The following is a 57,671-nucleotide window of genomic DNA, read 5'->3' as shown; positions in this document are numbered from 1 at the left end:
CCCTGTTCTTCATAAAAATCTTGAATCAATCCTCGTTCAATTGCTTCAACTGTGGGAGAACCATTTTCAGTGATAATATGGTTTTCCACCATTGAGCGATATAATTCGCTTTTACTAAATTGTTCTTCACCATTTTCACGATAAAAATGAAAACTTTGTTCTACAAGTGGCGGATAAATGATATTCAAGACCTTCACCTCTTATTTCTTGTCGATTACTTTGCGGCCCTTATAATATCCTTTGAGTGATACATGGTGACTACGGTGATAATCACCAGTTGCATCATCAAAAGAAATTTCAGGTTTTACAATTTTATCATGTGTACGACGTAGTCTTTTTTTTGCTTTAGATGTTTTTCTAGCTGGTACTGCCAAGGTAATTCCTCCTAATATTCATATTGTTACTTTGATTTTTTATGCTATACTTTTATTTAATTGATTACCAGCTGGCTTTTTTCACACCTGGAATCACGCCTTTATGGGCTAATTCACGAAACTTAACACGTGACATCCCAAATTTACGCATGTATCCACGAGGGCGTCCGTCGATTTGATCACGTAATTTTAGACGATTTGGATTTGAATCTTTTGGAAGTTTTGCTAAACCTGCATAATCTTTATTAGCTTTTAGCTCCATACGTATTTCAGCATATTTTTCGATCATTTCTTGTTGCTTCTTCGCTTTTGCGATTTTAGATTTCTTAGCCATTCTTTTTTGCTTCCTTCCATTCCGATTTACACTCAGTAATTCGTAACTGTTACGATTTGACAAAAAGAACTTTACCAATAAATTTCACTTCTGTCAATAAAAAATAACATGAAATTTTATTCAGATGAATGTAGAAACATATCAACATACTAAAAACACTCTAAAGATAACGTTTCATCCAAAATTTTTTCTAAAATGGAAGTAGCCTTCAAAATCAAACTCCTAAAATAAGTAAAAAAAATCTCTTGATTACGTTCTTAAAGCAGTTACGCTTAAGACGGATCAAAGAGATTTTTTTCGTTTCTAAGGCTTGATATAGGCATAGCCCTTTTCCTGTAATTCAATTAAATCGATCACACCCGCTGGTACGACTTCTACCCCCTGAGGTAAATCCGACTTTTCTAAATGAAAAGCTTTCAAAGCATTTTGACAAGCATGAAAAGAAACCATTGGATAACTCGAGATAAACTCATGCGCTGCTTTTAATTGATAACTTTGAATCCCACTTCCATTAACGACTAAAATAATTTCAGTATCAGGTTTCAATTTTAGTAAATTTTTGATATTTTTAGCAGCTTCTGACCATTTTTCTAATTCATCTACATGAAAAACTACTTTCATTAAAATCACCCTCTCCATAACACTTGTTACTCTATTGTAGCAATACTTTCAATTTTTTTAAGTCATGACGCTTTTTCAAAAGACACACATCAAACCAGATAAATAAAAAAAGCAGACTATCCAAAGTGGATAGTCTGCTAAACGTTGAATGAACAATGTTTTGATTATTCTGCAGCGTTTGCGTCTTTGAGACCGTATTGAGAGCTGGATTGCTCTCTAGTGATATCTAATAAACAGAAAACAGTGTAAATACGGGATTCTTGAGGAATTTAAAAATCTAATGCAACCCAGTAAAATTTGATTGAGAAGGTCAAAAGTATGGTCAAAAAATACTCGCCAGTGTATTAATTAAATACAGTATTCTTTTTTACAATACTAATAAATTTACTATTCCTCGGTTACTAAAAAGTAATAATATACAAATTTAACATTTTAATATATATATAAATATAACCCCCTAATGTTTCTTCACTTATCAATAAAACACTTTTCTAATTAGAATTAATTGAATTAGTGAGAATTTTATTATATTAATTCTTCATACATAGAAACTTTTCTTTTATATGCCTCTGGCCCACCTTCTAGTATATTAATAACCTCTTTTTTTATATGTCTATCTCCAGAAAAACCCGCCTTATCTAGCCATCCGTGATCGGAATCAGATTTAAGTACAAAAACTTGTTCAGCCCCAGAGTTCATAACAATCGTCGAGTTATGAGTAGCAACAATAATTTGCCGTGTACCCTTTATTTCTCTAAGTTTCTTAACTAAATTATCATATATATAAACATTATCAAGATTATCTTCAGGCTGATCGATAACAAGTGGTGTTGTATCTCCTATAAAATTATTATATGCCAATATAAAATTTAATAACGCAACTACCTTTTGTCCCATTGATAGATCGGAAACCTTTTTCCAAACAGACTTTTTCGAATTAGCTAAACTATTATTATTGATATTGAATTTCAACTCAAAAATATCAACCTCAGAATAATACTCATTGATTTCTTGGAGTGATAGATATACATTTATCTTTATCAATCTACGGAGTTCGTTAAGTAATTTGTTAGTATTCGCAATTTCTGATAAGTTCAACTTACCAGAACTCAATACTTCAAAATCCGTAGGAAGAAATTGTTTGAGTTCTTTAAATCCGATTGTATCGTAGGATCTATCAATAATACTCAGAACCAAATTCCAAACACCAATATCATTTCCTCTTAGATTCAGAAAGTTTACTAATTCTCCTCTGGTTATACCAAATTTATTATAGAACTTATGTGCATTGTCAGGAGACAGATTAAAAATTTTCTCCCAAGGAAAATGATAATCAGTCTGTTCCAACTGTAAGTAGCTAACGTTTAACATATCAGTATTATTAGAATTCAATTTTACTAAAACTTGATTGATGATATCTCTTCTTTTTTCAAGAAGGATGTCCATTCTATTGATTGCATATTTTATTGTGTTTAACGATACTGTCTTCTTTCTGAATCTTGCTCGTGGTTTATTCGAAATAGTTTCTTGTTTCTCGAAAATTTCTTGAATAAAGCTGTTTAATTTATCTCTCGATTCAGCAGCATTTACTAAGTCGGATATAGCAAAAACATTGATAAACATTGCATCCAGCATTGCTGTTTTTTTCTTCGTCACTTCGCGTAGTTCATTACCATCATACCTCCAAAGCTGGATACTATCCCGTATTGCTCGTTTTCTCTTATACCTTAGTTTTGCGTTATGATTGTAGTCATGTAGACCTCTTCGTCTTTCAATCTCTTCCTCTATTTGATTATACTCCGGATCTCCACCCAGATTTGAAATGTAATATTTTTTCCCGTTGAAAACATATTCAACAAGGATACTCCCTTGAGAGAAAATATTTTTTAAGATTGAATCATTTGAAACTTGTTGCGAAGTTAAATAATCTAAACAATTAAGCACCGTGCTTTTTCCAGAACCTCGACCCCCAATAAAAGCATTCATTCTTTCTGAGAATTTAAAAACTAAAGGTGTATTGTCATTACACTTAAGAAATCCACATCCTTCTACAAATAATGCAGAGATATAAGATACAGGTTTTTTAGGAAGTGACAAAGAAAAAGATTGATTATAATCGTTTAAAGCAGTAACTAACATTTTAAACCCAACTTTTTTTCCTTTGATCCACATCGGCTTTGTTCCTAAATCGTTAATAGTATGAGAGTCTTCATCCAGAATAAAAAGGCTTGGTGATTTTTCTGATCGAATTTCATTGATTTTATCAAAGTAATATTGCGTATTCTTTTCAGTAATATTATGAAGTCCAAGTAATACTTTTGAAGTTAAAGAAAAAAGCTCTTTTTTATAAGCACCGCTTAAAGAATCTTTAAAAATGTTAGAGCTATTGACATGCGCAATATAACCTACCCCATTACTTTCACTAATCATCTTTAGAACGTGGAGAGCCGGTTCATAGGTTCCTCCTTCTTCATCAACAATGGTTTTTTGTAATTTTATGTAGAAATCCTCTAGTTCTTTCATATCGTCTGGAAAAAAAGCTGCTACGTGATTTTTATCAGAACAAGATATTTCAATACCTGGTACTACATGTGTATAAACTGGAGTTTCTATAGATTTCTCTTTATAGAGTTTATCAATAGTAGCTTGTAATTGCTTAACTCCTTGAATTGTATTGTGGTCCATAACAACCGCCATTTCCACTTCCTCTTTCAGAAGAACAAATGCCATTAAAAAGAAGAGCCCTTGTTGAATAACACTGAATATAGCGTTATCTGTTTCTAATAAAGAATCAAAGCCATGGTTGGATAAATAATTGGTTGGAAATCCTTTCTCAACCAACAACTCCTCAATCTGCTCTAATTTTATCTTGCTGACATCAAATTTTTCGAAAAGACCATAGTCATAAGATGCAGGTGTATGAATATGAAAAATACATTTTTTGAATCTAGCACCCGAATTTTTCTCTCGTCGTTTTTCGTAATTAATAGTGTTGATCATCTCTTGAACGTACATACTTCAACATCACTCACTTTGTTTACATTTTGTGTTTACAGTGCTTCATTTTTTATAGTACATCGAAATACTCATTCTAAATCAGAAAAAATAAAGTATTTTCATATTCTAGGCAATTCCCAAGAAGGGTTTCGCCTTAAGCGAATCACCCTTCTTGGGGATTTTGCCTATTGAATAGCGGCGCGCCGCTGTGCATGCCCCGTTCTAACAGGGGGCTAACTATAAGCGATAAAAACTTAAAAATATCCGATTACAGACTGGCATGTCAACGTTTCTCACTGTCTCTTCAGATGGAGTTTGTCACAAACAATCTTTCAAATAATCATTAATAATTTTGACTTAGATATGCAGCAGTTTTTTCTGTCTCGATCTTAATTCTCCAAATTGTGACATACTGTATCCTAAATCCGTTCTTATTATCTTGATTCTCGTACCTACTTCAATCGCATCTGGTTTCATATTTTCAATCTCTTAAAACTTTTTACTATAAAAAATCATAGCAAAATACGGAATAAACCACAAATGAAAAAATGTACTTTTTATTATATTGAAGCGTGGCTATACACGCGGTATTATTTATATATACTCAAATTCGTACTATATTGTTCTTTGAACTAAAAGGATCAGGATGTCGATTCACTAATTTTATGAAGGAAGCTGATCAAAAAAAAGAATGAGTTTCGGTATGGTCAAAACGCAAAAAAAACAGACTATCCAAAGTGGATAGTCTGCTAAACGTTGAATGAACAATGTTTTGATTATTCTGCAGCGTTTGCGTCTTTGAGACCGTATTTTTTGTTGAAACGGTCCACACGTCCATCTGCTTGAGTGAATTTTTGACGACCAGTGTAGAAAGGATGAGAGTCTGAAGTAACTTCGACACGGATTACTGGGTAAGTATTTCCGTCTTCCCATTCAACTGTTTCTTGTGAAGATTTAGTAGAACCTGACAAGAATTTGAAACCTGTAGTTGAGTCCATAAATACTACTGGGTGATATTCTGGATGAATTCCTTGTTTCATAGTTTTTTTCGCTCCTTTGCCCTGAATCATTTGCTGGTTCAGAGTTATTTTTGCAATTCGCAACATGAATATACTATCATGAATAATCTAACAATGCAATTATCTTTTTTGATTTCGACGGGGAGTTTTTCCACCGAAAGAAACGTCCTTGAATGCTTTGAAGACTTCTTCGTTATTCTTAGATTTTTTCAAAAAGTTAATAAATTGTGCGGTGTACTCTAGTGAATCACCGACCATATTATTGCGAATTTTCCAAATTTCTTCGAGACGATTGGCCGGCATCAATAATTCTTCTTTACGAGTCCCTGATTTTTTGATGTCAATAGCAGGGAAAATACGACGTTCAGCTAAGTCACGAGAAAGCTGCAATTCTAGATTTCCGGTTCCTTTGAACTCTTCGTAAATAACATCATCCATCCGACTGCCTGTATCGACTAAGGCCGTCGCTAAAATCGTTAAACTTCCGCCTTCTTCGATATTTCTAGCGGCACCAAAGAATTTTTTCGGTTTATATAAAGCGGCTGGATCGATCCCCCCACTTAACGTACGTCCACTTGGTGGAACTACTAAGTTATAGGCCCGAGCTAAACGCGTGATACTATCCATTAAGATCACTACATCACGTTTGTCCTCTACTAAACGCATCGCACGTTCTAAAACTAATTCAGAAACGCGGGTATGATTTTGCGGTTGTTGATCAAAGGTAGAATATACGACTTCGCCTTTGACGCTACGCTCTAGATCAGTTACTTCTTCCGGACGCTCATCGATCAATAATACGATTAATTCAACATCTGGATGATTGTCTGTGATACCATTGGCGATTTCTTTTAGAATCGTTGTTTTACCTGCTTTGGGTGGCGCCACGATCAAGCCACGTTGGCCAAAACCGACTGGTGAAAAAATATCGATCATTCGAGTCGATAAGCGGCCAGATGTCGTTTCCAAAACTAATTGCTCTTCCGGATATAACGCCGTCAACGCTGGAAAATGTGGTCGTTCTTTTGCTTCTTCTGGGTCTTTTCCGTTCACACTTTCAACATGCATCAAGCCATAATAGCGTTCAGATTCTTTTGGCGGTCGCGCTTTCCCCGCAACCAAATCCCCGTTTCGCAAACCGAAACGACGGATCTGTGAAGAAGAAATATAGATGTCTTCTGCACTTGAGCCATAATTGATTGGGCGTAAGAAACCATAGCCATCTTGTCCTACGATATCTAAGACGCCTTCCATATAGAAGAATCCTTGTTTTTCTGCTTGAGCACGAATCACAGACAGTGATAATTCTTTTTTATTCATTTGACTGTAATAGGGAATTTTGAAATCTTTAGCATAAGCATAGATTTCTTTTAGCGTCTTGTTTTCAAGTTCCGCCATTGTTAAATAATCGCTCATTTACTCTGCCTCTTCCTCATCGATCATTTCGATAGTCGCACCAAGAGCTGTCAATTTTTCAATAATATGATCATATCCACGTAAAATATATTCTACGTTATAGATCGTTGTTTTTCCTTCGGCCATCAATCCAGCGATCACAAGGCACGCACCTGCACGTAAATCAGAAGCGACTACTTCTGCACCATGTAATTTGTTTGGACCATTCAATACGATCATATTTCCTTCTACGCGTGCATCAGCACCCATGCGGACCAATTCGGGAATGTGATTGACACGTTTAGAATAGATTGTATCGATGATTTCTGCCGAACCTTTGGCTTTTAGTAATAACGGAGTCAAAGGTTGTTGCAAGTCCGTCGCAAAACCAGGATATGGTGATGTCTTCACATCAACCATTTCTAAGTTTTTCGATGGTAAGACTTCAATACTGTCTTCAGAAATATTCATCTCTACACCGATTTCTTCTAACTTAGCAATGAAACTTTCGATATGCTCATAGATGACATTATTGACTGTTACGCCTTCACCAATTGCGGCTGCTAAAGCTAAATAAGTCCCTGCTTCAATTCGGTCAGGAATGATCGAATGCACACAGCCATGCAATTCTTCAACACCTTCGATTCTAATTTCATCTGTACCTGCTCCGCGAATTTTCGCACCCATGTTGTTCAACAATGTAGCAACGTCAATGATTTCGGGTTCTTTTGCAGCATTTTCAATGATTGTTTTTCCTTTAGCTTTTACGGCCGCTAACATAACATTGATAGTCGCACCAATAGAAACCACATCCATAAAAATGCGGTCGCCTTTCATGCCGCCTTCTTCTGTTCGTAAATAAATTACTCCTAATTCATTGGATACATTGATCCCTAGACTCTCAAATCCTTTGATGTGCAAATCGATTGGACGAGGACCTAAGAAACAGCCTCCTGGTAATCCTACGACGGCTTCACCAAATTTACCAACTAAAGATCCCATAAAATAATAAGAAGCACGTAAAGAATTGATTTTGCCGCTCGGCATCGGGATTGATTTAACATTCGTCGGATCAATGACCATTCGATTGTTTTCAAAAGTAACTTCTGCACCCATGATCTCTAAAATCTCAATCAATGAATGAACATCTTGGATATCGGGAACCCCCTCTAAAGTCACAGGAGAATCTGCCATAATTGCTGCTGGAATTAATGCGACCGCACTGTTTTTAGCGCCGCTGATTGTAATATTACCTGATAATGGCTTTCCGCCATGGATTTCAATTTTTTTCATTTATATTCACCTAATTAATTATTTTTAAGTTGATAGATCATGAATTATTTTAGCATATTATTACCAGCATAAAAAGGAAGCATTCCCAAAACTCAGAAGATTGTTAAATGAAAAGCCTTACAAAAACCTTTTAAAGATGAATATTAGAAAAACGTTTTAAATAACTCTGTAAATGTTTAAACAATTAATTTTTTCTTTTTCTATGTAAAAAAAGATGCATGCCAATAGTTGGCATACATCTTCTTGATTCAAACAAATTAAGCTTTGTTTGCTGAACCGAACCAGTCGATATGTTCTTCAGCATCTTTAACGATTGCAGCAGCACCTGGTGCTAACAATTTACGAGGGTCAAAGCCTTTTCCTTCTTTATCTTTGCCAGCTTCGATATATTCACGAGTTGCTTTAGCAAATGATAATTGGAATTCAGTATTAACGTTAACTTTTGAGATACCCATTGAGATAGCTTTTTCGATTTGTTCTTGAGGAATACCAGAACCGCCGTGTAATACTAGAGGTACTTCAGAACCTACAGCATCAGCGATTTCTTGTAAGTGGTCGAATGCTAAACCTTTCCAGTTTTCAGGGTATACACCGTGAATGTTACCGATTCCGCATGCTAGGTAATCTAGACCTGTAGCAACCATTTGTTTACATTCTTCAACGTCAGCTAATTCACCAGCGCCGATGATTCCGTCTTCTTCACCACCGATTGAACCAACTTCACATTCAACAGAGATACCTTTAGCGTGAGCTTTTTCAACTACGTCTTTAGCTAATTTCAAGTTTTCTTCAAATGGTAAATGAGAACCATCGAACATGATTGAAGTATAGCCAACTTCGATACATTCTAAAGCAGCTTCATAGTCACCATGGTCTAAGTGGATTGCAACTGGTACAGTGATACCCATTGAATCAACTAAGTTAGTGATTAAGTCTTTTGCAACTTTGTAACCACCCATGTATTTTGCAGCGCCCATTGAAGTTTGGATTAGAACTGGTGCTTTTTTAGCTTCTGCAGCTTTTAAAATTGATTGCGTCCATTCTAAGTTGTTTGTGTTGAATCCACCTACTGCATATCCGCCTTGACGTGCAGCTTTTAGAAATTCTGCTCCTGATACTACTGGCATAAAAAATTCCTCCTAAGGTTTTTTACTATTTGGTTAAGCCTTGCTTAACTAACGTGTTAATTCTAACAAATATTCGCTCGCTTTGCTACTCCCAACTATCCGATAAAACCTTTACATTGCAACTTTTTTTCTTTTCTTACAAAAAAAAACTGAAAGGATTCAAATCCTTTCAGTCTTTTTTACTATTTTGCTTCTTTACTTTCTAATGATGCACCGACAAAAGCTTTGATTAATGGTTGAGGACGATTTGGACGAGAAATTAATTCTGGGTGGAATTGACATCCGACAAAGAATTTATTTTCAGGAATTTCTACGATCTCAACTAAACGATTGTCTGGAGAGACACCAGAGAAGACCAAGCCTTTTTCTTCAAACATTTCACGGTATTGATTGTTAAATTCAAAACGGTGACGGTGACGTTCTTGGATTACTTCTTCATTATTGTATGCCATTGCAGTTTTGGTACCTTTTTTCAATTTACATGGGTATAGACCTAAACGTAATGTTCCACCAAGGTTTTCTACATTTTCTTGGTCTGCCATTAAATCAATGATATTGTGTTTTACACCTGGAACTGTTTCTGCTGAATGAGCATCTTCAAGTCCAGCGACATTACGACCAAATTCTACGCAGGCCATTTGCATACCTAAACAAATTCCTAAGAATGGGACGTCATTTTCACGAGCAAAACGAATCGCTTCAATTTTTCCTTCGATCCCACGATCACCAAATCCGCCAGGTACTAAAATACCATCAGCACTTGCCAATTTTTCAGCGACATTTTCACGTGTCACATCTTCTGATTTGACCCAATCGATTTCGATATCTGAATCAAAAGCAAAACCGGAATGTTTCAACGCTTCAACAACAGAAATATAAGCATCTGGTAATTCAACATATTTACCAACTAAAGCGATCTTAACTTTTTTCTTAAGGTTCAAGACTTTTGATTCAAGCGCACGCCATTCTGTCATGTCTGCTTCTGGTGCATCGATTTTTAAATGTTCACAAACGATTCGATCCATTCCTTGTGCTTGTAATGCCAATGGAATAGAGTACAATGTTTCAACATCGCGTGATTCAATGACGGCTTCTGGATCAACATCACAGAATTGCGCTAATTTATTTTTTGTTCCTTGAGAAACAGGTTGTTCCGTACGAACGACTAAAATATTTGGTTGAATACCTAAACCGCGTAATTCTTTTACGCTGTGTTGTGTTGGTTTAGTTTTCATTTCGCCAGCAGCTTTTAAGTATGGAATCAATGTTGTATGGATATACATTACGTTGTCCGCACCAACTTCTGCTTTCATTTGACGTAAAGCTTCTAGGAATGGTAAAGATTCGATATCCCCAACTGTTCCACCGACTTCGGTAATGATCACATCTGAATCAGTCATTTTAGCCGCGCGCATGATTTTTGATTTGATCTCATTTGTGATATGTGGGATAACTTGAACTGTTGCACCTAGATATTCGCCTTTACGCTCTTTACGAATAACTTCTGAATAGATTTTTCCTGTCGTTACGTTGGAGTATTGGTTTAAATTGATGTCGATAAAACGTTCATAGTGACCCAAGTCTAAGTCCGTTTCAGCACCATCATCTGTTACAAAAACTTCTCCGTGTTGGTAAGGACTCATCGTACCTGGATCGACATTGATGTAAGGATCGAATTTTTGGATAGTAACTTTCAATCCTCTATTTTTAAGCAAACGTCCCAGTGAAGCTGCCACGATCCCTTTCCCGATTGATGAAACTACGCCGCCAGTTACAAAAATATACTTTGTCATAAATGATAAAACTCCTTCATACTAATTTGCAGGAAACGTCTAGAAAAAACAAATAAAGCTCCCTATCCAAACTGAATAGGGAGCTATGAATTCACTAAACACTTGACCCTTACTAAAAGGGTGCCCAAGCAGTATAATACCCACACTTGCCGAAAATGTCAACAGAAATTAATTACAGCTTATTTTTATTTAATCAAATAGCCGTCCAAAAAAGCTTTTTTTCTCTTTCGGTTCTGCTTCTGTAATTGTTTTATCCGTTGGATATTTTTCTTCAATATCGATGATTTCTTCATTGACCGCATGATCTGTTACTAGTAACGCTCCAATGCTATCTTCGTTTTCAACAGTAGCATCATTGACAATCGTAAAATCAACTGCGTTTTTAGAAGCTAGTTTGATAAAGGCTTGCTGCACCTTTTCCGCTACTTCTCCATTAATCAATAACTTACCTTCCGGATACTTTTTGATCTCCATCAATAGATGTTCACAGTCAGTTTGATTACTCATTTCTCGGACAGTCATACTTACGAGACACCGTTCACGAAATGTGCCTAAATATTTTCTTTGCTCATCAGGATTGATTTTAGGAGAACCATATCTTCCTTTATCCAAATGCTGTTGCAATTCATCCTTTGCCAAACAATCACTTCCTCAAATTGATTTTATTGTTCTAAGTATATCAAAAGAACTCAAAAAATGCTGAATAATTGCTGGAATACATGCGCACTTTTTAACAAACAAGAAAGAGTCTCCTAAGAATCAAAGAAAAACCATTGTACTTTTATTTCTACTATTTTATAGTTAAAAATGGTTTTTAAAAATTTGAAAATCAACTAAAAGTCCGTTTCATACGGGCTTTTGTCGTGTTTTCAACAAGGAGTGTATGATAATCAAACGTTACAAAAATTTATTGCAACAAGAGTTTTCACATTATTCTTTAGACAAGCTCAAGAAAGATCTATTAGCTGGTCTAACTGTTGCTGCTGTTGCCTTGCCTCTAGCTTTAGCTTTTGGGGTTTCTAGCGGAGCAGATGCCGCTGCAGGCATGGTCACTGCTATTATTGCGGGAGTCGTGATTGGGAGTTTTTCTGGTGGTTTCTATCAGATATCCGGACCAACTGGTGCCATGGCTGCTGTCTTAATGGGCATTATTGCTACTCAAGGCCTAGAAGGTGTTTTAGTCGCCACATTTATTGCGGGTATCTTTTTATTACTTGCCGGAATATTTAAATTAGGCAGTTTAACTTCATTTATCCCATCACCTGTTATTACTGGTTTTACTTCAGGGATCGCCATTATTATTGCATTAGGCCAAATCGATAACTTTTTCGGGACTACATCAACCGGTGATTCAGCAATTAAAAAGCTGCTCAGTTATTCGTCACTAGGTTTTTCACCTGATATTCCAACCGTTTTGTTAGGTCTGATTGTTTTATTGATTTTAATTTTTTATCCTAAAAAATGGAATCAAGTCTTGCCCGGCTCATTAGTGGTGATCATCTTGTCCACCTTTGTTACTGTCGTCTTCAAACTGCCCGTTGCAAAGATTGGGACGATCCCAACGTCTCTATTAACCGGTACCCACTTGAAACTGTCACAATTGAATTTGCCGATGATTCAATCCTTGATCGTTCCGGCAATTAGCATTGCAATGCTCGGAATGATTGAAAGTTTACTCTGCGGTGCTTCGGCTGGTAGAATGACGGGCAAAGATTTAGACAGCAATCAAGAATTAGTTGCCCAAGGTATTGGGAACATCATCTTACCTTTCTTTGGCGGTATTCCTGCTACAGCGGCGATTGCACGGACTAGCGTCGCAATCAAATCTGGTGCACAAACTCGCTTAACTGGAATTTTTCATGCCTTGTTCTTATTTCTATCTATGTTGATCTTCGCACCAATCATGTCGCAAATTCCAATGGCTGCTCTAGCTAGTGTTTTAATGATTACTAGTTGGCGTATGCATGAATGGGCTACGATCAAAAATATGATCACTCAAAAGAAACGTATGGCTTTAATTTTATTTTTTGTCACCATGTTATGTACAATCATTTTTGATTTAAGTATCGCAATCGTCGTCGGGATTATCTGCGGTTGTATTTTCTTTATTGCTAAAAGTGCACGGATTTCAATTACAACGGAAGAAATCGATTGGGATCGCATGGCTCTGCCTAATTCAAGCGCCGGTTCCGATTGGGCTGTCATGTATATCACTGGCCCCTTGTTCTTTATGTCTGCCAGCCAGTTGAAAAAAGAATTAGACCAGGTCTTCGATAAAGAAGGCTTGATTTTCTCTTTACGCGGTGTTCCCAGCATCGATTTAACGGCATTAGATATCTTTGCTGACTATTTCTCAGTCGCAGCGTTGAATAACCAACAATTAATTTTCACATCTATGCAACCAGAAGTAGAAAAACAATTCCAGCAATTATGGGAAAAACAAAAACATCAATCACCAAAGCAACACCCAACAGTTGCCCATGCCTTACAAGCCATGCATCAATTGTAAAAAAGAAAGCCGTAAGAATAAAAATTCTTACGGCTTTTTTAGATATCTAAAAAGAGCTGTGAGGGATATCCTCACAGCTCTTTGATTTGCATTTGCTAATTATTTAGCGATGAATGGGTTGTTTTTTAAGTTGTAGAAAGATTTGATACCTTTGTATTCTGCAACATCACCCAATTGGTCTTCGATACGTAATAATTGATTGTATTTAGCAATACGGTCAGTACGTGAAAGAGAACCAGTTTTGATTTGACCAGCATTAGTAGCAACAGAGATGTCAGCAATTGTTGAATCTTCTGTTTCACCTGAACGGTGAGAAACTACTGCAGTGTAGCCAGCTTCTTTAGCCATTTCAATAGCTTCAAAAGTTTCTGTTAAAGTACCGATTTGGTTAACTTTGATAAGGATTGAGTTATCAACGCCCATTTCAATACCTTTAGATAATTTTTGAGTGTTCGTAACGAATAAATCGTCACCAACTAATTGAACTTTATCGCCTAAAGCTTCAGTTAATTTTTTAGTACCTTCCCAGTCGTTTTCGTCTAAGCCGTCTTCGATTGAGATGATTGGGTATTTAGCAACTAATTCTTCGTAGAATGCGATCATTTCTTCAGTTGTTTTTTCGCCTTCGCCTGAGTCAGCTAAAACGTAAACACCTTTTTCTTTGTCGTAGAATTCTGAAGAAGCAGCATCCATAGCAAGAACGATGTCTTTACCAGGTACATAGCCAGCTTTTTCGATAGCTTCGATGATTACTTCGAAACCTTCTTCGTTAGAACCAAGGTTAGGAGCGAATCCACCTTCGTCACCAACTGAAGTAGCTAAACCTTTTGATTTTAAGATTGAAGCTAAAGCGTGGAATACTTCTGCACCATAACGTAAAGCTTCTTTGAATGTAGGAGCGCCAACTGGCATGATCATAAATTCTTGGAAGTCGATTGAGTTATCAGCATGTGATCCACCATTGATGATGTTCATCATAGGAGTAGGCAATACTTTAGTGTTGAATCCGCCAAGGTAGTTATACAATGGGATTTCTAAGAAGTCAGCAGCTGCACGAGCAACAGCGATAGAAACACCAAGAATAGCGTTCGCACCTAATTTACCTTTGTTAGGAGTGCCATCTAATTCGATCATTGCAGCATCGATAGCAGCTTGGTCGCGTACATCGTAGCCAATGATAGCTTCTGCAATAACGTTATTTACGTTATCAACAGCTTTAGTAACACCTTTTCCGCCGTAACGAGCTTTGTCGCCATCACGTAATTCAACGGCTTCGTATTCACCAGTTGAAGCACCTGAAGGAACCATACCGCGGCCGAATGCGCCGTCTTCTGTATAAACTTCTACTTCGATTGTTGGGTTACCACGTGAGTCTAGGACTTCGCGAGCATAAACGTCTGAGATAATTGACATGTTTTGTCTCTCCTTTGAGTTTTGTTTTTTTATAGGGTATTAGCCCTTATAACCATATATTAGTGAAAATTACGAGTAGTTGCAAATAAAATCTGTAATTTTCTGAAAATTATTTAGCGCCTTCTAATAAAGCTAAGAATGAATCTGCTTTCAAGCTAGCTCCACCAACTAAAGCTCCATCAACGTTTTCTTTAGCCATGTATTCAGTGATGTTTTCTGGTTTAACAGAACCACCGTATTGGATACGAACAGCTTCAGAAACTTCTTTACCATAGATACCTTCAACTGTTGAACGAACAACGCCACAGATTTCGTCAGCGATTTGTGCGTCAGCAGATTTACCAGTACCAATAGCCCAGATTGGTTCATAAGCAATAACCATGCTTGAAACTTGTTCAGCAGAAAGATCAGCTAAACCAGCTTTGATTTGTCCTTCGATCCATTCAGCTGTTTTACCAGCTTCGTATGTTTCTAAAGTTTCACCACAGCAAAGGATTGGTAACATGCCATTTGCAAAGATAGCTTTGGCTTTTTTGTTGATTTCTTCATCAGTTTCGTGGAAGTATTCACGACGTTCTGAATGGCCGATGATTACATAGTCCACACCAAGATCAGCTAAAGCTGCAGGTGAAGTTTCACCAGTGAATGCTCCAGCATTTTCCCAGTAGCAGTTTTGAGCAGAGATTTTTAATTCTGTGCCTTTAGCTGCTTCTACTAATTCTTGTAAGAATAAAGCTGGTGATCCAATAACTGAATCCACTTTATCGTTTGCAGGAATGTTGTTTTTTACTGCTTCTGCAAAATCTTTTGCTTCTGAAGCAGTTAAGTTCATTTTCCAGTTACCAGCAATAATAGGTTTACGCATTTAAAAAAACTCCTTTTTTGGTAGTAAGGTTTTTATTTGTCGTTGATTGCTGCAAGACCAGGTAATTCTTTACCTTCTAATAATTCAAGACTTGCACCGCCACCAGTTGAAATGTGAGTGAATTTATCAGCAAAGCCAAGTTGTTCAGCTGCAGCTGCAGAATCCCCACCACCGATGATAGTAGTTGCGCCTTCTAAGTTTGCGATTGCTTCACAAACACCAATTGTTCCACGAGCAAAATTACTCATTTCAAACACACCCATAGGTCCGTTCCATACAACTGTTTTAGCACCTTTTAATGTTTCAGAGAATAAAGCGATTGATTCTGGTCCAATGTCAAGACCCATTTGTCCTGCTGGAACATCACCAGTATGTTCTTCAGTTGGAACATCGTTTGAGAATTCAGCCGCTGTGATTGAGTCAACTGGTAAAACTAATTTTTCGCCAGCTGCTTCGATCAATTCTTTTGCTAATTCGATTTTATCAGCTTCTACTAATGAGTTACCGATTTCCATACCTTTAGCTTTGTAGAATGTATAAGTCATTCCGCCACCGATCAAGATTTTGTCAGCTTTAGGAATCAAGTTTTTGATTACGCCGATTTTGTCAGAAACTTTAGCGCCACCTAGGATTGCAACCATAGGGCGTTTAGGTTCTTCAACAGCTTCGCCGATGAATTTGATTTCTTTTTCCATTAAGAATCCAGCTACAGTTGGGATTCCAGTAGAAGCGATACCGACGTTTGAAGCATGAGCACGGTGAGCAGTACCGAATGCATCATTAACGAACACGTCGCCTAATGAAGCCCAGTATTTACCAAGTTCAGCGTCATTGCCGCTTTCTTTTTTGCCGTCGATGTCTTCGAAACGAGTGTTTTCAAATACAACTACGTCGCCGTCTTTCATGTCTGCGATCGCTGCTTCTAATTCAGAGCCACGAGTTTCAGGTACAAATGTAACATTTTTACCTAATAATTCGCTTAAGCGAACAGCTACAGGTTTTAATGATTTGCCTGCTTTATCTTCTTCTGTTTTTACACGACCAAGGTGAGAGAACAGAATAGCTTTTCCGCCTTGTTCTAAAATGTAGTTGATTGTTGGTAACGCCGCTTTAATACGAGTGTCATCAGTAATCACGCCATCTTTAACAGGAACGTTGAAGTCCACACGAACTAAAACTTTCTTGTCTTTCAAGTCAAGATCTTTAACTGTCATTTTTGCCATGAAAGAAAACCTCCAAGTATGATTTTTAAATCTTTTTTTATTATACAACTCTTTCTATTAAAAGAGCCAATGATAGACTTACGAAAAAAACGGAGAAGCGCGTTGCTTCCCCGCCTATTTCAGACACTATCGTTCTATTTTAAAATAAATCTTAAAGTTTAGCGAAGTATTCTAAAGTACGAACTAATTGTGAAGTGTAAGACATTTCGTTGTCGTACCAAGCAACAGTTTTAACTAATTGTTGGTCGCCGACTGTCATAACTTTAGTTTGAGTTTCGTCGAATAATGAACCATAGTTCATACCTACGATATCAGAAGAAACGATTTCGTCAGTGTTGTAACCGAATGATTCGTTAGATGCAGCTTTCATAGCAGCATTTACTTCGTCAACAGTAACTTTTTTGTTAAGAACAGTAACTAATTCAGTTAATGAACCAGTTGCAACAGGAACACGTTGAGCAGCTCCGTCTAATTTACCGTTTAATTCAGGGATAACTAGACCGATTGCTTTAGCAGCACCAGTTGAGTTAGGTGTAATGTTTGCTGCAGCAGCACGTGCACGACGGAAGTCGCCTTTAGGGTGAGGTCCATCAAGAGTCATTTGGTCACCAGTGTAAGCGTGGATAGTTGTCATTAATCCTTCAACAACACCAAATTCGTCATTTAAAGTTTTAGCCATAGGAGCTAAACAGTTAGTAGTACATGAAGCACCAGAGATAACTGTTTCGTCACCAGTTAAAGTTTCGTGGTTAGTGTTATAAACGATTGTTGGAACATCGTTACCACCAGGAGCTGAGATAACAACACGTTTAGCGCCAGCTGTTAAATGTTTTTCAGCAGCAGCTTTTGAAGTGAAGAATCCAGTACATTCTAAAACGATATCTACTCCTAGGTCTCCCCAAGGTAATTCTTCAGGGTTGCGGTTAGCAAGAACTTTTACTTCTTTGCCGTTCACGTTGAATGAACCTTCGTGAACTTCAACAGTTCCGTTAAAGCGACCTTGAGTTGTATCATATTTTAACAAGTGAGCCAACATTTTAGCGTCTGTTAAGTCGTTGATAGCTACAACTTCCAATCCTTCTACATCTTGGATACGGCGGAATGCTAAGCGCCCGATACGTCCAAATCCGTTAATTCCAACTTTTACTGTCATTTAAGATTTCCTCCTCATGGAATCAAAAAAATATTTATTTTAAAGGGGTATTCCCTTTTAAAATCTCATTTGCGGCAGCTTCATCTGTGATGAGCCACGTTTGTTTTGGAGCATTTTTCATATACGCGGTGATGGCTTTAACTTTACTTCTGCCACCTGCCACGGCCAGAATCATCGGCATCTTTTGGATATCTTCTAAAGACAATCCAATTCGTGGTACTTTATGAACGATTGCTCCATTTTCGTCAAAAAAGTAACCAAATGATTCAGCGACAGCATTCTTTTGTTTCAAACGAATAATCTCATCTTCTGACATTTTTCGTCTTGCTGCCATGTGCAAAGCACGACCAATGCTGTGAACAACACAGTTGGCCTCTTTAATCATTGCTAGAACACTTTTAATTGAAGGTTCTTTAAGCAATGTGTGATACGCTTCTTCACTTAATTGTTCAGGCACATATAAAGCGCGATGCTCACCGTGAGCATTTGCAGCCATCAATGCACTAACAGAATTGGCTTGGATCGCAACAGCTTCTCCGATACCGCCTCTTGCTGGAACAAAAAGATTATGGCGTTTCGTTGTTTCTAATGGACTGACGTGTCTGGCGACTTCTGCCATCGTTGTACCGCCCATTACTGCGATAATGTTTCGGCCATCTGGTAATTCTCGCCGTAAAGCTTCTTCGACTAAGACTCCAAATTCACTGATCACTTTCTCTTGTTCGTCGCTATTACCAGAAACGATCAAACAACGATCAATTCCAAAAAGTGACGCTAATTGTTTCTCTAACTGATCCATGCCAGTAAATTGCTCTAACACGACTTCAAGCCGCTGCAATAAATCTTTGCCTTTTTCAGTAAGTAACATACCACTCTTTGTTGCATCAATCAAATGTTGTTCTCTGAGAAAGTCTGTTTCGCTTCGCAAGACTCGTTCAGTTAGACCTAAGGAATCCGCTAAGTTTCTTCGACCGATCGGCTGCATCCAAAAAATATTCTGCATAATACGAAATCTTTTTTTTACAACCTCTAACACATCAGGGGCGATTGCTTCAAGTACTCTTAATTCACTTAACAAAGGAATTCCTCCGTTGGACTTAAGTAGTCCCTCATAGACTTTTAGCGACCCATGAACTTTAAAAAAATTGCAAGAAGCCCAAAACATTCATTTGAATTTTCGAATTTCTTACATGACAAAGTGTACCAGTTTTATTCATTTCTTGCAAGGAAAAAGCCAAGAAATATTCTTGGCCTAATCAAAACGTTTTCTTTTCGATGAACTAGGTATTTTCAAGGCATCACGATATTTAGCAACCGTTCTTCTTGAAATTTTTTGTTCTCTTTCTGCGAGCATTTCGACGATTTTTTGATCTGATAATGGTTTGCGTTTATCTTCGCCTTCAACAAAATCAGCAATCATTTTTTTTACTTCATCAGCTGAAGTATCCTCATCATTAACTTTATTGACAAAAAAACGACGTAATTCAAATATACCAAAATCCGTCTCAATATATTTTCCATTCACAGCTCTGCTGATCGTTGATTCATGCACAGACAATTGCTTTGCGATGTCTTTCAACATCAATGGTTTTAACGCACCTTGTTTTGTTTCAAAAAAATGAGCTTGTTGTTGGACAATGATTTTACCTACTTCTAAAATTGTATCTTTACGTTGACCCATCGTCTTATTCAACCATTCAAACTGTTGCAATTTTTCTTTTAAGTAGATTTTTGTTTCTTCATCCGCTTGCGCTTTTAGCCGATTGAAATAGTTCTCTTGGAAGTTTAAACGGATCTGTCCACGTTTATTGGATAAGACCACCAATTCATCTGCTCTACGGACCAAGGTTAAATCAGGAATGATAAAGTTTGAATCTTGACTACCAAAGCCAGCACCTGGAAAAGGATTCAAATTTTGGATATAATCCATGATTTGTTGGACTTGCGCTAACGACAATTGATATTTTTTGGCAATGATCTCAAACTTTCGCTTAGCAATTTCGTCAAAAGATTCTTCTAAAATAAGATAAGCCAAATTAGGAGCATAGTCATCTTGCTCAGTTTGAAGCATTAAACATTCCTGTAAATTTCTGGCCCCTACCCCTGGCGGATCTAACTGCTGTAAAAGCGTCAATCCGTCTAAAAATTGGATGTCCGTTGCGTTGATCTCTGCTTTAAAATTTTCTTCGTCTACTTTTAGATACCCGTTTATGTCGATATTTTCTACCAATGCCAACATGATTTCGCGGATGAACGTATCTCGATAATTCAAATTTATTTGGTGAATCAAATGTTCAAAGAGAGAGACAGGGTGATCGGCGATTTGGATAAACGATTCTTCTTTAATGCCGCCACTATGCATTTGCATCAAATCACTCTGCATTTTCGGAGCAACGATCTCAAATAATGGATTCTCTAACGAAATAGTTTCAACATAGTCTTGTAGTTCTTCTGTATTGAATTGAAGAATTTGAATAGCTTGTTGCAACTCTTGAGTCATCGCTAGTTTCTGTGTCTGCTGCTGCTTTTGCGAGTATCCTTGCTGAAACTTCATATACTTTCCCCTTGTTTTTTTTTATTTATATGCTAAACTAATATTCGTGCTTGCGCCCTTAGTGTAGTGGATATCACGTAAGATTCCGGTTCTTGAGACGGGGGTTCGATTCCCTCAGGGCGCATATTTTAAACCATCTCTCGTTTGAGAGATGGTTTTTTTTGTTGATTAACGAACCACGCTGCATTGCTCATGGAATCTATTATACTTTTTTAGCTACTACTTAGCAATTCTATCAGAAACTATTCAACCTCCAAAATATTTATTCCTTATCAAAAAATGTGCGCAAAAAATCGTTGCGCACATTCTTTTCGTCTTTAATTTTCAAGTAATGATTGGATCTTCGCGGTTAAAGCCTGACCTTGTTTGTAGCCTGCTTGGGCAATCTCAGCACAATTAGATGCATCATAGATATTAGCACCAATTTCCGAATGACTTTTTTCATCCGGATTGATCAATTCAACGGTTGCTTGTTGACACAATTGCTCAACTTCTTCAGCAGGGCTGGGAATTGCACCATATTTTTGAGGTAGTGGCGCCAGAACTAATACGATATCTATCCCCTTCATATGATAAGCGTTGGTTGATGAAACCATTCCCCCGTCGATCCAATCAGCAGCTAAGAAGTGCATATGAGGCCAAACCCCAGGAACCGCACCGCTAGCCGCAACTGCCTCAACCAATGAAATGCCGCTATGATGATCAAAAAAATGAATTTTTCCTGTAGCAGCATTGATCATACTGATTTCTAAATTCGTTGCCCACTCAGTTGTCACCAATCTATTTCGGACCATTGTTAGCCGGTCTTCTAAACTAGTCAATGCGGGATATTTTTTTATAATCTGGCCAAACGATCGCCCCACTGTTTGACGATCATTCCCACCTAAACGAAAAGCTTGAATCCATAGAGTTGCTACTTCAGGTCTCACTTTTGCAAACTCATTAAAAGCTGCAGGATCTTTAAATTTTTCCATATATACATGCATATCAAAGCCGCTCGCTAATGCCGCTCCTACAAAAGAACCGGCGGAAGTACCGAGGATCTTATCCGCCGTTTCAAGCTCAATACCTTGACTGATTAATCCATTGATAATCCCTATTTCCCAAGCAATCCCGGTAATTCCGCCACCGCCTAAAACGATTCCTAAAGTTTTTTTCATTTTTTCTTACTCCTTTTCTTTTTAATTTCACATAGTATAAACTATGAACTATAGTTCAAGGCAAATCAAAGGAGGTATTTATGAAAATCAGTGACTTAGCTAAGGAGACCCAATTACCCATATCGACTATTCGGTTCTATGAACGTAAAGGTCTCCTTACAACCAACTATTTTACACGCGATAAAAATGGCTACCGAAATTATGACACTTCCGCCGTTTCACAGTTAAAATTTATTGTCCTTTTATTAGCCAATGGTTTTTCAATCGCAGAGTTGCTGCAAATCAATGAAAAATTCGGAGATTCTCGTACTCTAGAAGAAAATATTCAATTATTAGAAGACAAATTGGGCGAAATCAAGGTAAAGCAAAAAGAATTAGCCGAAACAGAAAGAATCTTAAACCATATGCTCTCAAATAAAAAACAACAGTTAACTAAATAAAAACAAGGCAACAAATAGTTAGTTCTATCTGCTGCCTTGTTTTTATTTCTTATAAAGTTTCGCTTTACTGTTTGGGTAAGTGGGAAATTGATTCATCGGAATCGTCCAGTCTTGCTCTGGGACAGAAAATTCATATTTATTCACTAACTGATCTGAAAAAACACGTAATGCATGTAACGTGATCCATTCACCCGCGCAACGATGCATTGCTTCGAACTTCCCTCCGCCTTGTGCAATCATTTCGTATTCTTCATCATAGGAAATATGTTTTTCTTTCCCTACATATCGTGAGATACGAAAGACTTCCGGTGTTTCGATCGACCGCTCATCATGGTTGGTCCCATAGAGATCCAATACCACCCAACTATCTTCAGGGATCAAGTAGCCGTCGATCGTGACATCCTTTTTGGCAAATGCTGGGACCATAGGGAAAAATGGGTAGTAACGACGCATTTCTTGAATAAACGAATCTTGCAATTCATCAAATTCTGTGTGTAATCGTTGATAAATATCCGGACGGCTAAATAAGGCATGTCCCATCAAGGCAATCCAGACAGTCAAAGCGACAGTTGGGCGAATAATATTCAATAATTCGACTGCAGCAACATCGATCGGCAATAGATTTCCCTGTGTGTCCTTTGCATTTGCGAATGCGTACAAAGCTACATTTTCTTTGCCTACAACTGGATTGATTCGTGCATCCTCAATCAATGACTGTGCCCATTTTTCGGATTTTTTACGGTTTTCGATCCCTTTGATATGAGTTATCGGATTCGTCACTGCCGAACTGATCATCGAAATTTGGTATTCTGCCAATCGGTTGATTTCTCGTTCATCCATCTTCGTCAAATCAATCCCCGACCATTCACAAATCGAACGAAATAAAACATCTTTTGCTACATCGAACAACTCAAGTTCACCTTGCAGATGTTCCATTTTTTCGGTAAGCGTCCGATCAACAATTCGATGATAGTCTTCCATTCTTTTCGGAGTCATTAGATCCATAAATACTTTTTTTCGTTGATTATGTTCCTCATCATCTAATGTTTGGACGCCCTCTTCACCAAAAAGAGTTTTTAATACCAACTTTGGCATTGCCCCTTTGCGTTTAAAATTGGCAGGATCATAAAATGCACGAGCGGCCTCTTTCCCGTAGACTGCAATGACTTCTTTATTTAATAAGCAAGCTTTCACTACAGGTGCATCTGCTTCTTTACGCAATTCAGATAAAAGCAGATACCCTTCATCCAAACGTTGGCTGACATCTGTTAATTTGATTTTGATTTCAGGTACTTTTTCCATAATGACCACCTTTCATTCATTTCGTCTACTTTAATAGTATCGTTTTTCAAATAAAAGAACAAAAGACAACCCTTACAAAATATTCGATCTATAAAAAAAGAATAGATCAAATGATCTACTCTTCTTCGTCTTCTTCATCGTCGTCAAATTCATCATCGTCGTCGATCACACTTAAGTCATCTTCGATTCCGCCAGGAACAACTTCTTCGTCATCCTCATTTGAATCAGCGCCAATTTCGTGAAGATCTGTATTGTATGCTGCGATTTCATCATCGTCATCATCATCATCGTCGTCGATATCATCGTCATCGTCGTCCGCTAATAGATCAGCATCTTCTGGATCGTCATCGTTATAGTCGATGGCGTCGTCGTCACCGTTGATGAAGGCATTGACTTTTTTACGTTTTTTACGACGTGGTTTGTCTTCTTCTTCATCTTCTAAGCCATGGTTTACTTCTTCATCGATTGAGTCGATCGCGTACCATGAACGTAATCCCCAGCGATTATCGCCTAGAGAAATAAAACTTCCATCAATATTCAAATCGGTATAAAACTGTGCTAATGCATCACGAATCTCACTGTCTGATTTGCCAAGATAGTTTTGGATTTGATTGACTAAATCAGAAAAATCCATTACATCTGCGCGTTCTTCCAGAATTGCGTGTGCCACTTCAATCATTGATAATTCATCCTTGTTTAAACCATCAAAAATACTAAGTTTCAAGTATGACACGTCCTTTCAAAGTCTACTCCTTATCATACAAAATCAAAAGCTAAAAAGCAAACCTTTATTCTACTTAAGTCGTAAATTCTAAAACTAACTGATAATCACCGATTTTTTCTTCTTTCATGTATAGGGCATAATCGATGTTGATCACCCCTGAAAATGGTCGATCCTTCAACGTCACATGAAGATTTTGTGCATAAGTAGAAATGATAAACATACCATACGGCGTTTTATAGTTAGTCTCCATTTTTTCACGGTACGCAAAACGCATCCGCATTCTAGACTCACCTGCACGAATCAATTGAACTTGCGAATCGGGCGTGACCTTAACTGTCACCGGTGCTTCTTGACCATCAGGTTGAACTTCTTTGTAACGAATGTACAAGGTATCTCCCATTTGAACTACTTGACCAGGAAGATCGAACACGAAATTTTCAGTTTCATTATTTTGCGTGACTTTCGTTTGTACTTTAATTTTTGCCGGAATTCCATCTTTAATATTCACAGAGCTTCCACTCCTTCCAGTCTTTATTTTTCATACTTTTCCTTCTTTTGTCAACTACTTCTGCTTTTTGAGCGACTTAGTTATCTCATTGATCTTTTTTTGTTTATAATAGAAAGGAATTAGAAAGTGAGAGGGTGCTTGAATGAACACAGCTTTATTATTTGATCAGAAAATGATCGACGAACAGGACTTATACAATCCTTTTGCTCTAACGGATGTTTTAACCGAATATAGCGGTGATCATGATCAGCCTATTATTCATTTTTGGCAATTACCAGCTACCCTTATTTTAGGGATGAAAGATAGCCGCGTCACTTATTTTGCCGAGGCCTTAAAGACCGTCCATCAGAAAAATTATCATTTATTATTAAGAAATGCCGGTGGTCTAGGTGTTATCAATGATCCCGGTATTTTAAACGTCTCATTGATTTTACCAAAAAAAGGTATCACTGAGCTATCGATCGATGATGGCTATCAAGCGCTAGTAGACTGGTTGAAAAAAACTAGTTTTGGTCAATTCAACCTTACAGTCGGTGAAATAGCTGATTCGTATTGTCCAGGTAAATTCGATCTTTCGATCAATGGCAAAAAAATTGCCGGGATCGCTCAACGACGAGTCAAAGAAGGCGTCGCAATCATGATGTATCTTAGTGTGAACGGCAATCAAAAAACGCGCGGAGAAGTTGTTCGTGCCTTTTATCAAAGCGGATTAAAAGAAAAATTTGGCCAAGATTATCCACCCGTCCGCCCTGACAGCATGACCACACTGGCTGAGATCGCTCCTTTTCCAGTAACTGTCGAATCCGTAAAAAAAGAATTGTTGCGAGTCATGCCTTATCAAGAAACAACAAACTCATTGTCAACATTTTATCAATTAGAAGAATACCAACGCCGCGTACAAAACATGAAACAACGCAATTTGGTTATTCAGGAGGTGCTCCATGAGTTATAAATATCAAATGCTGCCATTGGAAAAGGTCTTTCGTGATCCGGTCCATAATTATATCCATGTCCAACATCAAGTGATTTTAGATTTGATCAATTCAAAAGAAGTCCAGCGTTTACGACGCGTGAAACAACTAGGGACAACTTCATATACTTTTCACGGAGCTGAACACAGCCGGTTTTCCCACTCACTTGGTGTGTATGAGATCACTCGTAGAATTTGTGATATTTTCAAACGAAATTATCCGCAAGAAAAATTAGGCAAAGACGGTTGGGACGACTCCCATCGTTTAGTGGCATTGTGTGCTGCCTTACTACATGATATCGGTCATGGTCCTTACTCACATACCTTTGAACATATTTTTCATACGGATCACGAGGCTTTAACCGTTGCGATCATTACCTCACCCGAAACCGAAGTCTTTCAGATTTTAAACAATGTTGAAGAAGGCTTTCCGGAAAAAGTAGCGAGTGTCATTACTAAAACTTATCCAAATCCTCAAGTCGTTCAAATAATTTCCAGCCAGATCGATGCCGATCGCATGGATTATTTATTACGAGATGCGTATTTCACTGGGACTGAATACGGAACATTTGATTTAACTCGCATCTTACGGGTCATTCGTCCCTATGAAGGTGGGATCGCATTTGCGATGAATGGTATGCATGCCGTTGAAGATTATATCGTCAGCCGTTATCAAATGTATGTCCAAGTCTATTTCCATCCTGTCTCTCGGAGTATGGAAGTCTTATTGGCGCATCTTTTGGATCGCGCACATGAATTGTATCAAGAAGATGCGGAATTCTTCTCACTTCATTCACAACTATTGATTCCTTTTTTGAAGGAAGACTTCTCATTAGAAGATTATTTAAAATTAGACGATGGCGTTTTGAACACTTACTTTTCTCAATGGATCGATGAGCAAGATTTGATTTTAAGCGATTTAGCTTCACGGTTCTTGAATCGTAAACCTTTGAAATCTATTCTTGTTGATTCTAGTGAGAATCCTTTATTGATCAAAATGAAATCATTAGTTGAAAAAGCTGGATTCAATCCTCACTATTACACAGCGATCAATTCAAGTTATGATCTGCCTTATGACCTTTATCATCCTGAAAAAGGAAGCCATCGAACTCAGATCGAACTGATGCAAAAAGATGGTACGTTGATTGAACTCTCCAGAGCGAGTCAATTAGTTGCCGCTTTGACTGGTCAGGGACAAGGTGATGTTCGTTTCTATTATCCAAAAGAAATGACCCAGCAAAATAATTTGAATTCCGATCTCTTTGAAGACTATTACCAAACTTTTGCCAAACATATCCGCAACGGCGAATTAATTGAATAAAATAAAAAAACCTTTCTAAATTATTTAGAAAGGTTTTTAGCTGCCCATTCTTTGACGGCCCATTTATGACTACCACGTTTCAATAATTCAATCGCTTTTTCTGGTGATACCCAACTGCTTTGGTTACCCTCTTCTAACGGTTCCGAAACTTTGGTCCAACTTTTAGTTCCGTAAAAATAGCCTGGATTATAAAAATAAGTATCTCGATGGCGTGAATAAAAATATTCGTCCGCTTGTCCTAAGTATTCAGCTAATACTACTTCAAAACCTAATTCTTCAAGCATCTCTCGCTCGATGGCTTCCTCTTTCGTTTCTTCGCCCTCGATCTCTCCTCCAGGTAAAAAATACGCACCATTTGGAGCTTGCACTAATGCAATTTGCTGCTCATCATTTATTAAAATTGCATAAGCGGCATAACGTGCCAGATAATTTTTTCCAGTTTCTTTTGCGCCAAATACTTGGGTCATTGGTAACCTCCTGCAAATTATATTTATATGTTAGTTTACATTAAAAAAAACTCATAAACAACCGTTGAGCATAAAAGCTTAGAAATAATTATTTTATGATATGATAACTATAGTACATTTAGGAAGGATGATTTAAAAATGAAAATGGCTCACACATGTGTCCGAGTAAAAGATTTAGCAGCTTCAGTAAAATTTTATCAAGAGGCTTTTGATTTTGAAGAATCACGTCGCCGTGATTTCCCAGATTCAAAATTCACCTTAGTTTATTTGACCTTACCTGGTGATGACTATGAATTGGAACTTACTTACAACTACGATCACGCAGCTTACGATTTAGGTGATGGCTATGGCCATATTGCGATCAAAGCAGAAAATCTTGAAGCCCTTCATGAACAACATAAATCAAAAGGCTTCACAGTAACCGATCTAAAAGGGTTACCTGGAACAGATCCTTCATATTACTTTATTACCGATCCAGATGGTTACAAAATTGAAGTGATCCGCTAAAAAAACATGGGTGCTACTAAAAAGTAGTTCCCATATTTTTTACTTTGATCATTCGAGTTACTTCTGCCCGCTCATTTTCTTCCAACTTCATTTTTATAAAATAAATTGTTTCTTCCAACTGAGGAATCGTCAGATATTCTAAAGCATTGACTCGCCGACGCGTTTTTTCGATTTCTTTAGCCATTAGTTGACATGTTTTTTCGATTTCCGTTAGTTCTAATAATTTGGGCAGAACTTCAGTAAATTTCAAAATGCTCTGATCTAATTCATCATTAGAATTTAGAAAACCATATTCCAGCGGACCAGTGGCTAAACTTCGGTCATGACTAAAATTCATGACGGGAACTGTTACGCTCATGATATCTTGTTCGATCACATCTAGTGTTACTTTTTCCTTAGGAACAGCAAGTAATTCCTCGATATATTTATCATTCAATAAAGCATCTGCCATTGAAAAATTTTGCATCGCTTGCTGCAAAGCTTCTTCGACCTGCGTCCGCAACTGATCATTTTTTTTGATCAATCGAATAAAACGACGCATCAATTCATCTTGTTTATCTTTTAGAAGTTTATGGCCACGACTGGCAGTCGTTAATTGTTTCTTCAGCCGTGTAAGTTCCATTCTAGTTGGATTAACATTTAATTTTACCATAGTTTTAGACACCTTCTGACAAATATTCATCCAACATTTCGTCCTTGATCCGCTTCAATTCCGTGCGTGGTAGCATCGCTAATAATTTCCAGCCAAGATCCAGTGTTTCTTCTATCGAACGATTTTCATAAAATCCTTGATTAACATATTCTTCTTCAAAGCGTTCAGCAAATTTAGCATAGATTTTATCCGTATCAGACAAAGCAGATTCTCCTAATACAACTGCTAATTCTTTTGCTTGTTTTCCTTGAGCATACGCAGCGAACAGCTGATTCATTGTCGGTGCATGATCTTTTCTGGTTTTTCCTTCACCAGTACCTTTATCCTTTAAGCGGGAAAGTGATGGCAAGACATCAATTGGTGGTTGAATCCCATTTTTATCTAATTCTCGAGATAAAATAATTTGACCTTCTGTAATATAACCAGTCAAATCAGGAATTGGATGGGTTTTATCATCTTCAGGCATGGTCAAAATCGGAATCTGTGTAACTGATCCTTTCAATCCCCGAATACGCCCTGCCCGCTCATATAAAGTGGCCAAATTAGTATATAAATAACCCGGATAACCTCGACGACCAGGAACTTCTCGACGTGCAGCTGAAATTTCTCGTAAAGCTTCACAATAATTCGTCATATCCGTCATAATAACTAAAACGTGCATTCCTTTTTCGTACGCCAAATATTCAGCAGCTGTCAGAGCCATCCGCGGTGTAGCGATCCTTTCGATCGCCGGATCATTCGCTAAATTCATAAAGACTACGGAACGATCGATCGCACCTGTTTGACGAAAATCTTCCATGAAGAATTCTGCCTCTTCAAAAGTAATTCCAATTCCGGCAAATACAACTGCAAAATCATCTTCTTTATTCAACACAGTAGCTTGTCGTGCTATTTGAGCAGCCAATTCTTTATGAGGCAGTCCAAAACCAGAGAAGACGGGTAATTTTTGACCACGAACCAAAGTATTCAAATGATCGATTGCAGAAATACCTGTTTGAATAAATTCGTCCGGATAATCTCGCGAAACCGGGTTGATAACTTCTCCATTAATATCGACATTTTTTTCAGCTAAAATTTCTGGGCCCCCATCTTTTGGGCGGCCTAAACCATCAAATACCCGTCCGACCATATCTTCAGAAACAGCTAACTCCAAAGGATGTCCTAAAAAACGGGCAGTCGATTCTTTCAAATTGATTCCACTAGTTCCTTCAAAAATTTGGACTAAAGCTTTATCTTCGTGGATTTCTAATACTTGTCCACGGCGTAATTCTCCATTATTCAAGCGAATCTCAAGTAATTCCTCGTATTTGATACCTTCTACTCGGTCAATTGCCATCAAAGGTCCGACTACTTCATTGATTGTTTTATATTCTTTAATCATTGGTCATTCCTCCTTGAGCAACGATTGCTTGGATCTCAGTCAGAATATCTAGATTGATTTGATCCAATTTTTCTAATTCTGTTTCTGGAATATATTTACTCCGAGCGATGCGATCACGTAAAATAACGGTGCCTTCCATCAGTTCTTTCAGATAAGCGCCTAACGCCAATGCTTGCTGACACTCTCGATTGAACGTTAAGATATTGGCGATCATTTTGAATTGCTTTTCCCGTGAAGTAAACGTATCGACATCATCGAATGCATTTTGTTGTAAGTAATCTTCACGCAAAGATTTAGCGACTTCCAAAGTTAATCGATCTTTTTCTGATAAAGAATCAATTCCGACTAAACGGACAATTTCGTTCAATTCCGATTCTTTTTGCAATATTTTTATACCTTCACCCACCATTTGTGACCAGTTTACTTGCAAATCATTATCCAAATATTTTCCGACCTCAGAAGAATACAATGAATAGCTTTGCAGCCAATCAATTGATGGAAAATGACGTTGTTGGGCTAGTGTAGCACTTAGTCCCCAAAAGACTTTCACCACCCGTAGCGTATTTTGCGTCACTGGTTCAGAAGTGTCTCCACCCGATGGTGATACGGCACTGATTGCTGTAATTGATCCTTCACGTCTATCATGTCCTAAAGCGACTACTCGGCCGGAACGTTCATAATATTCAGCCAAACGACTACCTAAATAAGCGGGATATCCTTCATCACCTGGCATTTCTTCCAAACGTCCGCTCATTTCTCGTAAAGCTTCAGCCCAACGTGAAGTAGAATCTGCCATGATCGCGATATTATATCCCATATCTCGAAAATATTCGGCAATCGTGATCCCCGTGTAAATTGATGCCTCTCGAGCTGCCACCGGCATATTAGAGGTATTGGCGATCAAGATTGTTCGCTCCATCAAAGACTCTCCCGTTTTTGGATCGATCAATTCAGGAAATTCATTTAATACATCAGTCATTTCATTTCCACGTTCTCCACAGCCAACATAAACAACTAAATCAACATCTGCCCATTTCGCAATCTGATGTTGGACAACAGTTTTCCCAGCGCCAAATGGACCAGGAACCGCTGCGGCTCCACCTTTTATAACTGGAAAAAAAGTATCAATGACTCGTTGTCCAGTAATCATAGGGGCTTCAGGATTTAATTTTTCAGCTACCGGTCGCCCTCTTCGAACAGGCCACTTTTGCAGCATCGAAAATTCTTGTACTCCAGAATCAGTTTCGATAATATAAATAATTTCATCGATCGTAAATTCTCCAGAAGTAATTTTTTTAAGTCTTCCTTTGATGCCATTTGGCACCATGATTTTATGTGTAATAATCTTAGTCTCTTGAACAGTTCCTACCACATCACCTGCCGATACAGAACTTCCTTCTGCGACAGTTGCTTCAAAACACCATTTTTTTTCATGATCCAAGGCGGGAATCTGAACTCCTCGACTTAAAAAATTACTTTTTGTTTGTTCTTTAAAACTATCTAAGGGCCGCTGGATTCCATCAAACATTTGAGAAATGATTCCTGGTGCCAATTCAACCGAAAGAGATTCACCTGTTGTTTTAACTGGTTCTCCCGGCCCAATCCCAGCGGTTTCTTCATACACCTGAATTGAAGCAATATCGCCGCGCATTTCAATTATCTCACCGATAACACCAAGATCCCCTACATAACAAATATCTTGAATAGCTGCATGGTCCATCTTTTCTGCCAACACTAATGGGCCAGAAACTTTTGTTATTCTACCTTCTTGCAAGTTATTAGCTCCTTTATAAAATATTCTGTCCAACCGCTCGCTCTACTTGATCTTGAATCATTGATTTACCGATTCCCAAAGTTCCTTGGTGATTAGGAATAAGCACGATTGCAGGGATGATTTTCTCCTCATAACGCTTGATCGTATCTGGAACAAGTTGAGCGAACTCTTCCGTGATATAAATGATTCCATATTCTTCTTGTGCCATCTCATCAATTTTTTGGCGAATCAACTTCTTGTCTTTCCTTACAAAGGTATCAAAAGCAAAAAGCTTGAACGGCAAGATCGAGTCTTTATCACCGATTGCACCAATTTTATGTGCCATAGGTCACACGCATCCTCTCTCTGATCTGCTCTTTTGATAAACCAACTTGTTTCCCTGTAATAATCAATCGTAAATTCTTCACTTCTATTGATTTCGCATTTAATAAGGCTAATACTGGCAACGGACCAAACGCTTGAGTTTGTGCAATTTCGTAAAGCTCTGTCAAATAATCATCACATACTCGCTCTAGTTCTGTTAAGTCTAAAGTGTTCTCTTGAACAATCGGTACAATGATCTCACTATAGACAGTCGAGCATAAATAAGCTGTTAATTGCTCTAAGCTGGTTTCGATATAAGACAATAATTCTACTTTAGGAATACTGCCTCGACTAGACAGAACAGTTGACATAAAATTGCGAGTTCTATTCTGCTTGATTCCCCGCGCTGTCATCAAAATATTGGTAAAATCAATAAAGCTGATTACTTCTGCTACCAATTCAGGCTCTCCGATTCGATCAGCGATTTCACGTTGACACGCTAAATAGTTACGATCCAAAATGATATCGATCCCTTGTAAACTATTAGACTCTTCAAAGTGCTCTCTTACTTCTCGAATACTTTCGAGTATACTCGCCGGAACACCGGTCGCTTGACCATTCCGAATTGCCGTTTTTATTTTCTCGAGCGAATAAAAACCATCAAAAATATATAGTTCATCAAAATTTTGATTTAATAATTCTGCTTTGAGCAATGCTTTAAGATTATGAAAAGTTGAACGCATAGTGTAGATCCAAATTACATTTTGATCTGGAACTAATGGAACTAGCTCCATTAATAAATCTGATTGGGCTTGGCTTAAAGCTTTTTCAAAATCCTCAAACAAATCCACTGCTAAATAGCTCCCATAGATAGTTACTCTCAAAAGCTCTTCTAGTTCCTTCAAGTCTACAGACTCTAACATTTTTGTCATTTGCTCAGTGGTTAGTAATTCCATTTCTTTCAAACGAACTAGCGGATTTAATTCATGATACGTCATTTGTTTCATGCTATTCCCCCTATTCAAAAAGTCGTTGAGCAAATTGATAACTCTCTCTTGATTGGACTTCTCTTACTATACTTTGATACAGAAAGTTATACTGTACGCCGGCTTTGTCTAATAAAAAACCCGCTTGACCTGAAATTGAATCGCCACTGACTAATTGATAAGCGAGGACTTCATTTTGTCTATCTAACCATGGTTCATTAAAAATACCTGCCGATTTTTCACCCGCGCTAAAAATCACTTCACCAGATAATTGCAATTTTGATAAGGCATTGGCGGCAAATTCTTGTTGTTCTTCCAGCGGTAATTTTTCCATCTCCATGATTGCTTCGCTAAAAATCCGTTCTAGAATCGCTTGTTTATGGTTAAGAATCACTTGTTTTTGTGAAACGTTCAATCGATTACTGCTTTGCTTATAGCTTTTTTTTAGCTCTGCTAGCTTTTTTTCTAAACGTTTTTGATGATCTACTTCTATTTCCTGTAATTCTGCTTGATAAGTTTGATCGATTCGAGTAATTTCTGCTGTCTTTAATTGCTGGCGTTCTAACTCACTTTGTTGATTCAATTGCTCAACTATTTTCTCAATTGCTTCCATCAAAAAACTCCTTTTTGCCCTTCGTTTTCCAAATCCAAAATAAGTCGAGATCACTCATTTAAACTTGTCCGACTAATAAGAATGAAATAACGAAACCTAAAATGGCATAAGTTTCAACCATTGCTGCATAGATGATTCCTTTCGTTGAATGCTCTGGTTTTTTTGCTAAAATTTGAATCCCTGCTGCAGCAACTCTTCCTTGAGCAATTCCCGAGAACAGTCCCGTAAAAGCGATCGGTAATGCTGCTCCTAAGTAGCCTAATCCTTGAACAACGGAAAGATCATTTGATAAATTTGTAAAAATCAAGAACGCAATAACGAATCCATAGAGTCCTTGAGTACCGGGTAATAGTTGTAAAATCAATGCTTGCCCGAACTTTTCTGGTTGACTAGTGGTCAAAGCTGCCGCAGCTTCCCCAGTCATACCAACCCCTTTAGATGAACCGATTCCGGAAAAGATCGTTGCTGTAGCCATTCCTAAAATTGCAAAAATAATCCCGCCACTGTTGCTAATCAAATACTCCATCATTGTTTAAAACTCCTCCAATTATTTTTCTTGTTTGATATTTATATATTTTTCTTCGGTTTTTAATGGACGGAAAGCCCGGCCGCCACCTTCATAAAATTTACCGAAAAATTCTACGTACTGTAGTCGTGCCCCATGGACATAAGCTGACAATAAGGATAAAAAGATGTTCAATCCATGTAATACCACCATCAATAAAATTCCTACACTAAATCGAGCGATGGGCGGCATATAACTTACTAGCATATTAAAAGCAGCTGCAATACTCCCTCCAGAAATCCCCAGTGCCATCAAACGAGTGTAGCTGACCAAATCAGCAATGTACCCTGTGATTCCATAAAGGTTGTAGGCCCCCGAAGCTAGTCCTTGCAGCTTTGATTTCGATTGGATCATCGGCGTAATCACGACCAGCAATGCGCTGAAACTAGCAAGAACAACTCCCACCGTAAAAAATGCTTGACTATGCATAACTATTTTTCCTAAGCCGCCAACAATAGTCCCTGTTAGGATTCCTTGCCACGCAAAGCCATCAGAGATAGCTCCAAGATAATTTTTAACTTTGATCTTTTCGCGAGCAGCTAGTCCTAAGCCAATAAAAATTTGAATAACACCAAAAATAATCGATAAAATCAAGATACTGATGACATCAGTACTAGTGGAAAGGAGTGGCTGATAATTAAATGAAAAGCCAAAAAAGGAATTGTAGATCAATCCCCACAACATAGTTGGTACAGCTAAAATTTGGAAAAATTGCATAAATCGTTCCATTCCTCGTGGGAGCAGTGTGCGTAATGTGATTGTCGTTACTACTAACATCAGTGTCCCATACCCTGCATCAGCCACCATCATGCCAAAAAATACAAAATAGAAGGGCATGAACCAAGGTGTTGGATCAACTTCGTGATACTTTGGCAAGCTATACATTTCTGTTAACATCTCAAATGGTCGAACAAAGCGATTGTTCTTTAATTTTGTCGGAATCTCTTCCTCAATTTCAAAATCCGATGGCTCTTCAATCTCAATATAGAAATTCGTTAGATCTACTGATTCTGCTAAAAAAACTTTGAGTGTTTCGAACATTTCTGTTTCTATCCAACCTTGTAAAAGAAATACGCGTTCATTTTTAATAAAACGATGATAAATAAGCCAGCGATTTTTTTTTGCCAATAAGATTTCTTCTGCTAACTCTAACTTTTCAATCATGACTTTTTTTTGTCCAATCAATCGAGTCAACAGCTTCTGTTGCTCAATTAATTCAAGTGATGCCTGCTGGATTTCTGCCAATTTTTCTTTAGGTAATATAGGCAAATCATAACGAAACGCATTGATGCTAAACTGCCTGATCAACTCCTGAACAAGCTCATTTTTTTCTCGCAGATACAGCAAGCCAAAATGAATCGTTTGGTCATCGCTATGAATCACTTCATAATAAATTTGTTGCTTTTTCATTTGATGTTCGACTCGTTCCCATGCTTCAGGATCACTGCTGCCTAAAAAAAAGTTCGTTGAATAGAGTGAATAATTTTTTGGAACAAAATCTAAGGATTGCCATTTTTGTAACAGACTCTCTTCTTCTTGTAAGGTTTGTCTTTTCTTTTCGGTTTTCAAAAAATTTTTTTCTAAATCCTGGATATTTATCAGCTCAGCTAAAAAATCCGTCTCATCAAAGGTTTCTTCCAATACTTTTAATGCCGCTTGTCGACGTTTTAAATGAAAGCTTTTTTCCTTACTGCTGCCGTGACGTTCTATAAATTGAATTGCTTCGCTTATCGCCTTTAACTGGTCTTCAATTTTTGTCAATTCAGTTTGACTAGCCAAAGGCTCTACCTCATTAAAATAATCTGCTACCCAGGCATTACTGACTGTCTGTTGGAAGAGATCTCGAATTTCTACCCCTTGGAATCCTTGAACGGTTGAAAGTATTTTTTCACTGTACCCTTGCGGAGCAATCAACGTCAGCTTGCTCATTTTACTGACTGCCATATTCTGTGATCACCCTTTCGACTATCATTTGAATCATCTGTGATTTTTTTACTGAATACTTTTCCTCCATCTGGCTAGTTTCTACCTCAGCTATCTCAGCAAGTTTTTGCTTTTCTGCTGCTAAAGATTTCGCTAAACTATGCGCTTGTTGATCAACCATACTGGAAAAAGTCTCTTTTAATTGTCCTTTTTTTATTTGTAATTCTTGTTTTTTAGCTGCTTCATATGAAGCTAAATCACTTTTCAAAGACTCTTTCTTCAACTCATTTTGTTCTTCTGCTATTTTTATTTTTTCCAAAGCCTCTAACACATAACCCCTCCTTTTTGATACAAAAAGAGCGCAAACTTCTAGACCGTTCTTCTCACCCCTTGAAGAACATGATCCTTGAAGCTTGCGCCCAACCATTGTAATTTATAAAAAAAATCTCTTTTTCAGTGTAACAAATGTACTAACTAAAAAAAAGACCTTAAAATTCAAAAATAGTTGGTTCTAAAAAAACGGATCTTACGTTCTACGTAATTAAATATTGGTTTTATCTTATTTAAGTATGTTGCTTTTCTAGCATTAGAATAAATCACGCAAAAATATTTTTATTTTACTAGCTAGCGCAATTCTTGCTATCCTTTCTCAACTATGATAAGAAAGAAGTATGATAGATTTTTAGTATCAACGTTTAGAACTAGCGACAATTTAAAGAATAAATTGAATAAAGAGGTGGCCTTTTTGACAAAAGTAATTATCGGTATCGCAGCAAATCAGCATTATCAAAAAAACCAAGAATTTTTTGATCAACAATTTACTTACAGCCCTCAGGGTTTTATTGACGGGATTCATCAAGCTGGTGGTGTCCCAGTTCTATTACCAATCAGTGATCCTGAACTAGCTAGCAGTTATATAGCAACTATTGATAAACTATTACTAGCAGGTGGACAAGATGTTTCACCAATTTTATACGGAGAAGAACCCGATCCAAAATTAGGTGCTACTAGTATGGAACGTGATGCTTTTGAGATGGCCTTGATCAAAGAAGCCATCAAACAAAACAAACCTATCTTAGCCGTCTGCCGCGGTACACAATTATTGAATGTAACTTTAGGCGGTACGTTGTATCAAGATTTGTCATACTATGAAAATTGGACGGTCAAACACGATATGTTTCCAACTGTTCCTGATTTTGGCTTGCATTCGATTACTGTTAAAGGAGATTCCTCTTTAGCGGCCATTCTGGGTGAAAAAAATCAGGTCAATTCCTATCATCATCAAGCATTGAAAGATTTAGCAGAAAGTCTAGTTCCAATTGCTTGGTCAACAGATGGAATCATCGAAGCTGTCGAAAGTCGCGATCGCAGCCATAAAATTCTTGGGGTTCAATGGCATCCTGAATTAACACATAAGAACGATCCGAAAGAGCAACGCTTATTTGATTATTTTGTACAAGAATTTTAGTACGTTTAATTTAGGGAAAGCTGTCATGAGCGTGTCTTCATGTCAGTTTTTTTATTCTTCATCTACTGAAAGAATTTGTTTCTGACTAACTCCATCTTCTATTTTCCCAGTATCCAACCGGCTAAAATAACTTTTTGTTTCTTTAAAAACAACGGGGCTTAGTAAAATCAATGCCAAAATATTAGGAAAAGCCATTAGTCCATTAACGATATCCGCTAATGTCCAAACAGTCGAGATCGTTAAGTACGGTCCGATAAAAATTGCCGCAATATAAATCCAGCGAAAAATTGTTGAGAATTTTGTATTGCCACCAGTCAAATAGCTTAAACAACGTTCAGAATAATAGTTCCAACCTAAGATCGTTGTGAAAGCAAAGAATGATAAACAAATCATCAAAAGTAAAGAAGCGATTGTTTGAGATAGCGGTAATGCTTTAGAAAATGCGTAAATCGTTACAGCTGAACCATCTAATCCGGTTTCCCAAGCACCAGTTAGAATAATTGCCATGCCTGTCATATTGCAAACGATCAACGTATCAATAAAAGTTCCTGTCATCGATACCAACCCCTGTCTGACAGGTTCTTTAGATTGAGCAGCCGCGGCAGCGATTGGTGCACTTCCCAGACCGGATTCATTTGAAAAAATTCCTCGGGCAATTCCTTTTTGCATCGCGATCATCATCGCCCCCAGTGCCCCACCAGAAGCAGCCCTTAGTCCAAAAGCACTTTGAACGATTTCAACGATCACCATTGGAAGTTTTGTGATATTCAAAATAATCATAAACAGACAAAGCCCCACATAGATCACGATCATTAATGGTACGATGATTTCAGACACTTGTGCGATCCGTTGAACACCACCGATCAACACAACCGCAACGAAGACAGTTACTATTACTCCAGTAACGATCAATGCCCATGAATAATTATTGCCAAACAAAGAAACCGCATACATTTTATTAGGATCAAAAAAATTTTCTGCTGCTGAAGTGATTCCATTGATTTGAGCAAACGTCCCGATACCAAATAACCCAACGAAAACTCCAAAAAATGCAAACATTTTTGCCAGCCAGCGCCAACGTTCTCCCAACCCATTTTCAATGTAATAAAATGGCCCGCCCAATGCTTTCCCATGATCATCAAATGTTCGATATTTTACGGCTAATAAACCTTCTGCATATTTTGTAGCCATTCCTAAAAAGCCTGCGATTTCTAGCCAAAATAATGCTCCAGGGCCGCCTGCCACAATTGCTGTAGCTACACCGACGATATTTCCAGTTCCGATCGTTGCTGACAATGCTGTGCACAGTGCCTGAAAACTCGTAACATCTCCTTGGCCACCTTCTTCATTTTTTACCATATACTTCAGCGCAAGTGGCAAGCGACGTAGCTGAATGGTCTTAGTCCCAATCGTTAAAATAATTCCGATTCCTAAAATCAATAGAATCAGTGGTGCACCCCAAACGAACGAATTGATCTTTGACAACAAACTAGCCATCGGTTTCTCCCCTTTTTCAAAAATAGTAGCATAGTTTTTTCATTATCCGCTTTTTTATAAAAAACTAAAAAATCAAAATTATTTATTTTATTAAGGATAAAAAATAAATAAAAAATACTTGCAATGAATCGTTGACCGATTCACTACAAGTATTTTCAAGCGTACTAAAAATTAAAATTGTCTGGATCGCCGCCAAGGCGTTCATTGATATTCAATCCATCGATTTGTTTCATTTCGTCGGAGCTTAATTCAAAATCAAAAACATCAAAATTTTCTTTGATTCGTTCTTCATGGACTGATTTTGGAATCACGATGATGTCACTTTGTAAATGCCAACGAATGATTATTTGAGCAGCTGATTTATTATGCTTTTTCCCAATCTCAACCAAAGTCGGATTTTCTAAAATCTTACCTTGTCCAAGTGGTGACCACGCTTCTACAGCGATTCCTTCTTGTGCTAAATATTCACGTAAAGGTTCTTGAGTGAACGTTGGGTGCAACTCGATTTGATCGACCATTGGTTTGATTTTAGCAGTCGTCATCAATTTTTCGATATGATGTTGGTGAAAATTAGAGACCCCAATCGCTTTTGCACGACCACTTTCATAGATTTCTTCCATCGCTCGCCAAGAATCATTGAATTTCCCTTCCACTGGCCAGTGAATCAAATAAAGATCAACATAGTCTAAACCTAAACGTTCTAAACTGTCATCAAAAGCTTTCAATGCAGAATCATAGCCTTGATCCGCATTCCAAAGTTTGGTTGTGACAAAGAGCTCTTCACGTTTGATCCCTGATTGACGAATCCCTTCACCAACACCTTTTTCATTTTTGTAAACAGCGGCGGTATCAATCAAATGATACCCATTTTCGATCGCCCATTTAACTGAATTTGTCGCATCAGTTTCTTCTACTCGCCAAACACCTAAACCTAGTCGAGGCATTTCGATTCCATTTGCTAATTTTTTCATTGTATCCATCAAAGTTCCTCCTCATGCAGTTTGTGTTACAACTTCTATTGTGAGAGACATTCCTTCGTTGGTCAAATGATTTGTTTAGTTCTTTTTACGATCATTTCGCATGATTGAAATTGACTGTTTCAATGCACTAAATGTTCCGCCTTCACTATAAACTAAAACATTTGATTTATACAGTTGCGCAGAAAAAATAGTCAATAACAGGGTAAAGATAATCAAAATTCCTAATGAAATCAAAGCACTAGAAGTTCCTGCAGTATTTGACGCCAAACGTAATGGCATACTATAAGAAGATAAAAATGGGATATACGATGTAACTTTGATAATGATATTGGTTGGATCAGAAGCGCCTAAAATTAAGCCTAACATATACCCGATCATGGAAAGATACATCACTGGCTGGATCGCTTTAGCTGTATCTTCCGGTTTGCTGACTAATGAACCGCAAAGAGCAGAAAGGACTGCATATAAAAAGATGCCGATCAACATAAAAGCCATAATGATAAATACGTTGCTGCCTAATAAACTTTTGATCGATACATTGTTCATGAAATCTTTAACCATTGGAAAATCTTTGAACTGTCGATACCCTATGACTAATGCTATCCCGTAAATCAGTAATTGTGTCAGTGCTACTAATAAGACTCCTACTAATTTGCCATAATAATGAGTCTTGGCTTTCATACTCGACAGTAGAACTTCCATGATCCTTGTCCCTTTTTCTGAAGCAATTTCTTGAGCAATGATCGAAGAATAACTCATGATGAAGACAAACATAATGATCGTAGTTAAAAAACTAAGGACAAATTGGATGCTTGAATCACCGCCATCACTTTGCATCTTTCCTTGCTCAAAAGTGACTTTATTCGCTGTAAAAGCTGCCGGTTCCATAACCTTTTGAACTTGTGCAGTCGTCAAATTTAATTGACTCGCCCGCATAGATGCTTGCAAATTATTCAGTATCTGCTGCAATTGCGTCTCAGTCGAAGTTCCTAAAGAAGCCTTACTATAAAGTTTTCCCGTAACCTTTTCTTGGCCTAACTTTAAAGTTAGATAAGCGTCAACTTTTTTATCTTCTAATTGACTTTGCGCAGCCTGCTCGCTCGAAATAACCGTAAACGAGTAATCTTTGTTTTTTGTTTTAACTAATTCTTCAGCCACGGCAGATTGATTACTGACGATTCCGATTTTATTGATATCATTTGCATCGCCAAAAAAATGCTGCGATAGATAAAAAATTCCCATCACTAAGAAAGGTGCTAAAATCATGATTAAAAAAGCGGCTGATTTAACATTCTTTTTGTAGACATCTTTAACAATGATTCCCATCTTATTCATGTGTGCCACCTACTTTCCATTTAAAGATTTCTTCGAGTGTCGGTGGCTGTTGATTGAACATCGGGATGTACCCATTTTTAGTTGCCTGTTCAAAGATTTCTTTCCCTGCAGACGGATCACTCAATGTGATATCAAAACTGCCATCTTCTTTTTGTAATACTTTTTCAACTCCAGCAAAAGCTGTTAATTCTGTTTTACTCAAAGAAGAATCTAAATATAATTTACTACGACCGAAGGATTCTCTGATATCGTGGACTTTACCATTCAAGACTGTCTCACCATTTCGCAGCATAATCAAGTGGTCACAAATTTTTTCTACATTATCCATATTATGACTGGAAAAAATGACACAAGAACCTTTCTCTTTCAGTTCAATAATACCGTTTTTCAATAGTTCGGCATTGACTGGATCCAACCCACTAAAGGGTTCATCCAAGATCACTAATTTAGGTTCATGGATCAACGTGGAAATCAATTGAACTTTTTGCTGATTGCCTTTCGAAAGAGATTTTACTTTATCGGTTTTCTTTCCTTTGACTTGAAATTTATCCATCCATTCATCAATTTTTGGTTCAATCTCTTGTTTCTTTTTCCCTCTAAGTGAAGCAAAAAAGAGTAATTGATTCTCGATCGTCACTTTTGGATAAAGACCGCGTTCTTCCGGTAGATAGCCGATCGTATTATAATCTTTTCCTGACAATGGATGGCCATTCCATAAGACACTGCCGGCATCCTTTGATAAAAAATCTAAAATTAGACGAAAAGTCGTGGTTTTCCCCGCACCATTTTGACCAATCAATCCTAATATTTTCCCATCCTCGATCGTAAAGTTCATATCATCTAATGCCTTATACGAACCGAAACTTTTGCTTAAATACTCTACTTGTAACATTTACTCACTCCTTTGATTGTTTCTAACCTACAACTTACCCACTATACCTATAATGTATTAAAGCCTTTTCTTAAAATAAAGATAACATACTAAGTAGCTAATAAAAAATAGCGCAATCAATAAACTAGCCATTTGCATGATGACTTCAGATAAAAAACTCCCCACAACACTCGTTAGTACCAGTGCGATTACCATGAAATAACTTGTGAACTGTAGTGACTTTTTCATGATTTCTACATTACGTTCGTCTGAATTTTTTATTCGCTCTTTTTTGAGCAATTTAGGATCTTTCATCAGTTTTTGATTGCGAATTACGTAAATGAACAATATTACTGCAATTGCTAATAAGAAGCCACTTAAATAATCTGACGCACGTTGGTTGATTTTCAATTCATAAAAACTTGTTCCTAAAAATAAAATTGCTAAACATGTGATCAATATAATAGCCGTTGTTAAATAGTAACGATTGAGCCGTTTTAAACTTTTTAAATATTCCTGATCTAGTTTTGATAAATCTTGCATTAGTCATCCTCCTCTTCAAAAATAAAAACATCTTCAATTTTTAAATCAAATAATCGCGCAATCTTATACGCCAAAATCAATGAAGCGTTATAACGACCACTTTCTAATGAAATAATCGTTTGACGAGTTACTTCTAATTTTTCTGCTAGTTCACTTTGGGTGAGTTTACGTTCTTTACGTAATTTTTGAATTCGATTCTGCAATAGAGCACTTCCTCATGTATAGTTAGCTTTACATCTTAAGACAAAAAAAGTATAGCACCCTTTACTTTTTTTGTAAAGGACACTATACATTATTTTTGTTGCAATTGATTGTGGGTACTTTCAGCTACTGCTTTTGGCAAGCCGACTTTTTGTAATTCTTCGATGGATGCTTCTTGAATATTTTTTAATGACTTGAATTCTTTCAACAACAATTTTTTACGTTTCGGTCCTAAACCATCAATATTATCTAGTTTAGAAGCAAAACTATTTTTGCTGCGTAATTGACGATGGAAAGTGATCGCAAAACGATGGACTTCATCCTGGATCCGCTGCAATAAAAAGAATTCTTGTGAATTGCGCTCTAATGGTACCACACTTAATTCTGGACCATACAATAGTTCACTCGTTTTATGCTTATCATTTTTTGCTAATCCAGCAATTGGAATATCAATTCCTAGTTGATTGGCTAGAACATCTTTTGCCACATCGACTTGGCCTTTCCCGCCATCGATCACGATCAAATCAGGAAATGGCAGTCCTTCTTTTAAGACCCTTGAATAGCGACGATAGATGACTTCTCGCATCGAAGCATAATCATCTGGACCTTTGACTGTTTTGATTTTATATTTTCGGTATTCTTTTTTCGCCGGCTTGCCGTCGATGAACACGACCATCGCAGATACAGGATCTGTTCCCATGATGTTCGAATTATCAAAAGCCTCAATCCGAATTGGTGCTGGAATGTTCATCGCATCCCCTAATTTTTCCACCGCACCGATCGTCCGTGCTTCACTACGACCAATCAAATCAAATTTTTCATTTAACGCTACTTGCGCATTTTTTCCAGCTAGTTTTACTAATTTTTTCTTATCGCCGCGCTGTGGTTGAATTACTTTTGTCTCTAGCAAAGCTTCAACACTCGGTTTATCGATATTATCTGGTATCAACACTTCTTTAGGGATAAAATGCTCATTTTCTTGATAAAATTGACCGATATAAGTCAGAAAATCTTCTTCCGCGTCATTATAAAATGGAAACATTGAAACATCCCGCTCGATCAATTTACCTTGGCGAACAAAGAAGACTTGAACACACATCCAGCCTTTATCGGTTGCATATCCAAAAATATCACGGTCCACTAGATCCGTATTGGTCATTTTTTGTTTCGTCATAACAGTTTCGATCGCACGAATTTGGTCACGATATTCAGCTGCTTTTTCAAATTCCATATCGCTGGCTGCTTGATTCATTTTTTCTTTAAGCTGATCTTGGATCTCCGTATGTCCGCCATTTAAAAATGATTTGATTTCTTCAACCATATCTTTATAAACTTGTGGATCGACATCAAACGCATACGGACACAAGCACTGGCCTAGATGATAATACAGACATGGGGTCTTTTGCGACGGTTTGCATTTTCTTAACGGGAACAGCCGATCTAATAATTTTTTTGTTTCATTGGCTGCATTGACATCTGGATATGGTCCAAAATACAAAGCTTTATCTTTCAATACTTTTCGCGTAATCATCAAACGCGGATACTTTTCATTCGTGATTTTCAAAAAAGGATAGGTTTTATCATCCTTCAACATAATATTGTATTTAGGATCATTTTTTTTGATCAGATTGATTTCTAGTAATAACGCTTCGATATTCGATTCGGTGACGATATATTCAAAATCCACGATTTCACTGACTAAACGTTCTGTCTTCGTATTGTGACTACCAGTGAAATAAGAACGAACTCGATTTTTTAAGATTTTGGCTTTCCCAACATAGATGATCGTTTCATTTTTATCTTTCATCAAATAGCAGCCAGGTTGATCTGGCAGCAATGCTAATTTATTTTTGATTCGTTCGTTCATGCCTTGCTTCCCTTCTGCTAAAAAAGCGTCGAACTTTTTCACACTTTTTTAGCTTTTTCGTTTTTCAAAATGAGCAATCGACAAAAGATGGGTGTGACACTTGTCACACCCATCCAGTATTCTTACATGTGAGCTTGAATTAGCTCTTTTAATTGATCTTTTGTATGAACACCGATCACTTTATCTACAACTTGTCCATCTTTCTTTAAAACAAGTGTCGGAATGCTCATGATCCCGAATGAAGCAGGTGTTTCTGGATTTTCATCAACGTCCATTTTAACAACGCGGAATTCATCTTCATCGTATTCCTCAGATAATTGTTCTAAAATTGGTGCTTGCATGCGACAAGGGCCACACCAAGTTGCCCAAAAGTCGATCAATACAAGTCCGTTATCCGTTTCTTCGCTAAAAGTTTTATCAGTAACTACTTGTGACATGTGTATTCCTCCTATATTCACTTCAAAGAGTAGCTTCGAAGTCATCTAATTCTTACTAAAAGTAGTATAGCACGCTCTTTGTATCTGCGCTACTCTTCTGCTTACACTTGTAAACTATTTAAAAGTTACGACCGTTGCGCCGCTTCCACCTTGATTTGCGGGTGCAAATTCAAAACTTTTCACATTTCGATTATTCTTTAAATAATCAGTGATCCCAGTTCTTAAAGCACCTGTACCTTTTCCATGAATGATCCGGACTTGTGCAAAGTTTGCTAATAAGGCTGCATCGATATATTGATCTACTTCTGCTAAAGCCTCTTCATAACGCTTGCCACGAAGATCTAGTTCTGGTTTTACTCGAGCACTTGCTCCCCGTTGGACTCCTGTAACAACGCGTTGTTTCGGCTCTTCAATCGGTGTGGTTAAGGTCATATCTTCTTCAGCCACCGTCATTTTTAGGATACCCAGTTGAACCTGCCAATCACTGTCGCCGACTTTTTTAATCAACGTGCCGCGTTGACCATACGTTTCAACAATCACTTCATCATTTGGTTTGAATTGTTTTTTAGCCTTTGCTTTTTGCAGTACTTTGTTTTTCTTTAATTGTTCATCCTGTTTTAGATCTGCAAGCTGTGATTTCGCATCGATCAATTGATGCTCTTTGACTTGTCCTTGACCATCCAATTGCATTTGACGAATTTCTTTGATGATTTTCTCAGCATTTTCTTGTGCATCACTCACAAGTGTATTAGCTTCTTTACGCGCTTTTTCCATTTCTTTTTCCCGTTCATCAAAGAAGTAAGAATACGCATTTTTCAAATCACGATATAGTTTTTCTGACTCATCGACATAGTGACGAATTTCTAAGTATTCAGTCTCTGTCGCTTTTCTTTGATTTTCTAAATCAGAAATCATTTCATTCAAGTCTTGACTCTCTTCATCAATAATTTGTTTGGCACTGTCAATGATCATTGAATCTAATCCTAAGCGGCGCGAGATCTCAAAAGCATTACTTCGGCCGGGAACACCGATCAACAAACGATAGGTCGGACTTAATGTATCCACATCAAATTCCATGCTGGCATTGATCGTATTTGAACGATTGTAGCCATAGATTTTCAATTCAGGATAGTGAGTTGTTGCCATGACGTAAGCTGATTTAGCACCGACCGCATCAAGGATCGCAATTGCTAAAGCTGCCCCTTCTTGAGGGTCCGTCCCAGCACCAAGTTCGTCAAATAATACTAAACTATGTTCATCAATTTTATCTAAAATCGATACGATATTGGTCATATGAGAAGAGAATGTCGATAAACTCTGCTCAATCGATTGTTCATCACCAATATCCGCAAAGACTTCAGCAAAGATCCCCATTTCACTTTCTTCAGCCACTGGTAATGGAAAACCTGTTTGCCCCATCAATTGTAATAGTCCCAAAGTTTTTAACGAAATCGTCTTACCACCTGTATTAGGACCGGTGATAACGACGGCTTGGAAATCTTCACCAATCATCAAATCATTTGCTACTGCTTTTTCTTGATCTAACAGCGGATGTCGTGCTTGTTTGAAATAGACATGATTTTGAGCATTGATTGTCGGAACGATCGCTTTTAGGGATTTGGCAAAACGAGCTTTGGCATTCATTAAATCAAAACGTCCTAAGACGTAAGCATTATGCAAAATATCTTTTCGCGGTGCTACCAATTCAGCTGACAATTCAGCTAGAATACGTTCGATCTCAGTCCGTTCAGCGATTTGTTGTTGACGTAGACGATTGTTCAATTCAACGATTTGTTTTGGTTCCATAAATAACGTTTGTCCTGAAGAACTTTGATCATGGACCACACCGCCGAAGACCCCACGATACTCTTGTTTGACTGGAATAACGTAGCGATCATTACGCATCGTAATCAGGCTATCGCTTAAATATTTTGCATTTTTTCCACGAATCAATCCATCTAATTGTTCTCGAATCGTTTGTTCGCTACGACGAATTTGACTTCGAATCGTACGTAATTCAACCGAAGCTTCATCTCGTACGCGACCATCTTCTTCGATCGAACGACGGAGTTTTCCACTTAATTCGGGTAATGTCGTTAATTGTTCTTCCCAAAAATATAAACGTTTAAATTCTAATTCGCTATCTTTTAAATCTTCGATAAAACGAACCAATTCACTCGTTGTAGAAAGGACACGAGAAACTTCTGCTAATTCTAACCCATTCAAGTTTGCCCCGATTTCGATCCGTTTCATATGCGGTTTGATATTGTTTAACTTAGGAATCGGCAAGCCGCCACGCAACCGTTGAACTTTGATCCCGTCTTCCGTTTCCTCGAGCCATGCTTGAACAGTCTCGCTGTCGCTAGAAGGGACAAGTTGACGGATCTCTTCTTCCCCTTGTTCAGTCGTCAAATACTGCTGAATCATTTTCTTTACTTGTTCAAATTCTAATGTTTTTAGAATACGTTCATTCATTTTTTCACCTTCTATAAATAAATAAACCGAAACCTGTCAAGCAGCGTCTCGGTTTTTGCTCTATCCAATAATTTTTGTTACCCATAAATTGTCAAACACTGGACTCAAAATCAGTGAATGTTCAATGATCATCCGAGCTAGCCAACTATTTTCTAATTGGTTTTGGATCAAGACCATCGGTACAAAGCTGACCAATTTCAATAGTAAAAAGATCGCTACGTAGCAAATAAATACTTGGATTACACCTGCGGCGACTCCATCATATTGCGGCAAAATCGTTTCAAATAATAAATTCTTGAAAAAGATTGCAATAAAATGAGTGATCAACCAGCCAACGGCTAAAATTGCAACAAAAGCAACGCCCGCATAAAATGCTTGATCCAAATTAAACGCTTGATCAATCGAATAATAGATCATTTTTGATTCACTGGTCACCGATGGATACGGAACAAATAAATCTAACCCTGCTCCCAAACGTTGATAAAACACCCACGCAGCAATAAATGAAAGGATATAGCCAACTGTAAACACCAATTGATACGCTAGGCCTCTACGATATCCTAAATAAAAGGACAGCAATAATGCAAATAAAATTATCAATGTTAACATAGTTTCCCTCACTTATTTGTTTGCCGCTCTTTTTTGAATCTCACGTTTGCGGTTTTCATTGACGATCTGTTGAGCTTCGACATGATTACGAATCGGTACATCGGCTTTTCCATTTTTACGCATAATTTCTTTGGCTTCCGCTTCGATCGCTTCGATTTTTTTGATGCGATTTTCTAATTCCAAATTATGTGCAGCCTGTCCATCCAGTGTCGTTTGTTGTTTTTCTAACTTCATCAAAGCTTCTTGTTTCTTTAACTGATCAGAAACAGCATTAATAGCTAATAAGATTGATGCTTTTTCTTCTGTGATGTCTGGCGATAATGACATGATTTCATTTAACTGTTCATTGATCAAGGCAGTAACCATATCCATATGTTGCTTGGATTCTTGTCCAATGATAGTATAAGTCTGACCGGCAACGATGGCCTTATAGCGATTTTGCGCCATATTGATCAACCTTTCTAAAACATTTTTTACAAAGTACGATGCAACTAAAAATACTAATATATTATATGCTAAAACTTGGCGTATGTACAACTTTGATTAACCAAAAGTAAATAACTTAAAGAAAAGAGCGAAATGATGAGTTCAGCTGTCTTAAAATTAACCAAAACTGAAATTCAAAAATTGAAATCTTATTATGTAGATTATCTGTCTAGCAAAAAAGTCCCTTATAGTGAATTTTCGGCTAAAAAGAACGGAATAAGTATTACCGCCTATACCTCAGGCAAAGTTTTATTTCAAGGAAATAACGCGGAACAAGAAGCAGCTCGTTGGGGTAATTCCGCCACTTCAAATCCAAAGAAAGCCGCTACAAGTAATTTGCCTAAAAACTTTGCTTCACTTTCTGTTTTAGGCAGCGATGAAGTCGGAAACGGCAGTTATTTTGGTCCGCTATGTGTATGCGCTGCTTTTGCTGATAAAGATCATTTAGCCGCGTTGAAACAATTAGGTGTTAAAGATTCAAAAATGCTGACTGATCCGCAGATTCGTCAAATGGCTGTAGCAATCAAAGAATTGATTCCTTATCGCTTGCTCGTCGTTAATCCAGAAAAGTACAATGAGATCCAACCAAAATATAATGCTGTCCGAATGAAAGTTGCTTTGCATAATCAAGCGATCCGCTTGCTGCTATCTGACATCGCACCAACAAAACCTGAAGCGATTTTGATCGATCAATTTACTTCAGAAGCCAATTACATGAAGTACGTAAAACAAGAGGCACAAGCTGTAAGAGAAAAGATCTACTTTATCACTAAAGGCGAGCAATACCATCTTTCTGTCGCTGCGGCTTCCATAATTTCCCGCGCTAGCTTCTTAGAAGAATTAGACAAAGCGTCTTTAGAACTAGGTGTAAAAGTTCCTTCCGGCGCCGGAAGACCTTCTGATGAGCTGGCTGCTAAGCTTCTTCGGCAAGGTGGTATCGAGTTATTAACAAAATATGCCAAACTTCATTTTGCAAATACTGAAAAGGCTCAAAAACTAGTCTAATTAGTTGTAGTAAAAAAGATCGACAAGCTATTTGTCGATCTTTTTTTATGATTCTCGGTAATACTCCGGTAATTGGAAGCCATACTCTGTTTCAAATAACTTTCCAACTTGAAACAACAAATCTTCCCGACCTCTAGCAGCCATGAATTGAATTCCTAAAGGCAAGCCTTTTTTTGTGACATACGTAGGTAAAGAAATTGCTGGTTGTCCTGTTAAATTAGCTAGTTGAGTATAAGGCGTAATCTGTAAACTTTTATCAAACATTCGATCAACTAGACTGGCTAATTCCTTTTCTGATAGATTAGCCGCGACTTCTAATCCATCACGAATCTCATCACTTTGCAAATCCTCTATGATTTTCGGTGCGGTCATCGCTGCAGTGGGCGTTAATAATAAATCATATTCTCGGAATACATTCTCCATCCTCATTGTTACAGTATCCCAAAAATTCAGCGCGTTGATATAATGACTTGCTGGAATTTTTTTGCCATATTGATAGATCCCCCACGTCATTAATTCCATATCGTGTTTTTCTGCTGGGCGTTTTAGCCCTTTTTCGATCCCGGCAAACATCGCAGCTGTTTCAGCGCCATTCATCAAATAATAACTACTGATCAACTGCTTACCATCGAAAGGATAAGAAATCAATTGAACCTCATGACCTTGGTTAACTAAAAAATCGGAAGCTTTTTCTACTGCACTCGCTGCTTCAGGAGAAACTTTTGATCCGATTGGTGATTCAATCAAAACTGCGATCTTCAATTTTGTTTGTTGTGCGGCTTGTTTATGTTGCCACTCATTTTGTGTAGCTTGATATGGAGCACTAGGATCAATCCCGCGCATCCCATAAAAAAGTTTCTCGGTATCGCGCATTGAAACAGTCAAAGCAAAATCAATCGATGCGCCTTGCCACCCGCGCATACCATTAGGACCGACAGGCATCGTTCCGCGACTTGGTTTCAATCCAATCAACCCACAGAAAGAAGCTGGGATCCGAATCGAACCGCCGCCATCGCTTGCTCCTGCAATCGGAACAATTCCAGCAGCGACTGCACTGGCGGCACCACCACTTGAACCGCCAGAAAAATAATCTAAATTCCATGGGTTTCTAGCGGGGCCATAAATTTTGGCATCAGAGATATTCTTAAACCCAAATTCTGGCGTATTAGTTTGAGCAAATGGAATCAAACCATTTTTGATCAGCTGCTGTGTATAATCGCTCGTTTGCTTTGCCTGATTTTCTAAAAATAGACGTGAACCCGAAGTACTTAACCAATCTTTTTTTTCTTGTCCTAACATTTTCAATGGGATCGGCAAGCCAGCAAAAGGTCGTGCCAAAACTTCTTTTTGTTCTTGGTACTCCACGACTGCGTCTTGTTCCATCGTGGCAACAAAGGCATTTAATACTGGATTTTGCTTCTGTGCCTTTTCTTCGATTGCAGCTAATAGTTCTTGGAAACTAATTTCTTTGTTTCTTAATTTTTCAGCCCAATAGGTTCCGTCTCTCAAAATTCGCACCCCACTTTTTGCCTTATTATCACAAAATTTGCCAAAGAATACTAGCAACAGAACTCAAAAAAAGAAGTTGGATAAACAGTTCCTGTATCTGTTTATCCAACTTCTATTAACTAAACTTTTTTAAGACGTCTTGTTCTGGGACGTGTGTATAGGAACACTCGCGTTCTTCCACAAAAATATTATATGAATGATATCCGTTATCAGACGCATGAGCAAAATTAGCTAATTCGATCACGCCGGTTAAGACATCATTCGCGACTTTGAATTGCACATTATCATTCAACGAAAATTTCGCAGGTGGCATATATCCCATAATAAACACATCCTATCTATTTATTCTCCACTTAAAAATCAGTAACCGATTGAATTAATTCTATATTTTACTCTAAACCTTTAATAAATCAAGTAAAAAGAATAATTTTTAGTTATTCAACCAGCGATCACGCTTATGTTTTTTTGTTATATCAAAAAAGGATTTATCTTTAAAGATAAATCCTTCATCTCATTAAATATACTTCTGTTGAAAATAGTGTTCTAATCGGCGTTGTAGATGACCGATTCCGATGCACAGCAACCAATAAATCAAAGCGACCAAAATATACATCGATAAGTAGTCAAACGTTCGGCCACCAATAATTTTAGCCTTTTGAAAAATATCAGGTACAGTGATCATGGCTGCCAATGACGTTCCCTTTACTAGATCCATCGCTACATTGCTTAGCGCAGGAACTGAAATCCGTAAAGCCTGGGGCAAAATAATATAACGCATCGTCGAAAAAAAACGATTTCCTAAGGCATACGCAGCATCCCACTGGCCGGCGTTGACACCTGCGATCGATCCTCGGTAGATTTCACCGATAAACGCACTGCTAGTCAAGCTAAAACAAATTACTGCTGCCAACACGGCATTTAATTGATACGGCAAGGCAAAATAGAGTAAAAATAATAACACCAGTGCTGGGGTCCCTCGTAAAAAAGATAGATAAAAGCGGACAAACCATTGAACTGGCGGTATCGGAAGATAATTTAAGACAGTCATCATTATTCCTAAAAGATTTCCCAAAAAGAAGGCTGCAAAACTGATTCCAATCGTATATCCTAATCCGCTCAATAAAAACGGAATAGACTCGATCATTAATGAAAAATCAAGTGTTGGTATATACATTATTCCGTTGAAACTTTCTCACTAACTTCTTGTTTCGGTTTAACAGAAACATTCGTACCAAAATATTTTTCTGAAATCTCTTTTAGTGTTCCCTCTTTTTTTAATTCAGTTAATGCAGCATCTACTTTTTCCTTTAATGCTTGATTCTTTTTATTGAATAAAAACCCGGTAGAATTCGCATTAAAATAAACATCTTCTAAAATTTTAACTGGAATATCTGGCAATGCACCAATGGACATTTTTTGTAAATAGTAATCATTCAAAATCACATCTGTACGACCATTCGCTACGTCTGTCAGATACTGATCGTTGGTTGCATTATCATAAGTGACCGCTTTGGCTCCATATTTTTCTGCGATTTTCATATAACTAGTGTTTGGTTCACCCGCTGCTTTTTTGCCCTTTAAGTCTTCTAATGAATGGATACCGGAATCATCGCTTGTTCTAACAATCATACTATCAAATGAATATTTGATTGGCGATGACAATGAGAATTTTTTACTACGTTCTTTCGACATCCCAAAATCATTAGCTGCGAAATCAGCTTCTCCTCGATTTACCGCTGTTACTTGGCCATCGACATTGTATTCTTTAAATTTAATTTTTAAATCTAATTTTTTGGCGACTGCTTTTGCTACATCGATATCGTAACCTACTAATTTGTTATTATCATTATAATAAGAAGATGGGAATAACGTTCCAGAGGTTGCTACTGTTAACTCCTGTTTATCTTCTACTTTTTTCCAACTATCATCACTTGCTGATTGTGTATTTCCACAAGCAGTTACTACTAGACCCGCTACTACCAATAATAAGCCTACCCACCATTTTTTCACGCTTTATTCCTCTTTTCATTAACTAAAATTTCTTTGTTACTAGCTCTTTATAGCATATTAAAAACGGTTACCTGTAGAAAGTTGCTCATGAAAAACAGTCGATAATACAGAGGATAATCCTTAACAATTGTAATAGAACAAACTATAAATAAAAAAACACGTCGAATATTTTTCAACATGTTTTTTTCGCTCTTACTATAGATATTGATTATTTCTTAACGTGATTTTTTTTATATCTTCCACTGTCTGGGTTCCTGCCAATTGCATCACCATTTCTAATTCTTTTTTGAAAAATTCAAAGACTTGCTGCACGCCGGTTGCTCCACCTAAAGCCAAACCATAGATGACTGGACGGCCGATTGCAACTAGATCAGCACCACATGCCAAAGCTTTAAACACATGTTGCCCCCGACGCACACCACTATCGAAAACAATCGGCGCACGACCAGCAACTGCTTCCGCTACATATTGTAAAGAATCAAAGGCTGCCGGTCCACCATCTAATTGACGACCGCCATGATTTGATACCCAAATTCCTGTAGCACCAGAACCCAATGCGCGTTCCACATCTTCTTCTGATTGAACACCTTTAACATATACAGGTAATTCCGACTGTTTAGCAATAAATTCGACATCTTTTGGACTTAATTTTTGTTTTGAAGAACCATAAACAGCATCCATTGTTTGTCCGATCCCGGACTGATAGGCTTGAACGATCGGCATTGCTAATGGAAAAGTGAAACCACTTCGGCGATCGGTTTCACGATTTCCACCAACAGTTGCATCTGCAGTCAAAACGATTGCTTTCGCACCATTACGTTTGGCTAAAGCTAAAATATCTCGATTGATCCCATTGTCTTTACTCATATAAAATTGAAACCATTGAGGTGCTTCAACTCCGCCAGCTTCACGAATTTCTTCTAAAGTACATGAAGCGTATGAACTTGCCGTGTAGATTGTTCCAAAACGAGATACACCTTTTGCTGATGCTCGTTCAGCTGCAATATTAGCCAAACCATGAGCTGCAACTGGCGCCATAATAATTGGTGCCGCTAAACTTTCACCAAAATAATCTGTCGTTGTATCAGGTAGCTCGACATCGCGTAATACATGCGGAATAATCAATTTATGATTAAAAGCCCTTTCATTTTCTTTATAGGTAAAAATATCTCCTGCCCCACTGCTGATATATCCGTATCCACCTTTAGGTATGACTTCTTTTGCTGCTACCTCTAAGTCATACATATTGATAAAATCGATCATACCTTCAGCTGTACTTGCTTGATATATTTTTTCCATTAAAATCCCTACCTTCAAATTGATAACGTTTACAAATTTTATGTTACGCTACCAATCCTTTTGAGACAAACGATTTGTTTACACTAAATTTTCAAGCATATAAACAATAAATATTCATTTTTTTTGAGTAAAAAAGCTTACCTTCAATATTAGAGGTAAGCTTTTTAACTAATTATTCTTCTTCTTCAGTCATGAATGAGAAACCTATATCAAAGAACTATGAAGGCTATCAAATCAGCGTTTATGACTAAATAAATTAGAGTTATCTATCACTATTTTTCAAGTAATTTAAACCAAATGGCATACATTTTGGCATACAAAAACTTCAATAAGCCGTGGGGGTACATCTGTTTAGATAGGTGTATTTTTTTATATCAAAATTCCTTTTTCATAAGCTAAAGTTTCTAATATTTTGTATCGTCTTCGATCTGCTCCAGCCGTAGAACAACCGATCTGATCAGCGATTTCACGCCAAGTATAACCTTTATACTCACCCCAGAAATATACGTCCACAATCTCCTGTAACTCGTCAGCTAACTTAGCATAAGCATGGCCAATATCCGCATATAACGCTGAATAATAAATATACCCTTTATTATTTTCTTTCCTGATAATATCATTCAAGGCTGTTTTAGTGTGTCCGCCAGTCGGATTTATCTAAGCATTTACATCTTCTGGCTTATGTTCAGCAGACAGCAGCGCACGTTTAATTTTCGCTGGTATTGTGGGGTATGATCTAAATTCTTCTTCTAAAGCTTCCAGTCTAACTTTATCTAATTCCACCACGCGACACTCCCTTTTTCTTTTTATTATACCCATAGTTAGTGAACTACCATATTCTTCAACGTTGACGAATTTAGACTAAAGAACTTCCAAATTCTACTACGTACAACAATTTAGGAAAGTTGCTTCATAATTAAATTCCGTGGCGACTCGTTTTTTTGCGTGGAAGCTTTATGCTTAATCGCTACTCTTCCCGAAGAAGAATGAACGCCCGAACAATCATTTGAATAGGGCTGCATATTTTTATGCAATCCTCATGGGTCTGCTCAAAATTGAGCCCATCTTTCAATCGGCTGAAAATTCCGCTCATTACAAAAAGATGCTTGTGTTAAGTTCGAAAAAGATCTCCTCGAAATTGAGGACATCTTTTACTCGCCACAAAACTGTGCTCAGTATACCAAAAAAGCTCACCAAACGATGAACTTCTTAAATATAAAAGTAAGCGGATATCAATTTATTTAATATTACTTTTTAAATAAAAAACCCTCTCACCACTTGGGCAAAAGGGCTACTCCGAATATATAAATATTCAAAGCAATAATTCAGTAACTCCTAATCAGTAGCACTAACTAGTGAGCCAACAGCACTACCTGTTGTTTCATCGTATGTAAATCATACATTTAGTTATTCAAATAATCAAGCAATTTGATAAAAATTTCTCTTTCTTTTTTTAGATATTTATTTGATGAATAATAGATCCGATTTCTATCGCATCTTTCCAAAAAAATTTTACCCTCTTTTACCCGGCGATTATTTAATAAATCTGTACAAAAAATTTTATGCAAATAGAAAAGTGCTACCAAATCGTTTATTTTTCTAAACTGGATATCATTACTATTTATACCCATACGTTCTCCATACGTTATCATCCTAGGGTTAGATAAAATACGAGTTTGAGGATCATATACGTTGTATATAAAAGCACTGCTATGTGCACAACAATTTCTAATATTTTTTGCAAATAAAGCAATCTCAGAAGTTTTAGAAAGTGTAGTAGTAGCCTTGAATTTTGAAGTATAAAAATTTAAAAATTTAATTAACCCGCCCATATCCATTATTTCTAATAATACCCAATAAGGAATGTCTTTTCCTCTTTTGGAATACATATCTTTTTTATATTCAGTTTTAGAAAAGCGACCTATTATATTTTTATAAAAATTTTTATTCTTATTTTTAAACTGTTGGACTATCAAATATGGATCAATCTTAGGATTTTTAGTCAGTTCATCAATAAGAGCTACTTTAATTGAGTGCTCTATGTCTAATGTCATTTGTAATAGGAAATATCTTATTCCCATATCTATAGACGACAAGTCCACTAAAAAAGAAAAATCTAACAACTTATATTTATCATTAAAACCTTTCTCAAATAACTTTCTTGCTACTGATAATTTATAGTAATAGTTGGTTTCAGTTAATACACTCTTTGCTGCCGACTCATCAATAATATTAAACGTAATTCCTTTGAATTTCATATAATCAATCTGTTCATCTACAGTCAGTTTCTGTTTAGCTCTGACTTTAGGTAGTATTTGGCAAAAAACTCTGCTATTAAAATATCGAGAATCTTTTATCTTTTTATTAAATGGAGGATTATTTCTAAAAGAATTCGCATTTTTTATATATTCACTTTGAGAACCGTATTTTTTCATTTTTCCCTCCATCGTTTCCTATTTAACAAAATTATATCATTTAAGTTAAAAAGTCTACAATAGATTAGACTAATAAAAATACACCTCTCCAAAATTGGATACATCTTTCAATCGGCGGATAATTCAGCTCATTATACCAAAAAAGCCAGCATCTTAACTGACTTTAAAGTAATTCATTCCAGTAAATTTTATCAATTGAACTTGTCTTATTTCCAAAGAAATCTATCTAAGCCTTTATATTTATATTCTTCATGGTGTTAGTATCAAATCTTAGACAACTTTTCGTAGAGACAGAAATAAATTAAACTTATCTACGAGAGGATGGATTTTATGACCCGATACGAAGAAAATTTCAAACAGATGATTGTTGAGCTGAAT

57 protein-coding genes, 1 tRNA gene and 1 other annotated feature (1 of these 59 running past the window's edge) are annotated in these 57,671 nt (G+C 37.3%); of the genes, 8 read left to right on the top strand and 50 right to left on the bottom strand.

Going from position 1 to position 57,671, the window contains the following annotated elements; translation table 11 throughout:
- The 11 genes from ACKTSC_RS09150 to ACKTSC_RS09100 form a co-directional block, all read right to left on the bottom strand.
- Window positions 1-188, bottom strand: partial view of a hypothetical protein gene (locus ACKTSC_RS09150; RefSeq protein WP_332654242.1) — the 5' end (the start) only. It extends 190 nt beyond the left edge of the window; 188 of the gene's 378 nt are visible here — the first part of the coding sequence; its start codon is at window positions 186-188; its stop codon lies off the left edge, out of view.
- Window positions 189-200: 12 nt separating this feature from the next.
- Complete coding sequence (gene rpmF, locus ACKTSC_RS09145) at window positions 201-374, bottom strand: 50S ribosomal protein L32 (RefSeq protein ID WP_332581193.1); 174 nt, start codon at window positions 372-374, stop codon at window positions 201-203.
- 64 nt (window positions 375-438) lie between these two features.
- Window positions 439-708, bottom strand: coding sequence for a 30S ribosomal protein S14 (rpsN, locus tag ACKTSC_RS09140; RefSeq protein WP_332581194.1), 270 nt, complete (start codon window positions 706-708; stop codon window positions 439-441).
- Window positions 709-1,011: 303 nt separating this feature from the next.
- Window positions 1,012-1,329, bottom strand: coding sequence for a DsrE family protein (locus tag ACKTSC_RS09135; protein WP_332581195.1), 318 nt, complete (start codon window positions 1,327-1,329; stop codon window positions 1,012-1,014).
- Window positions 1,330-1,854: 525 nt separating this feature from the next.
- Window positions 1,855-4,344 carry a Spaf_1101 family AAA-like ATPase gene (locus ACKTSC_RS09130; RefSeq protein ID WP_407857419.1) on the bottom strand — a complete coding sequence of 830 codons (2,490 nt, stop codon included), beginning with the start codon at window positions 4,342-4,344 and terminating at the stop codon, window positions 1,855-1,857.
- Window positions 4,345-5,102: 758 nt separating this feature from the next.
- The gene (locus ACKTSC_RS09125; protein ID WP_216428725.1) at window positions 5,103-5,366 is read right to left on the bottom strand and encodes a type B 50S ribosomal protein L31; all 264 of its coding nucleotides are present in this window, start codon (window positions 5,364-5,366) and stop codon (window positions 5,103-5,105) included.
- A 99-nt stretch (window positions 5,367-5,465) separates the two neighbouring features.
- Window positions 5,466-6,761 carry a transcription termination factor Rho gene (gene rho, locus ACKTSC_RS09120; RefSeq protein WP_332654251.1) on the bottom strand — a complete coding sequence of 432 codons (1,296 nt, stop codon included), beginning with the start codon at window positions 6,759-6,761 and terminating at the stop codon, window positions 5,466-5,468.
- Window positions 6,762-8,033, bottom strand: coding sequence for a UDP-N-acetylglucosamine 1-carboxyvinyltransferase (locus ACKTSC_RS09115; RefSeq protein WP_407857418.1), 1,272 nt, complete (start codon window positions 8,031-8,033; stop codon window positions 6,762-6,764). It abuts the gene before it with no gap.
- A gap of 257 nt (window positions 8,034-8,290) precedes the next feature.
- Window positions 8,291-9,160, bottom strand: coding sequence for a class II fructose-bisphosphate aldolase (locus ACKTSC_RS09110; RefSeq protein ID WP_407857417.1), 870 nt, complete (start codon window positions 9,158-9,160; stop codon window positions 8,291-8,293).
- Between the two features lie 182 nt (window positions 9,161-9,342).
- On the bottom strand, window positions 9,343-10,953 hold the full coding sequence (locus ACKTSC_RS09105) for a CTP synthase (protein WP_332581200.1): 1,611 nt from the start codon (window positions 10,951-10,953) through the stop codon (window positions 9,343-9,345).
- Window positions 10,954-11,142: 189 nt separating this feature from the next.
- Window positions 11,143-11,592 carry a YueI family protein gene (locus ACKTSC_RS09100; RefSeq protein WP_332581201.1) on the bottom strand — a complete coding sequence of 150 codons (450 nt, stop codon included), beginning with the start codon at window positions 11,590-11,592 and terminating at the stop codon, window positions 11,143-11,145.
- A 244-nt stretch (window positions 11,593-11,836) separates the two neighbouring features.
- Here ACKTSC_RS09100 and ACKTSC_RS09095 point away from each other — a divergent pair, with 244 nt between their 5' ends.
- Window positions 11,837-13,462 carry a SulP family inorganic anion transporter gene (locus ACKTSC_RS09095; protein WP_407857416.1) on the top strand — a complete coding sequence of 542 codons (1,626 nt, stop codon included), beginning with the start codon at window positions 11,837-11,839 and terminating at the stop codon, window positions 13,460-13,462.
- A gap of 99 nt (window positions 13,463-13,561) precedes the next feature.
- Here ACKTSC_RS09095 and eno read toward each other — a convergent pair whose 3' ends face one another.
- The 6 genes from eno to rpoN form a co-directional block, all read right to left on the bottom strand.
- Window positions 13,562-14,875 carry a phosphopyruvate hydratase gene (eno, locus tag ACKTSC_RS09090; protein ID WP_332653901.1) on the bottom strand — a complete coding sequence of 438 codons (1,314 nt, stop codon included), beginning with the start codon at window positions 14,873-14,875 and terminating at the stop codon, window positions 13,562-13,564.
- Window positions 14,876-14,984: 109 nt separating this feature from the next.
- A complete protein-coding gene (tpiA, locus tag ACKTSC_RS09085; RefSeq protein ID WP_407857415.1) occupies window positions 14,985-15,740 on the bottom strand; it encodes a triose-phosphate isomerase in 756 nt (251 codons plus the stop codon).
- Window positions 15,741-15,772: 32 nt separating this feature from the next.
- Window positions 15,773-16,963, bottom strand: a complete 1,191-nt coding sequence (locus tag ACKTSC_RS09080; RefSeq protein WP_407857414.1) for a phosphoglycerate kinase — start codon at window positions 16,961-16,963, stop codon at window positions 15,773-15,775.
- A gap of 151 nt (window positions 16,964-17,114) precedes the next feature.
- Window positions 17,115-18,116 carry a type I glyceraldehyde-3-phosphate dehydrogenase gene (gene gap, locus ACKTSC_RS09075; protein WP_332580244.1) on the bottom strand — a complete coding sequence of 334 codons (1,002 nt, stop codon included), beginning with the start codon at window positions 18,114-18,116 and terminating at the stop codon, window positions 17,115-17,117.
- A gap of 34 nt (window positions 18,117-18,150) precedes the next feature.
- Entirely contained in the window at window positions 18,151-19,194 is a 1,044-nt protein-coding gene (locus ACKTSC_RS09070) for a sugar-binding transcriptional regulator (protein ID WP_332580245.1), read from the bottom strand.
- A gap of 174 nt (window positions 19,195-19,368) precedes the next feature.
- Window positions 19,369-20,670, bottom strand: coding sequence for an RNA polymerase factor sigma-54 (rpoN, locus tag ACKTSC_RS09065; RefSeq protein WP_332580246.1), 1,302 nt, complete (start codon window positions 20,668-20,670; stop codon window positions 19,369-19,371).
- A 52-nt stretch (window positions 20,671-20,722) separates the two neighbouring features.
- Between rpoN and ACKTSC_RS09060 the strand changes: the two genes are divergently transcribed.
- A tRNA-Arg gene (locus ACKTSC_RS09060) sits at window positions 20,723-20,794 on the top strand.
- 193 nt (window positions 20,795-20,987) lie between these two features.
- Here the strand turns inward: ACKTSC_RS09060 and ACKTSC_RS09055 are convergent.
- Window positions 20,988-21,830 carry a patatin-like phospholipase family protein gene (locus ACKTSC_RS09055; RefSeq protein ID WP_407857413.1) on the bottom strand — a complete coding sequence of 281 codons (843 nt, stop codon included), beginning with the start codon at window positions 21,828-21,830 and terminating at the stop codon, window positions 20,988-20,990.
- Window positions 21,831-21,910: 80 nt separating this feature from the next.
- On the opposite strand from ACKTSC_RS09055, the gene ACKTSC_RS09050 reads away from it, so the two are divergent.
- Window positions 21,911-22,270, top strand: a complete 360-nt coding sequence (locus ACKTSC_RS09050) for a MerR family transcriptional regulator (RefSeq protein WP_332580248.1) — start codon at window positions 21,911-21,913, stop codon at window positions 22,268-22,270.
- Between the two features lie 42 nt (window positions 22,271-22,312).
- Here ACKTSC_RS09050 and ACKTSC_RS09045 read toward each other — a convergent pair whose 3' ends face one another.
- The 3 genes from ACKTSC_RS09045 to ACKTSC_RS09035 all read right to left on the bottom strand — a co-directional run bounded on the left by ACKTSC_RS09045 (window position 22,313) and on the right by ACKTSC_RS09035 (window position 24,804).
- Window positions 22,313-23,572 (bottom strand): cytochrome P450, encoded by a 1,260-nt coding sequence (locus ACKTSC_RS09045; protein ID WP_407857412.1) that lies wholly within the window; start codon window positions 23,570-23,572, stop codon window positions 22,313-22,315.
- Window positions 23,573-23,687: 115 nt separating this feature from the next.
- The gene (rpoE, locus tag ACKTSC_RS09040) at window positions 23,688-24,251 is read right to left on the bottom strand and encodes a DNA-directed RNA polymerase subunit delta (RefSeq protein WP_407857435.1); all 564 of its coding nucleotides are present in this window, start codon (window positions 24,249-24,251) and stop codon (window positions 23,688-23,690) included.
- 118 nt (window positions 24,252-24,369) lie between these two features.
- Window positions 24,370-24,804, bottom strand: a complete 435-nt coding sequence (locus tag ACKTSC_RS09035) for a YwiB family protein (protein WP_332580251.1) — start codon at window positions 24,802-24,804, stop codon at window positions 24,370-24,372.
- Window positions 24,805-24,946: 142 nt separating this feature from the next.
- Between ACKTSC_RS09035 and ACKTSC_RS09030 the strand changes: the two genes are divergently transcribed.
- Both ACKTSC_RS09030 and ACKTSC_RS09025 read left to right on the top strand, forming a co-directional pair.
- Window positions 24,947-25,756 (top strand): lipoate--protein ligase family protein, encoded by an 810-nt coding sequence (locus tag ACKTSC_RS09030; RefSeq protein WP_407855656.1) that lies wholly within the window; start codon window positions 24,947-24,949, stop codon window positions 25,754-25,756.
- Window positions 25,746-27,095 carry an HD domain-containing protein gene (locus tag ACKTSC_RS09025; protein WP_407857411.1) on the top strand — a complete coding sequence of 450 codons (1,350 nt, stop codon included), beginning with the start codon at window positions 25,746-25,748 and terminating at the stop codon, window positions 27,093-27,095. Before ACKTSC_RS09030 ends, ACKTSC_RS09025 begins: the two co-directional genes overlap by 11 nt.
- Before the next feature lie 20 nt (window positions 27,096-27,115).
- On the opposite strand, the gene ACKTSC_RS09020 is transcribed toward ACKTSC_RS09025, so the two are convergent.
- Window positions 27,116-27,562 (bottom strand): NUDIX hydrolase, encoded by a 447-nt coding sequence (locus tag ACKTSC_RS09020; RefSeq protein ID WP_407857410.1) that lies wholly within the window; start codon window positions 27,560-27,562, stop codon window positions 27,116-27,118.
- 138 nt (window positions 27,563-27,700) lie between these two features.
- On the opposite strand from ACKTSC_RS09020, the gene gloA reads away from it, so the two are divergent.
- A complete protein-coding gene (gloA, locus tag ACKTSC_RS09015; RefSeq protein ID WP_407855659.1) occupies window positions 27,701-28,069 on the top strand; it encodes a lactoylglutathione lyase in 369 nt (122 codons plus the stop codon).
- 16 nt (window positions 28,070-28,085) lie between these two features.
- Here gloA and ACKTSC_RS09010 read toward each other — a convergent pair whose 3' ends face one another.
- The 9 genes from ACKTSC_RS09010 to ACKTSC_RS08970 are packed head-to-tail and all read right to left on the bottom strand — an operon-like array spanning window position 28,086 to window position 36,597.
- Window positions 28,086-28,721, bottom strand: a complete 636-nt coding sequence (locus ACKTSC_RS09010) for a V-type ATP synthase subunit D (protein ID WP_407857409.1) — start codon at window positions 28,719-28,721, stop codon at window positions 28,086-28,088.
- A gap of 4 nt (window positions 28,722-28,725) precedes the next feature.
- A complete protein-coding gene (locus ACKTSC_RS09005) occupies window positions 28,726-30,102 on the bottom strand; it encodes a V-type ATP synthase subunit B (RefSeq protein WP_407857408.1) in 1,377 nt (458 codons plus the stop codon).
- Window positions 30,095-31,876 (bottom strand): V-type ATP synthase subunit A, encoded by a 1,782-nt coding sequence (locus tag ACKTSC_RS09000; RefSeq protein WP_332580258.1) that lies wholly within the window; start codon window positions 31,874-31,876, stop codon window positions 30,095-30,097. Before ACKTSC_RS09000 ends, ACKTSC_RS09005 begins: the two co-directional genes overlap by 8 nt.
- Before the next feature lie 13 nt (window positions 31,877-31,889).
- Window positions 31,890-32,201: a V-type ATP synthase subunit F gene (locus ACKTSC_RS08995; protein ID WP_332580259.1), complete on the bottom strand. Its 312-nt coding sequence runs from the start codon at window positions 32,199-32,201 to the stop codon at window positions 31,890-31,892.
- Complete coding sequence (locus ACKTSC_RS08990) at window positions 32,191-33,177, bottom strand: V-type ATPase subunit (protein ID WP_407857434.1); 987 nt, start codon at window positions 33,175-33,177, stop codon at window positions 32,191-32,193. Before ACKTSC_RS08990 ends, ACKTSC_RS08995 begins: the two co-directional genes overlap by 11 nt.
- Window positions 33,178-33,196: 19 nt before the next feature.
- Window positions 33,197-33,778: a hypothetical protein gene (locus ACKTSC_RS08985; RefSeq protein ID WP_407857407.1), complete on the bottom strand. Its 582-nt coding sequence runs from the start codon at window positions 33,776-33,778 to the stop codon at window positions 33,197-33,199.
- Between the two features lie 58 nt (window positions 33,779-33,836).
- On the bottom strand, window positions 33,837-34,307 hold the full coding sequence (locus ACKTSC_RS08980; RefSeq protein ID WP_332580261.1) for a V-type ATP synthase subunit K: 471 nt from the start codon (window positions 34,305-34,307) through the stop codon (window positions 33,837-33,839).
- Window positions 34,308-34,325: 18 nt separating this feature from the next.
- The gene (locus tag ACKTSC_RS08975) at window positions 34,326-36,287 is read right to left on the bottom strand and encodes a V-type ATP synthase subunit I (RefSeq protein ID WP_407857406.1); all 1,962 of its coding nucleotides are present in this window, start codon (window positions 36,285-36,287) and stop codon (window positions 34,326-34,328) included.
- A complete protein-coding gene (locus ACKTSC_RS08970) occupies window positions 36,274-36,597 on the bottom strand; it encodes a hypothetical protein (protein WP_407857405.1) in 324 nt (107 codons plus the stop codon). The genes ACKTSC_RS08975 and ACKTSC_RS08970 overlap by 14 nt, the downstream gene beginning before the upstream one ends.
- 46 nt (window positions 36,598-36,643) lie before the next feature.
- Window positions 36,644-36,691: a sequence feature (sodium ion sensor (DUF1646 type); this cis-regulatory element may regulate processes involved in with the transportation of sodium ions), on the bottom strand.
- A 320-nt stretch (window positions 36,692-37,011) separates the two neighbouring features.
- Here ACKTSC_RS08970 and ACKTSC_RS08965 point away from each other — a divergent pair.
- Window positions 37,012-37,734: a gamma-glutamyl-gamma-aminobutyrate hydrolase family protein gene (locus tag ACKTSC_RS08965; protein ID WP_407855669.1), complete on the top strand. Its 723-nt coding sequence runs from the start codon at window positions 37,012-37,014 to the stop codon at window positions 37,732-37,734.
- Between the two features lie 51 nt (window positions 37,735-37,785).
- Here the strand turns inward: ACKTSC_RS08965 and ACKTSC_RS08960 are convergent, their stop codons facing one another.
- The 11 genes from ACKTSC_RS08960 to zapA form a co-directional block, all read right to left on the bottom strand.
- On the bottom strand, window positions 37,786-39,231 hold the full coding sequence (locus ACKTSC_RS08960) for an alanine/glycine:cation symporter family protein (protein WP_407857404.1): 1,446 nt from the start codon (window positions 39,229-39,231) through the stop codon (window positions 37,786-37,788).
- A 164-nt stretch (window positions 39,232-39,395) separates the two neighbouring features.
- The gene (locus ACKTSC_RS08955; protein ID WP_407857403.1) at window positions 39,396-40,211 is read right to left on the bottom strand and encodes an aldo/keto reductase; all 816 of its coding nucleotides are present in this window, start codon (window positions 40,209-40,211) and stop codon (window positions 39,396-39,398) included.
- Between the two features lie 75 nt (window positions 40,212-40,286).
- Window positions 40,287-41,546 carry an ABC transporter permease gene (locus ACKTSC_RS08950; RefSeq protein WP_407857402.1) on the bottom strand — a complete coding sequence of 420 codons (1,260 nt, stop codon included), beginning with the start codon at window positions 41,544-41,546 and terminating at the stop codon, window positions 40,287-40,289.
- A complete protein-coding gene (locus ACKTSC_RS08945) occupies window positions 41,539-42,438 on the bottom strand; it encodes an ABC transporter ATP-binding protein (RefSeq protein WP_407857401.1) in 900 nt (299 codons plus the stop codon). Before ACKTSC_RS08945 ends, ACKTSC_RS08950 begins: the two co-directional genes overlap by 8 nt.
- Before the next feature lie 57 nt (window positions 42,439-42,495).
- Window positions 42,496-42,960 carry a DUF6442 family protein gene (locus tag ACKTSC_RS08940; protein WP_407857400.1) on the bottom strand — a complete coding sequence of 155 codons (465 nt, stop codon included), beginning with the start codon at window positions 42,958-42,960 and terminating at the stop codon, window positions 42,496-42,498.
- Window positions 42,960-43,163, bottom strand: coding sequence for a helix-turn-helix transcriptional regulator (locus tag ACKTSC_RS08935; protein WP_332580270.1), 204 nt, complete (start codon window positions 43,161-43,163; stop codon window positions 42,960-42,962). The genes ACKTSC_RS08940 and ACKTSC_RS08935 overlap by 1 nt, the downstream gene beginning before the upstream one ends.
- Window positions 43,164-43,252: 89 nt before the next feature.
- The gene (uvrC, locus tag ACKTSC_RS08930; RefSeq protein WP_407857399.1) at window positions 43,253-45,028 is read right to left on the bottom strand and encodes an excinuclease ABC subunit UvrC; all 1,776 of its coding nucleotides are present in this window, start codon (window positions 45,026-45,028) and stop codon (window positions 43,253-43,255) included.
- Window positions 45,029-45,150: 122 nt separating this feature from the next.
- Window positions 45,151-45,465 (bottom strand): thioredoxin, encoded by a 315-nt coding sequence (gene trxA, locus ACKTSC_RS08925; RefSeq protein ID WP_071858470.1) that lies wholly within the window; start codon window positions 45,463-45,465, stop codon window positions 45,151-45,153.
- Window positions 45,466-45,579: 114 nt separating this feature from the next.
- Window positions 45,580-47,940 (bottom strand): endonuclease MutS2, encoded by a 2,361-nt coding sequence (locus tag ACKTSC_RS08920; protein ID WP_407857398.1) that lies wholly within the window; start codon window positions 47,938-47,940, stop codon window positions 45,580-45,582.
- Window positions 47,941-48,000: 60 nt separating this feature from the next.
- Complete coding sequence (locus tag ACKTSC_RS08915) at window positions 48,001-48,549, bottom strand: CvpA family protein (RefSeq protein WP_407857397.1); 549 nt, start codon at window positions 48,547-48,549, stop codon at window positions 48,001-48,003.
- Between the two features lie 12 nt (window positions 48,550-48,561).
- Window positions 48,562-48,996 carry a cell division protein ZapA gene (gene zapA / locus ACKTSC_RS08910; protein ID WP_407855678.1) on the bottom strand — a complete coding sequence of 145 codons (435 nt, stop codon included), beginning with the start codon at window positions 48,994-48,996 and terminating at the stop codon, window positions 48,562-48,564.
- Between the two features lie 135 nt (window positions 48,997-49,131).
- Here zapA and rnhC point away from each other — a divergent pair, with 135 nt between their 5' ends.
- Window positions 49,132-50,040 (top strand): ribonuclease HIII, encoded by a 909-nt coding sequence (rnhC, locus tag ACKTSC_RS08905; RefSeq protein ID WP_332580275.1) that lies wholly within the window; start codon window positions 49,132-49,134, stop codon window positions 50,038-50,040.
- A gap of 45 nt (window positions 50,041-50,085) precedes the next feature.
- Here rnhC and ACKTSC_RS08900 read toward each other — a convergent pair whose 3' ends face one another.
- The 8 genes from ACKTSC_RS08900 to ACKTSC_RS08865 all read right to left on the bottom strand — a co-directional run bounded on the left by ACKTSC_RS08900 (window position 50,086) and on the right by ACKTSC_RS08865 (window position 57,293).
- Entirely contained in the window at window positions 50,086-51,549 is a 1,464-nt protein-coding gene (locus tag ACKTSC_RS08900; RefSeq protein WP_407857396.1) for an amidase, read from the bottom strand.
- A gap of 115 nt (window positions 51,550-51,664) precedes the next feature.
- Window positions 51,665-51,871: a hypothetical protein gene (locus ACKTSC_RS08895; RefSeq protein ID WP_332580277.1), complete on the bottom strand. Its 207-nt coding sequence runs from the start codon at window positions 51,869-51,871 to the stop codon at window positions 51,665-51,667.
- A gap of 192 nt (window positions 51,872-52,063) precedes the next feature.
- Entirely contained in the window at window positions 52,064-52,723 is a 660-nt protein-coding gene (locus ACKTSC_RS08890; RefSeq protein WP_407857395.1) for an amino acid ABC transporter permease, read from the bottom strand.
- Window positions 52,723-53,559, bottom strand: coding sequence for a transporter substrate-binding domain-containing protein (locus ACKTSC_RS08885; RefSeq protein ID WP_332580279.1), 837 nt, complete (start codon window positions 53,557-53,559; stop codon window positions 52,723-52,725). The genes ACKTSC_RS08890 and ACKTSC_RS08885 overlap by 1 nt, the downstream gene beginning before the upstream one ends.
- Window positions 53,560-53,754: 195 nt before the next feature.
- Window positions 53,755-54,858, bottom strand: a complete 1,104-nt coding sequence (locus tag ACKTSC_RS08880; protein ID WP_407857394.1) for an alpha-hydroxy-acid oxidizing protein — start codon at window positions 54,856-54,858, stop codon at window positions 53,755-53,757.
- A gap of 369 nt (window positions 54,859-55,227) precedes the next feature.
- The gene (locus ACKTSC_RS08875) at window positions 55,228-55,482 is read right to left on the bottom strand and encodes a hypothetical protein (protein WP_407857393.1); all 255 of its coding nucleotides are present in this window, start codon (window positions 55,480-55,482) and stop codon (window positions 55,228-55,230) included.
- A gap of 33 nt (window positions 55,483-55,515) precedes the next feature.
- Window positions 55,516-55,641 carry a hypothetical protein gene (locus ACKTSC_RS08870; RefSeq protein WP_407857392.1) on the bottom strand — a complete coding sequence of 42 codons (126 nt, stop codon included), beginning with the start codon at window positions 55,639-55,641 and terminating at the stop codon, window positions 55,516-55,518.
- A gap of 620 nt (window positions 55,642-56,261) precedes the next feature.
- On the bottom strand, window positions 56,262-57,293 hold the full coding sequence (locus tag ACKTSC_RS08865) for an Abi family protein (protein ID WP_407857391.1): 1,032 nt from the start codon (window positions 57,291-57,293) through the stop codon (window positions 56,262-56,264).
- Between the last annotated feature and the right edge of the window lie 378 nt (window positions 57,294-57,671).

This window comes from Enterococcus hailinensis (genome assembly GCF_045862035.1).
In the GTDB taxonomy this organism is placed as follows: Bacteria; Bacillota; Bacilli; order Lactobacillales; family Enterococcaceae; genus Enterococcus_A; species Enterococcus_A hailinensis.
This window is presented reverse-complemented; position numbering and strand designations above follow the sequence as displayed.

Coding starts and splice junctions, on each gene's coding strand:
- ACKTSC_RS09030 (WP_407855656.1), top strand. CDS start 24,947: ATGAACACAGCTTTATTATTTGATCAGAAAATGATCGACGAACAGGAC.
- ACKTSC_RS08945 (WP_407857401.1), bottom strand. CDS start 42,438: ATGTTACAAGTAGAGTATTTAAGCAAAAGTTTCGGTTCGTATAAGGCA.
- rpoN (WP_332580246.1), bottom strand. CDS start 20,670: ATGAAGTTTCAGCAAGGATACTCGCAAAAGCAGCAGCAGACACAGAAA.
- ACKTSC_RS08865 (WP_407857391.1), bottom strand. CDS start 57,293: ATGAAAAAATACGGTTCTCAAAGTGAATATATAAAAAATGCGAATTCT.
- ACKTSC_RS08975 (WP_407857406.1), bottom strand. CDS start 36,287: ATGGCAGTCAGTAAAATGAGCAAGCTGACGTTGATTGCTCCGCAAGGG.
- gloA (WP_407855659.1), top strand. CDS start 27,701: ATGAAAATGGCTCACACATGTGTCCGAGTAAAAGATTTAGCAGCTTCA.
- gap (WP_332580244.1), bottom strand. CDS start 18,116: ATGACAGTAAAAGTTGGAATTAACGGATTTGGACGTATCGGGCGCTTA.
- ACKTSC_RS09025 (WP_407857411.1), top strand. CDS start 25,746: ATGAGTTATAAATATCAAATGCTGCCATTGGAAAAGGTCTTTCGTGAT.
- rho (WP_332654251.1), bottom strand. CDS start 6,761: ATGAGCGATTATTTAACAATGGCGGAACTTGAAAACAAGACGCTAAAA.
- ACKTSC_RS08985 (WP_407857407.1), bottom strand. CDS start 33,778: ATGGAAGCAATTGAGAAAATAGTTGAGCAATTGAATCAACAAAGTGAG.
- rpsN (WP_332581194.1), bottom strand. CDS start 708: ATGGCTAAGAAATCTAAAATCGCAAAAGCGAAGAAGCAACAAGAAATG.
- ACKTSC_RS08980 (WP_332580261.1), bottom strand. CDS start 34,307: ATGATGGAGTATTTGATTAGCAACAGTGGCGGGATTATTTTTGCAATT.
- ACKTSC_RS08940 (WP_407857400.1), bottom strand. CDS start 42,960: ATGCAAGATTTATCAAAACTAGATCAGGAATATTTAAAAAGTTTAAAA.
- trxA (WP_071858470.1), bottom strand. CDS start 45,465: ATGTCACAAGTAGTTACTGATAAAACTTTTAGCGAAGAAACGGATAAC.
- ACKTSC_RS09130 (WP_407857419.1), bottom strand. CDS start 4,344: ATGTACGTTCAAGAGATGATCAACACTATTAATTACGAAAAACGACGA.
- uvrC (WP_407857399.1), bottom strand. CDS start 45,028: ATGAACGAACGAATCAAAAATAAATTAGCATTGCTGCCAGATCAACCT.
- ACKTSC_RS08915 (WP_407857397.1), bottom strand. CDS start 48,549: ATGTTAACATTGATAATTTTATTTGCATTATTGCTGTCCTTTTATTTA.
- ACKTSC_RS08880 (WP_407857394.1), bottom strand. CDS start 54,858: ATGGAAAAAATATATCAAGCAAGTACAGCTGAAGGTATGATCGATTTT.
- tpiA (WP_407857415.1), bottom strand. CDS start 15,740: ATGCGTAAACCTATTATTGCTGGTAACTGGAAAATGAACTTAACTGCT.
- ACKTSC_RS08955 (WP_407857403.1), bottom strand. CDS start 40,211: ATGGATACAATGAAAAAATTAGCAAATGGAATCGAAATGCCTCGACTA.
- ACKTSC_RS09115 (WP_407857418.1), bottom strand. CDS start 8,033: ATGAAAAAAATTGAAATCCATGGCGGAAAGCCATTATCAGGTAATATT.
- rpoE (WP_407857435.1), bottom strand. CDS start 24,251: ATGATTGAAGTGGCACACGCAATTCTGGAAGAACGCGCAGATGTAATG.
- ACKTSC_RS09135 (WP_332581195.1), bottom strand. CDS start 1,329: ATGAAAGTAGTTTTTCATGTAGATGAATTAGAAAAATGGTCAGAAGCT.
- ACKTSC_RS08990 (WP_407857434.1), bottom strand. CDS start 33,177: ATGACGTATCATGAATTAAATCCGCTAGTTCGTTTGAAAGAAATGGAA.
- ACKTSC_RS08920 (WP_407857398.1), bottom strand. CDS start 47,940: ATGAATGAACGTATTCTAAAAACATTAGAATTTGAACAAGTAAAGAAA.
- ACKTSC_RS09110 (WP_407857417.1), bottom strand. CDS start 9,160: ATGCCAGTAGTATCAGGAGCAGAATTTCTAAAAGCTGCACGTCAAGGC.
- rnhC (WP_332580275.1), top strand. CDS start 49,132: ATGAGTTCAGCTGTCTTAAAATTAACCAAAACTGAAATTCAAAAATTG.
- ACKTSC_RS09005 (WP_407857408.1), bottom strand. CDS start 30,102: ATGATTAAAGAATATAAAACAATCAATGAAGTAGTCGGACCTTTGATG.
- ACKTSC_RS09055 (WP_407857413.1), bottom strand. CDS start 21,830: ATGAAAAAAACTTTAGGAATCGTTTTAGGCGGTGGCGGAATTACCGGG.
- ACKTSC_RS09105 (WP_332581200.1), bottom strand. CDS start 10,953: ATGACAAAGTATATTTTTGTAACTGGCGGCGTAGTTTCATCAATCGGG.
- ACKTSC_RS09045 (WP_407857412.1), bottom strand. CDS start 23,572: ATGGAAAAAGTACCTGAAATCAAAATCAAATTAACAGATGTCAGCCAA.
- ACKTSC_RS08890 (WP_407857395.1), bottom strand. CDS start 52,723: ATGTATATACCAACACTTGATTTTTCATTAATGATCGAGTCTATTCCG.
- ACKTSC_RS09010 (WP_407857409.1), bottom strand. CDS start 28,721: ATGGTAAAATTAAATGTTAATCCAACTAGAATGGAACTTACACGGCTG.
- ACKTSC_RS09020 (WP_407857410.1), bottom strand. CDS start 27,562: ATGACCCAAGTATTTGGCGCAAAAGAAACTGGAAAAAATTATCTGGCA.
- eno (WP_332653901.1), bottom strand. CDS start 14,875: ATGTCAATTATCTCAGACGTTTATGCTCGCGAAGTCCTAGACTCACGT.
- ACKTSC_RS09080 (WP_407857414.1), bottom strand. CDS start 16,963: ATGGCAAAAATGACAGTTAAAGATCTTGACTTGAAAGACAAGAAAGTT.
- ACKTSC_RS09095 (WP_407857416.1), top strand. CDS start 11,837: ATGATAATCAAACGTTACAAAAATTTATTGCAACAAGAGTTTTCACAT.
- ACKTSC_RS09125 (WP_216428725.1), bottom strand. CDS start 5,366: ATGAAACAAGGAATTCATCCAGAATATCACCCAGTAGTATTTATGGAC.
- zapA (WP_407855678.1), bottom strand. CDS start 48,996: ATGGCGCAAAATCGCTATAAGGCCATCGTTGCCGGTCAGACTTATACT.
- ACKTSC_RS08895 (WP_332580277.1), bottom strand. CDS start 51,871: ATGGGATATATGCCACCTGCGAAATTTTCGTTGAATGATAATGTGCAA.
- ACKTSC_RS08950 (WP_407857402.1), bottom strand. CDS start 41,546: ATGAATAAGATGGGAATCATTGTTAAAGATGTCTACAAAAAGAATGTT.
- ACKTSC_RS08960 (WP_407857404.1), bottom strand. CDS start 39,231: ATGGCTAGTTTGTTGTCAAAGATCAATTCGTTCGTTTGGGGTGCACCA.
- ACKTSC_RS09050 (WP_332580248.1), top strand. CDS start 21,911: ATGAAAATCAGTGACTTAGCTAAGGAGACCCAATTACCCATATCGACT.
- ACKTSC_RS08995 (WP_332580259.1), bottom strand. CDS start 32,201: ATGGCACATAAAATTGGTGCAATCGGTGATAAAGACTCGATCTTGCCG.